Source organism: Nocardia sp. NPDC052254 (genome assembly GCF_040679495.1).
Lineage (GTDB): Bacteria > Actinomycetota > Actinomycetes > Mycobacteriales > Mycobacteriaceae > Nocardia.
In genome coordinates this window covers 634,135-691,114 of the sequence record NZ_JBFAUW010000003.1, presented here as the reverse complement: position 1 = coordinate 691,114, position 56,980 = coordinate 634,135, and the positions used below count along the sequence as shown (strand labels likewise).

The following is a 56,980-nucleotide window of genomic DNA, read 5'->3' as shown; positions in this document are numbered from 1 at the left end:
GAGCGTGGTGAGCTGCGCCGGATGCGATCCGGGACGCACCACTTCCATGGGGTGCGGGTCGAAGGTCATCAGAACCGAGGGAACACCGCGTACGGCAGCGGATTTCACGGCACGGCTGATCAGCTGGGCGTGACCGCGATGGACACCGTCGAACACACCGATGGTGAGCACGCACCGGCCCCAGTCCGGTGGCATTTCCTCGAGACTTCGCCATCTCTGCACACCCCGCAGCCTACGCAAGAGCCGACACCGACCGGGATTCGGCGGGGCTGTTGTTCATCCGACCGTCACCGTCGGCGCGCCGCGCGCACACCGCCCGGGGATCGGCGACCGGTCGCGCAAACCGCCCGCCACGGCCGTGCCCGGTTGGTCGGATTGCCCCCGGCGCGCCCGCTAAGCTCGATACGTGCCCGGAAAACGTGATGTCGCCACCCGGCGTGAGCTGGCAGATTCCGCAGCCGCACAAGCGTCTCCCGAGACGGGCGCGAGCGAGTCGGCTGCCAGTGTGGCGCCGACGTTGTCCTCGGTCGCTCAGGATTATCTGAAGGTCATCTGGAGTGCGCAGGAATGGTCACAGGAGAAGGTGTCGACCAAACTGCTCGCCGAACGGATCGGGGTCTCGGCCTCGACGGTGTCGGAAGCGGTGCGCAAACTCGCCGACCAGGGATTGGTCGAACATGCCCGGTACGGTGCCATCACGCTCACCGAGAACGGCCGGCTCGCGGCGGTCGCCATGGTGCGCCGGCACCGGCTGATCGAAACGTTCCTGGTCAACGAGCTCGGCTACGGCTGGGACGAGGTTCACGACGAGGCCGAGGTGCTCGAGCACGCCGTCTCGGAAACGCTGGTGGCGCGGATCGATGCCAAACTCGGCCACCCCGACCGCGATCCGCACGGGGACCCGATTCCGTCGGTGGACGGCGCGGTCCCCACTCCCCCGGCGCATCAGCTCAGTGATTTCCAGGCGGGGCAGTCCGGCCGGGTCGCCCGTATCTCGGATTTCGATCCGGCGATGCTGCGCTATTTCGATTCGGTCGGCATCGCACTGGACACGATGATCACGGTGGTGGAGCGGCGCGATTTCGCCGGCACCATCGCGGTGCGGATCGGTGAGCAGACCATCGACCTGGGAAGCCCTGCGGCCGAAGCGATCTGGCTGACGTCCTGACCGAACCCCCGGATCGGACTCCGCGCCCGATCCGAGGTGCCCGATACCAGGCGCCGGCCCCTCACCGCCCGATCAGGGCCGCCGCACGTTCGGCGATCGCGGTACCCAGTTCGGCCGTACTCGCCTTACCGCCCAGGTCCGGGGTGAGCGTCGTACCTTCCGCGAGCGCATCGCACACCGCACGATCGACCGCCGCCGCGGCGGCCGTCTCACCCAGATGCTCGAGCATCATGGCACCGGCGAGGATCTGCGCCACCGGATCGGCGATGCCCTGTCCCGCGATATCCGGTGCGCTGCCGTGTACGGCCTCGAACATCGACGGCGTGTCCCGGGCGGGATTGATATTGCCGGACGGCGCGAGCCCCAGCCCGCCGGTGACGGCGGCGGCGAGATCGGAGAGGATGTCGCCGAACAGATTCGAGCCCACGATCACATCGAGCCGATCCGGGTGCAGCACGATCTCCGCGGCCAGCGCATCGACGTGCATCTGGCGGGTCGTCACATCGGGATACTCGGCGGCGATGCGGTCGAAGACACTGTCCCAGTAGGGCATCGAGTGGATCAGCCCGTTGGATTTGGTGGCCGAGCACAGTTTCCGATCGCGGCGGCGGGCCTGCTCGAACGCGTAGCGGATGATGCGTTCGCAGCCGGTGCGGGTGAAGATCGATTCCTGGACCACGAACTCGTCGGGCCGGCCCGGATTGTGCATTCCGCCGATCGCGGAATACTCGCCCTCGGAATTCTCCCGCACGATCAGGATGTCGAGATCCTCGGCACCGCGGCCACGCAGGGCCGATTCGGTACCCGGCAGCAGCCGCACCGGCCGCAGATTCACGTACTGGCCGAAGGCGCGCCGCAGCGGGATCAGCAGCCCCCACAGCGAAATGTGGTCGGCCACACCGGGAAAACCCACCGCGCCGAGCAGGATCGAATCGAATCCGGCGAGTTGTTCGGGGCCGTCGGCGGGCATCATGGCGCCGGTGCGCAGGTACTGCTCACAGGACCAGTCGAATTCGGTCCACTCGATACCGGGCAACACGGCGTCGAGGACCTTGACGGCCTCGATCGTCACATCGACGCCGATACCGTCTCCGGGGATGGTGGCAATGCGATACACCGGCATCACAGTGCCACACCGATGTACTTGGTCTCCAGGAACTCGTCGATACCGCCGAATCCGCCTTCGCGGCCGAGCCCGGATTCCTTGACCCCGCCGAACGGCGCGGCCGGATTCGACACCACTCCCTGATTGAGGCCGACCATTCCGGTGTCGAGCGCCTCGCTCACCCGCAGTCCGCGCCGCAGATTCTCGGTGAACACATAGGAGACCAGGCCGTAGGGGGTGTCGTTGGCACGGGTGATCGCCTCGTCCTCGGTGTCGAACACCGTCAGCCCCGCCACCGGGCCGAAGATCTCGGTGGCGAACATCGCGGCATCGTCGGGCACGTCGGTGAGCACGGTGGCCGGGTAGAAGAATCCGGGCCCGTCCAGCGCGGTGCCCCCCAGGACGACCGTGGCTCCGCGCCGGCGGGCATCGTCGACCAGCTCGGTCACCTTCGCCACCGCGGCGGCGTCGATCAGCGGACCGACCACCACGCCGTCGTCGGCGCCGCGCCCCATCGGCAATGCCGCCATCCGCTCGGCCAGCCGGCGAGCGAACTCCTCGGCGACCGGCCGCTGGACCAGGATGCGGTTCGCGGCCGTGCAGGCCTGCCCGATGTTGCGCATCTTCGCCGCGAGCGCGCCTTCGATCGCGACATCGAGATCGGCGTCGTCGAAGACGATCAGCGGCGCATTGCCACCCAGCTCCATCGAGGTCCGCATGACCGTCTTCGCACACTGCTCCAGCAGTAGCTTCCCGACCGCGGTCGATCCGGTGAACGACAACTTGCGGGAGCGGCTGTCGGCGATCATCGGGCCGGTCACCGCGCCCGGATCCGAGGTGGTCACCACGTTGACCACACCGTCGGGAACGCCTGCGACCCTGAGTATCTCGGCGAGGGCGAGGGTGCACAGCGGAGTCTGCTCGGCGGGCTTGACCACACAGGTGCAGCCCGCGGCCAGGGCGGGACCGATCTTGCGGGTGCCCATCGCCATCGGGAAGTTCCACGGCGTGATCAGCAGGCTCGGACCGACGGGCTGGCGGGTCACCAGGAATCGGGAGCCACCGGCGGGGGCCGGCATGTACCCGCCGTCGATGCGGACCGCCTCCTCGGCGAACCAGCGGAAGAATTCCGCCGCGTAGGCGATCTCACCGCGTGCTTCGGCCAGCGGTTTCCCCATTTCGGCGGTGGCGATGCGGGCCAGGCGCTCGGTGTCGTCGAGCAGCGCCCGATGGGCGCGCTGCAGGATCTCCGAGCGGACCCGGGCGGGGGTGGCCGCCCAATCCGCCTGTGCGGCCGCGGCCGCGGCGAGTGCGTCCAGGCCGTCCTGCGGACCGGCGTCGGAGACGGTGCACAGCGTCTGCCCGGTCGCGGGGTCGACGACCGGGATCCGGGCCGCGGTATCGCGCCACTGCCCACCGATGAACAATCCGGTCGGCACGCTGTCGATCGCCGTCCGCGTCGCCGCGTCCGGATCCGCAACGGTCTGCGTCATCGCATGCTCCTCTGTTCAGTGGGACATCCGCACCCGGCCGCACCGACGACCGGTCGCGTGGTTGTCGGGTCATCGGTGTTCGGCGCCCTCGCCCCAACGCTGTCATTGCCGTCACCGTCGCCGCCATGTTATACGTATTGTCAACAATCCGACAATAAGAATCCGGGGCCGTCCGGATTCCCCCGTCGCCCGGGAGGCGGATCACCATGACTGCACTTTCCCCCCTTCTCAAGCAGGCCACGCCGGTCACCGTCGACCACGGCGAAGGCTGCTATCTGTACGACACCGACGGTCGCCGCTTTCTGGATTTCACCGCCGGAATCGGCGTCACCAGCACCGGGCATTGCCACCCCCGCGTGGTCGAGGCCGCCCGCGAACAGATCGGCAGCCTGATCCACGGCCAGTACACGACCGTCATGCACCGCCCGCTGCTGCGCCTGACCGAACGCCTCGCCGATGTGCTGCCGCCGCATCTGGATTCACTGTTCTTCGCCAACTCCGGCAGCGAGGCCGTCGAAGCGGCGCTGCGGCTGTCCCGCCAAGCCACCGGACGGCCCAATGTCGTGGTGTTCCACGGCGGATTCCACGGCCGCACCGTCGCCACCGCGACCATGACCACCTCCGGCACCCGCTTCTCGGCCGGTTTCAGCCCGCTGATGAGCGGCGTCCACGTGGCGCCGTTCCCCACCGCCTACCGCTACGGCTGGTCGGAGGAACAGGCCACCGACTTCGCACTGCGCGAGCTCGACTACATCCTGACCACACTCACCGCACCGAACGAGACGGCCGCGTTCATCGTCGAGCCGGTCCTGGGCGAGGGCGGCTACATTCCGGGCAACACCCGGTTCTTCCAGGGGCTGCGGGAGCGGGCCGACCGGCACGGCATCCTGCTGGTCCTCGACGAGATCCAGACCGGATTCGGCCGCACCGGAAAGTTCTTCGGCCATCAGCATTTCGATGTGCGACCCGACATCATCACCATCGCGAAGGGTCTGGCCAGCGGCTTCCCGCTGTCCGGTATCGCCGCGCCACGTGAGCTGATGGAGAAGGCCTGGCCGGGATCCCAGGGCGGCACCTACGGCGGGAACGCGGTGGCCTGCGCGGCCGCGGTGGCGACCATCGACGTCATCGAATCCGAAGGACTGGTCGACAACGCCGCCGCGCGCGGCGAGCAGTTGCTGGCCGGCGCGCGGGCCGGCGCCACCAAGGCAGTCGGCGATGTGCGCGGACTCGGACTGCTCGTCGGCAGCGAATTCACCACCGCGACAGGCGAACCCGATACGACCACCGCGGCCGCGGCACAGCAGTTGGCCGCGAAGCACGGCTTGCTGCTGCTGACCTGCGGGGCCTACAGCAATGTGGTGCGCATGATCCCGCCGCTGATCGTGACCTCCGAGCAGATCGAGGAGGCACTGGCCATCTGGAGGCAGGTCCTCGACGAGCTCTAGCCGCGACCGACCGCTATCCGAACAGGAGATCTCGATGGCCCGATACCTCACCATCACCCTCACCAAGGCCGGCGTGAGCGCTCGCGCCCGGCTGCTCGACGAGCTGGCGCCACGCACCTGCGCTGCGGTCTGGGACGCGCTGCCGCAAGAGGGCGACGCCTTCCACGCCAAATACGCCCGCAACGAGGTCTACACCCTGCTGCCGCGGATCACCGCGGCACCCCATCGCGAAAATCCCACTGTCACACCCATTCCCGGGGATGTGTGCCTGTTCGACTTCGAGCCGTGGGAGATCGGCAACCCCGCCTACGGGTACGAGCCCGGCTCGGCCGCGCACGACACCCAGGGCGCCACCGACCTCGCCCTGTTCTACGACCGCAACAATCTGCTGATCAACGGCGATATGGGCTGGGTGCCGGGCAATGTGTTCGCCACCATCGATACCGGGCTGGCGGAACTCGCGACGGCCTGCAACGCCCTGTGGCTGCGTGGTGTGGAAGGCGAAACCCTGTCCTTCACGAGGGCTTCCGAATAGCGTGTGCGCCTGTGGCCCGGACCGTCGCGGTCCGGGCCACAGGCGTGTTCACGCCAGGACCAGCTCGGCGAATCGCGCCACCGCGAGCACGAGATCGTCGGAATGCCGGGGGCCGACGATCTGCAGGCCCACCGGCATCCCCGCGGCGGTGGTTCCGGCCGGGATGCTGATCGCCGGTTGCTGGGTGAGATTGAACGGATAGGTGAACGGCGTCCACTGCGGCCAGCTCTCGAGCGAACTGGCCGGTGGCACATCGTGTCCCGCCTCGAACGCGGTGATCGGCATGGTCGGGGTGATCAGGACGTCATGCGCGGTGTGGAATGCGCCCATGGCGATTCCCACCTCCGCGGCCACCGCGCGAGCGTCGATGTACTCCACCGCGCTGAGTGTGCGGCCGCGGTCCCAGACGGCGCCGAGTCCGGGATCGACCCGCTCCCGGGTACCCGCGGGGAATGTCGACAACATGGCCGCGGCACCCGCCGCCCACATCTGTTCGAAAGCCGCACGCGGATCGGTGAATCCGGGATCGGCCTCGACCACGCGCAGCCCGGCTTCGTCGAGGCGGCGCACCGCCGCCGCGACCACGGCCGCGACCTCCGGATCGACCTCGGCGAAGCCGAGCGTGGCCGAGAACCCGGCCGTGGCCCCGCGCACTTCCCGCTGGAGTTCGCCGCGGAAGGTCGACAGCGGCGGCGCACCCGCGGTGGGATCGCGAGGATCGGGCAGCGACAGGATGTCCATCAGCAACGCCACATCCTCGACGGTGCGCGCGAACGGCCCGCCGTGGGCCAGCGGCCCGAACGGACTGGCCGGGTACAGCGGAATGCGGCCGTGGGTGGGTTTGAACCCGACCACACCGCAGAACGATGCCGGAATCCGCACGCTGCCGCCGCCGTCCGTGCCGATCGAGACCGGCCCCATACCGGCCGCCACCGCAACGGCCGAACCGCCGGAGGAACCACCCGAGGTCTTGGCCGGATCGACCGGATTGCGGGTGATCCCCGTCAGCGCACAGTCGGTGGTGGCCTTCCACGCCAGTTCCGGCGTGGTGGTCTTGCCGAGGAAGACCAGGCCGTCCTCGCGCAGCCGGGCCGCTGCCGGGCTGTCGATCGGCCACGGCACATCGGGCCGGATGGATGTCGAGCCGCGCAGCGTCGGCCAGCCCTCGGTCAGGAAGATGTCCTTGATCGAGATCGGCACGCCGTCGAGCAGACCCTGCGCATGCCCGTTGTGCCAGCGGGCCTCGGATTCCTTGGCCTGCATCAGCGCCCGCTCCGGATCGACCAGGCAGAACGCGTTGAGTACGTCATCGCGTGCGGCGATCGCGTCCAACGCCGCCCTGGTCGCCTCGACAGGAGACAGCGTCCCGGCCGAATAGGCGGCGGCCAACTCGGCCGCGGTCATCGCCGCGGGGTCGGTCCCTGGTTCGGGATGGGCCATCCTGACTCCCTTCAGCTGGGCACGTAGCCCAGCTTCTTGTCGACCACATTCTCCAACGCCCGGCCGGCGATCCAACGCTCGAAGTTGTCCGCGAACGCCGTGACGATCTCCGATCGCCAGCCGAGGAAATCGCCGCTGTTGTGCGGGGTGAGAACGACATTCGGCAGATCCCACAGCGGGTGTCCGGCAGGCAGCGGTTCCGGGTCGGCCACATCCAGCGCGGCACCCGCGAGCGCACCGTCACGCAAGGCGGCGACGAGATCGTCGGTAACGACGGATTCCCCACGGCCCACGTTGACAAACCGCGCGTGCGGTTTCATCGCCGCGAACGCACTCGCATCGAACATGTGCCGGGTCTGCGGGGTCAGCGGAGTCACACAGATCACATAGTCCGCCGCGGGCAGTTCGGCATGCAGATCGGTTGCCACGGTGCCGAAGTCCGGATCATCGGTGCGCGCGGTGCGTCCCACGCCCCGCACCCGCATACCGACGGCACCCAGCAGGCGGGCGATGGTGCGGCCGATCGAGCCGGTGCCGACCACCAGGGCACTGGCCCCGGCGATCCGTTCGGACTCGCGGTGCTGCCAGATGTGACGCTGTTGCAGCCGCAGCGATTCGGGCACGTCCTTGGCGAAGTTGAGAACCTGGGCCAGCACGTACTCGGCGATGGGCCGGTCGAACAGTCCGCGGGTATTGGTGAGAACCACCTCGCTGTCGATCAGCGCGTCGAACATCACCGCGTCCACACCCGTGGCCCCCACATGCACCCAGCGCAGCCGATCGGCGTACCGCCACGCACCGGGGACGGCCGTGCTCTGGAAGTCGTAGACGAACAGAACGTCGGAACCCGGCAGTGCCTCCCCCAGTGCCGGTCCGTCGGCGTAACGCACGCAAGCCCGCTCCGATACCGGACGCATGCGATGCGCGTCGGGCTCGGTGCCGTCGTGCAGGACGGTGACAACTGGGCCCGCGTTCATATTGACAGGCTAAAAACTCATCGTATGCTTGTCAACAATCCGATTGTGCGCGGAGGATATTCGGCTGAAGTCTCGGCCGTCACGCGAGAGGAACCCTCGTGGATCTGAATTTTCCCGAATTGGACGGCCCAGTCGCGCAGCGGGGCATCGGGATCATCGCGCCGTTCGACCTGGCACTCGAACGAGAGTTATGGCGGTGGGCGCCGCTGGAGGTGAGCCTGCACCTGGCTCGCACACCGTATGAACCGGTCCCGGTCTCCCTGGAGATGGCCGAACTGGTCTCCGACGCAACACATCTCACCGCGGCGACTCGCAACGTGGCGCATGTGGAGCCGGAGGTGGTCGCGTATCTGTGTAGTTCCGGCAGTTTCATCAAAGGCCTGGCCTACGAGCGGTCACTGTGCGAGACGATCCGCCGCGCCGGTGCGCTCGACGCGTTGACCACCTCGGGCGCCCTGGTCGAGGCGATCGGCAAATTGGAGCTGTCGCGATTGTCGGTCATCACGCCGTACGACGAGATCCTCACCGGCAAACTGCACGAATTCCTGGGGGAAGCCGGGTGTGAGGTGCTGCGTTCGGACCATCTGGGGCTCGGCGGCGGGATCTGGAAGGTCGGCTACCGCACGATCGCCGAGCGCATCATCGCCGCCGACGACCCGGAGGCCGAGGCCATCTTCGTGAGCTGCACCAATCTACCCACCTACGACCTGATCGAACCGCTCGAACAGTACCTCGGCAAGCCGGTGCTGACCGCCAATCAGCTCACCATGTGGGCCTGTCTGGGACGAATGAAACTGCCCATGATGGGCCCCGGCAAATGGCTGCGGAACGTTTTCTAGGAGGCGCTGTGGAACACACCATCGGTTTCATCTACCCCGACCATGCCGCCGAGGACGACTATCCTTGGGCCGCAGCACAACTCGATGTCGATCTGCGGGTCGTCCACATCTACGGGACCGATCTGCACGCGGTGCCCGAGCTGCTCGATCTGGGCAGCCCGGAGAAACTGCGCCACGGCGCCGAGTTGCTCGCGCCGTACCACCCCCAGGCGGTGATCTGGGCCTGCACGTCGGGGAGTTTCGTCTACGGCCCGCACGGCGCGCACGAGCAGGTGGAACGGCTCGCGGAAGCCGCCGGGGTACCCGCCTCGAGCACCAGTTTCGCTTTCGTCGACGCCGTGCGGGCCCTGGGGGTCCGCGACGTCGCGATATGTGCCAGCTACCCCGACGAGGTCGCGGCACTGTTCGTGGACTTCCTCGCCGCCGCCGACATCCGGGTGGTGTCGATGTCCAGCGCCGGTATCGATACGGCCGCCGAGGTGGGCACGCTGACCCCGCAACAGGTCCTCGAACTGGCCGCCGCCAACGACCACCCCGATGCCGAGGCGCTGCTGATTCCCGACACCGCCATGCATACGATGAGGGTGCTTCCGGCGCTGGAATCGGCGCTCGGCAAGCCTGTACTCACCGCGAACCAGGTCACCATCTGGCACGGTATGCGAACGGCCGGCCTGCGTGCCGTCGCACCGCCGTCCGGACCACGGCTCGGAACGCTATTTTCGGAAAGGCCGATTCATGTCGGTGATTGAGTTCGAACCCGTGAATCGGCAGTCGACGGCGGAGATGATCGCAGACCGGCTGCGCGCGGCCATCGTCGACGGCACCCTCGCGCCCGGAAGCCAGCTGGTGGAGGCCGATCTGGCGACCCAATTCGATGTGTCGCGCGGACCGGTCCGCGAAGCGATGCAGCGCCTGGTCTCGGAGGGCCTGCTGCGCAGCGTGCGCCATCGCGGCATCTTCGTCATCGAACTCAGCCTCGAGGATGTGGTCGACATCTATCGGGCCCGCACCGCACTCGAGGGCGGTGCGGTGAATCTCATCCTGGACGGGCGCCGCGACATCGCCCATGCCGCACTGGAACCCAGTACCGCGGAGATGGCGGCGTGTGCCGAGCGCGGCGACGCCCACGGCGTCACCGAGGCCGACCACGCCTTCCACCAGGCACTCGTCGCCAGCGCCGACAGCCCCCGTCTGGTCCGTGCCGCCCAGACTCTGCTGATCGAGACGCGGATGTGCCTGGGCGCGTTGCAGACCACCTACACCGATCTCGGCGAGCAGGTCCGCGAACACGTGGCGCTGCGCGAGGCCATCGCGGCCGGCCCACCCGAGCACGCGCGTGAACTTCTGGTCGGGCACATGCACGATGCCGTCGAGCGGCTCCGGCCGCAGATCGGCGAACCCGGCGCGTAGACCCGGCTCAGTCGATGAGTCCGCGCGGACGCACCACGAATACCGGTGCGGCCCGCTTCCCCTTCTCCTCCAACAGTGCGATCGCCCGGCCGTCGGTGGTCGTGGCCGAGTACACACCACGGATGCCGACAGGATCGAGCCAGCGGCCGTCCCGCAGCGATTCGGCCTGCTCGGCATCGATCTCGCGCTGGGGGAAGGCAAGGCGCACAGCGGAATCGATATCGAGATTCAGGCCCGGATCGGCGGCGAGCCCGTCCAGCGTACGGGCGTGGTCGAGGGCGAACGGCCCGACCCGGGTGCGGCGCAGCGCCGTCAGATGCCCGCCGACACCCAGCGCGGCGCCGAGATCACGGGCCAGCGCGCGAATATAGGTCCCGGACGAACAGTCGACCTCCACATCGAGGTCGACGAATGTGGTTGTGCCGATATCGATATCGCGTCGCCGCAGCACATCGAACCGGCTCACCGTCACCGGCCGGGCCGCCAACTCCACCTGCTCCCCGGCTCGCGCGCGGGCGTAGGCGCGCTCACCGTCGACCTTGATGGCGCTCACCGTCGACGGGATCTGCTGGATGTCGCCGGTCGAATCGGCGACGGCGGAGGCGATGTCGGCGTCGGCGACCTGAGCGGCGGGGATGGTCGCCAGAACCTCCCCCTCGGCGTCGTCGGTGACCGTCGCCTGGCCCAGCCGGACGGTGGCCGTGTAGGACTTGGTGGTCAGGCTCAGCAGGCCGAGCAGTTTGGTGGCGCGTTCCACCCCGAGCACCAGTACCCCGGTGGCCATCGGATCCAGGGTTCCGGCGTGGCCGATCTTTCTGGTGCGCAGGATCTTCCGGCATTTCGCGACGACGTCGTGGCTGGTCTGGCCACCGTCCTTGTCGACGACCAGCAGACCGCCCAGCGCATCGACCACCGGTGTGTGCTCGGGCATCAGCCGGCCACGATCGCGGTCAGGATCAGACCCTCGGCGACCGTCCAGCGGCCGTCGAAGGAGGTCAGCGGCGCACCACCGTCATTCGCCTGCCCGGGCACCAGCAGCGCGCTGTGGAAGGTGCCTGCGGTGCCGGTGTCGTCGATGGTGAAGGTGATGTGCGCGTCCTCGAATCCCAGCCAGCGCAACGTCAACGGGAACCATGCCTTGTAGGTGGCCTCCTTCGCGCAGAAGAGCAGCCGGTCCAGATGCAGTCCGGTCGCCGGGATCGCACCGCGCAGCCAGTCCCGTTCGGCGGGCAGGCTCACCGAGTCCAGCACGCCATCGGGCAGGGTGTCGTGCGGTTCGGCGTCGATGCCGATCGAACGCCAGCGCAGCCGATGCGCCAGCACCGCGGCCCGGTACCCGTCGCAGTGGGTGAGACTGCCGACGACCCCGCGCGGGAACACCGGCATCCCGCGCTCCCCCTTACCGATCGCGACCTGCGGCTCCCCGAGTTCGGCCAGAGCCAGCCGGGCACAGTGCCGCGCACCGATGAAATCGCGCCGCCGCTTCTCCACCGACTTCTCGATCAGATGTTCTTCGCCGGGATGCGGTTTCAGGTTCTCCGGATACCGCAACAGCTCCGCCGCCGCCACGCCCGCGGGCAGAATACTGCCGATGACGCGCGCGTCCGCCTGTTCCTCGATGACCGCCTCCTGAGTCGAGCCTGCCTGCGCCACGAGCCTAGCGGTCGCGGAGTATCGGGGCGGCCGCCGCGGTGCGCCGGTGCCGTCGGCGCACCGGCGGTCAGAGCACGCCGCGGCGGCGATCGGCGAGGCGGCGCATCTCCTCGGCAGCGGCCTTCATCTCCGGAGTGACCTTGAAGTGGCCACCCCACTCGTTCAGATCACCGGGGCCGTACTCGGGGGCCGGCAGGATCTGGCGCAGCAGTTTGTCGGGCAGGCCACGGCGTTGCCACTCCCGCGGATAGCCCAGTGAGACCTCCTCGAAGCGAACGCCCTCGTAGAAGGTGGTGCGCGGAATGTGCAGGTGGCCGTAGACCTCGCAGATCACGTTGTAGCGCAGATGCCATTCGGCGGTCTGGTCGGTACCGCACCACAGCGAGAACTCCGGGTAGAACAGCATCCTGGTGGGTTCACGCACGGTCGGGAAATGGTTGACCAGGACCACGGGGGTGCCCGGCTCGAGTGCGTCCAGGCGGCGTTCGCTGTACTGCACCCGCGCCCGGCACCAGGCGTCGCGGGTCAGATAGGGGTCACTGGCCAGCAGGAATTCATCGGTGGCGACCACGTTCCGGTCGCGGGCGACCGACAGTGCCTCGGCCTTGGTGTGGGTGCCCTCGGGCATCCAGGAGTAGTCGTAGAGCACGAACATCGGCGCGATGGTCACCGCGCCCCCATGCTGTTCGGCGCCCGCGCCCGTCCAGACCGGGAAGGGATCTTCCGGGGTCAGCACATCGAGATCGCGGCACAGCGACACCAGATAGTCGTAGCGTGGGGCGCCCTTGATCTGCACCGGATCCTTGGCGGTGGTCCACAGTTCGTGATTACCGGGAACCCAGATGACCTTGGCGAACCGCTCGCGCAGCGTCCGCAGCGCCCACCGGATGTCGTCGGACTTCTCACCCACGTCACCGGCCACGATCAGCCAGTCCTCGGGTGAATCCGGCCGGATCTGCTCGACGACCGGCTTGTTCCCCTGATGACCGACATGGATATCGCTCACCGCCATCAACTTCGGAATCACGGTTCCACCATGCCCGATCTTGCCCGGGCGAGCACACCCGCCCCTGTCCGGGCGGTATTTCGGCCGGCCCCCGCACCCGATCGGCGCCGCATCGGTCACGCGCCGTGCCGCTGCAATTCGCGGGATACCCGCACCCGATCGGCACCGCGAGCAGCTGCGCACGTGTCACTCACGGTTGTCTCTGGGACGACCGGGGTATTTCCGAGCCGACCCGGGCCCAGTTCCCCGACCACGCGCGTGCACCGACCGCGAGCAGCCGCAGCAGGATGAACGCGCCGAGCCCGGACCAGATCCCCGCGATCCCCCAGTCGAAACTCAGCGCCAGCCAGATCGCCGGCAGGAACCCCACCAGTGCCGCCGCCATGGTTGTGTTACGCAGGTAGGACGCATCGCCCGCGCCGAGCAACACGCCGTCGAGAGCGAAGACCACTCCGGCGGCGGGGATGAGTGCGACGAAGAACCACCAGATCACCTGTACGCGATCGAGTACAGCCGGATCATCGGTGAACAACTGCGGAATCACCTGGTGACCGGCAGCGAAGATCAGTGCCAGCAGCACCGCGAAGGCCGTGGACCACAGCGTGATCCGGCGGGCCAGCCCGCGCGCACCGGATGCGTCACCGGCCCCCAGCGCCGCACCGGTGAGCGTCTGCGCGGCGATCGCCAGCGAATCCAAGGTCAGCGACAGGAAATTCCACAACTGCAGCACCAGTTGATGCGCGGCCACCGACGCGGCGCCGAACCGCGCGGCCACCGCTCCCGCGGAGACGAAACACGCCTGGAAGGCAAGACTGCGCACGATCAGATCCCGGCCCAGCACCAGCTGCGCACGCATCACCGCCGGCCGCGGGCGCAGCGAAACCCGTTGGCGCACCAGGGCGCCGACGAACAGCGCGCCCGAGACGACCTGCCCGGTGAGATTGGCCACCGCCGACCCCGCCAGTTCCAGCCGCGGCGAACCCAGCAGCCCGTGCACCAGCAGTGGGCACAGCACCGCCGAAACCACCAGTCCCGCAAGCACGTACACCAGCGGTCTGCGGGTCTGCTGAACACCACGCAGCCAGCCGTTACCGGCCATGGTGAGCAGGATCAACGGGACGCCGAACAGCGCGATCCGCAACCATCCCAATGCCGCACCGGCGATATCGTGACCGCCGGCGATCACATCCACGATGGGCCGCGCGCACACCTGAAGCACCACGACGATCAGCGACCCGGCGGCCAGCGCGAGCCAGCTCGCCTGCACTCCCTCGGCCACCGCACCCGGTTCGTCACCCGCGCCGTGCCGGCGCGAGGCCCGCGCGGTGGTGCCGTAACTGAGGAAGGTCAGCTGGGTGCTCACCTGCCCGAGGATCAGGCCGCCGACCGCCAGCCCGGCCAGTGCCAGCGCACCCAGTCGTCCGACGACGGCCATATCGAACAGCAGATACACCGGCTCGGCGACCAGCACACCCAGGGTCGGCACGGCGATGCCGAGAATCCGCCGGGGACCGGCCGTCGCGGGATCCACTCGGCCACCCGCGACCTCGTCCTCGGTGGTACTCACACCATCCCCTGTCGCTGCCGGTACCGCATCCGCCGAGTGCCGACCTAGTGCGAGCCGTCGAGTACCTCGATCAGTGCCGCCACGAGCTCCTCGGCGGCGCCGTCGGTCGTATATCCGGCCGCATAGCGATGTCCGCCGCCGCCGAGCCTGGTCGCGACCGCGGCCACGTCCACCGCATCACCGGTCCCGACTCCGCTGTCGCGAGAACGCAGCGACACCATCCAGCGATCGGATTCGCGGCGCGATTGTTTGAATACCGCGGCCACGTCCGCCTCGGCCGTGGTGCGGACGACGTCGATGACGCTCTCCACCTCTTCCGAACGCACCGCACCGGCGTCGTCGGCCCGGACGAACGCGTACACCAGCCCGGCACCACCGGCGGCCTCCGGTTCCAGCCGGGCCGAGCCGAGTACCCGCGAGAGCATCGACAACCAGCCGAACGGATGCGTGTCCATCAGCGTGCGAGTGATTCCGGCGCCGTCGATCCCGGTGGCCAGCAAACGATCGGCCAGCAGGTGCGTGCCGGGACCGCCCCAGCGGAAACAGCCGGTATCGGTCACCAGGCCCGCATACAGGCAGTGCGCGATATCGCGATCGATCTCCTCCCCCCAGGCATCGAAGACACGGGCCAGCACACTGGTCGTCGATTCCGCGGTGGCGTCGATCAGGTTGAGCGTGCCGAAACAGGTATTGGAGCGATGGTGGTCGATCACCAGAGTCGTTGCGGCACCGTCGATCCGGTCGGCGAGCGTGCCCAGCCGGCCGGCACTCCCACAGTCCACGGTCACCAGCAGATCCACCTGTGCGGCCACCCGATCCGGCGGCACCAGATGTTCGGCGCCCGGTAACGATCGCATCGATACCGGCAGTTCACTCGGTTCCGCGAACGACACCTGCACGGGGACGCCGCGTCGGTGCAGGACCTGCGCCAGCGCCAGCCCGCTGCCGACGGTATCCGCGTCCGGCTGCACGTGGCACAACACGGTCACCGAACGGGCGGCCGCCAAAACCTCGACGGCCGCGGCCGGGTCCGCCGTCGACGTCACAGCTGTCATTTCCAGGCTCGATTCTCCGGGGACCGGACCGGGTCACCCCGGCCGATCCGCCGCATCGACCGCCGTAGCGGTCAGTCTTCCTCGTCGGTCTCGGGTTTGTAGGGGTCGGCGTCACCCGCGTGGGTGGCGTTCGCCGCGACCTGCGCGACCCGCTCGTCGGAGGCGCGCGCCTGTGCCAGCAACTGCTCCATCTCGCGCGCGGCATCCGGCACGGTATCGAGCACGAAGCTCAGCGACGGCGTGAACTTGATCCCGGTGGCGGCGCCCACCTTGGACCGCAGCACACCCTTGGCCTTCTCCAGTCCGGCCGCGGCGCCCGCGAAATCCGGTTCGGCGGAGATGGTTTCACCCATCACCGTGTAATAGACGGTCGCCTCCCGCAGATCACCGGTCACCTTCGCATCGGTGACGGTGACGAAACGCAGCCGCGGATCCTTGATCTCGTATTCGATCGCCGTACCGACGATGGAGACGATCCGCTTCGCGAGTCGGCGTGCCCTGGCCTGATCCACCATGGCGGGCCCTCCTCACTTTCCACTGGTCATTCAGTCTTCGGGTCCGAAGATGCGGCGGCGTACTGCCAGCAACTGTAACTCCGGACGGGCCGCGACGTGGCGTTCACACTTGTCCAGCACCTCTGTGAGATGTCCCATCTCGGCGCTGACCATGGCGACGCCCAGCTGGGTGCGGCGGTGTTGGTCATGATCCCCGGCTTCGGCCGCGCTGATCCCGAACCGTTGCAGTTCGGCCAGCACCGGACGAATCACCGAGCGTTTCTGTTTCAACGAATGCACATCGCCGAGCAGGATGTCGAATTCCAATGCTCCGACGAACAATGGCTCACCTCTTCGATTCTCGCGACATCGCACCCACCGAAGCGAACGTCACGTCCGGGCACCTGGCACCGAACGTGACGTTCGCTCGCTGTGGACGACTCAGTCGCGCGGCTTCTCCCGAAGCTCGTATGCCTCGATGATGTCGCCTTCCTTGATGTCGTTGTAGCCCAACGTCATACCGCACTCGAAGCCCTCGCGAGCCTCGGTGACATCGTCCTTCTCACGACGCAGCGACTGGATCGTCGTATCGGCGATCACCACGCTGTCGCGAAGCAGACGGGCCTTGGCGTTGCGCTTGACCGACCCGGAGGTGATCATGCAGCCGGCGATGTTGCCGAACTTCGAGGAGCGGAACACCGCGCGGATCTCGGCGCGACCCAGTTCGGCCTCTTCGTAGATCGGCTTGAGCATGCCCTTGAGGGCCTTCTCGATCTCGTCGATCGCCTGGTAGATCACCGAGTAGTAGCGGATGTCCACACCCTCGCGGTTGGCGAGCTCGGTGGCCTTGCCCTCGGCACGGACGTTGAACCCGATGATGATCGCGTTCGACGCCGAGGCCAGGTTGACGTTGGTCTCGGTGACACCACCGACACCGCGGTCGATGACCCGCAGCCGGACCTCGTCGCTGATCTCGATACCGAGCAGCGCCTCTTCCAGGGCCTCGACCGTACCGGAGTTGTCGCCCTTGAGGATCAGGTTGAGCTCCGAGGTCTCCTTCAGAGCGGCATCCAGATCTTCCAGGCTGATCCGCTTGCGGCTGCGCGCGGCCAGAGCGTTGCGCTTGCGCGCATTGCGCCGGTCGGCGATCTGGCGGGCGATGCGGTCCTCCTCGACGACGAGCAGGTTGTCACCCGCGCCCGGCACCGAGGTGAAACCGATGACCTGCACCGGCCGCGACGGCAGGGCGGCATCGACATCTTCGCCGTGCTCGTCGACCATGCGGCGGACGCGACCGTAGGCGTCACCCGCCACGATCGAGTCACCGACGCGCAAGGTACCGCGCTGCACCAGCACGGTGGCCACCGGACCACGACCGCGGTCGAGGTGCGCCTCGATGGCGACACCCTGGGCGTCCATGTCCGGGTTGGCCCGCAGATCCAGCGCCGCGTCCGCGGTCAGCACGACCGCCTCGAGCAGACCCTGGATATTGATGCCCTGACGCGCGGAGATGTCGACGAACATGGTCTCGCCGCCGTACTCCTCGGCCACCAGGTTGTACTCGGTCAGCTGCTGCCGGATCTTCTCCGGGTTCGCGCCTTCCTTGTCGATCTTGTTGACCGCCACCACGATCGGCACGTCCGCGGCCTGCGCGTGGTTGATGGCCTCCACCGTCTGCGGCATCACGCCGTCGTCGGCCGCGACCACCAGCACCGCGATGTCGGTGGACTTCGCACCACGGGCACGCATGGCGGTGAACGCCTCGTGACCCGGGGTGTCGATGAAGGTGATCAGCCGCTCTTCGTCGTTGACGTTGGTGAGCACCTGGTAGGCACCGATGTGCTGGGTGATACCGCCGGCCTCGCCCTCGCGGACGTTGGTCTTGCGGATGGTGTCCAGCAGTCGGGTCTTACCGTGGTCGACGTGACCCATGACGGTCACCACCGGCGGACGGACCTGCAGGTCGTCCTCGTTGCCCTCGTCCTCGCCGTAGGTGAGGTCGAAGCTCTCCAGCAGCTCGCGGTCCTCGTCCTCGGGCGAGACCACGTGCACGACGTAGTTCATCTCGCCGCCGAGCAGCTCGAAGATCTCGTCGTTCACAGACTGGGTAGCGGTGACCATCTCACCGAGGTTGAACAACACCTGCACCAGCGAGGCCGGGTTGGCGTTGATCTTCTCGGCGAAGTCCGACAGCGAGGCGCCACGGGCGAGGCGGATGATCTCGCCGTTGCCGCGGGGCAGCCGCACACCGCCGACCGACGGTGCCTGCATGTTCTCGTATTCGGCGCGTTTCGCCCGCTTCGACTTGCGGCCCTTGCGGGGCGCACCACCGGGACGGCCGAAGGCACCCGCGGCACCGCCGCGACCGCCGCCACCACCGGGACGACCGCCACCACCGGGACGACCCCGGAAGCCACCGGCCGCGGGTGCACCCGTACCGCCGCCACCACCGGCACCGCCGCCACCGCGGTAGTTACCGCCGCCACCGCCACCGGGACGCCCGCCACCGGCGCCACCGCCGGGACGACCCGGACGACCTGCCGCGGGACCCGGACGGGCCGCGCGAGCCGGCATGGCACCCGGGTTCGGCCGGGGCGGCATCGAGCCGGGAGACGGCCGCGGGCCGCCGGGGCGAGGACCGCCCTGACCTGCTGCGGGACGAGGCGCACCACCCGGAGTGGGGCGAGCTCCGCCCTGACCCGGACGAGGCGCGTTCTGCCCCGGACCGGGGCGCGGCCCCGGCGCCGGACGCGCGCCGCCGGAAGACGGCCGCGGCGCGGGCCGCTCGGGAGCCGAGGAGAAGGGGTTGTTACCGACGCGCGGCGGCTTCGGACCGGGCTTGGGGCCCGGAGCGGCCGGACGCGGAGCGCCCTGCTGACCGCCGGGGGTGTTCCGGCCCTGGCCGGGACGCGGACCGCCCGGCGTGGGACGCGAGCCGGTCTGCGGCGCCTGGGACGAACCGGTCTGCGGCGCCTGAGCCGAGCCGGTCGATGCCGCCGGTGCCGCGGGCTGCGCGGCGGGCTTCGGGCCCGGCTTGACGGCCGGTCCGGGCTTCACCGCATCGGGGCGGGCGGCCGGGGCCGGGGCGGCGGGCGCCGAATCGGCCTGTGCCGCGGCCGGAGCCGGACGCGGGCCGGGACGCGGTCCCGGAGTTGCGCCGGAGGATGGTTTCGCGGCCGGACGCGCCTGGGCGGGACCGGGTTTCGCGGATGTCTTCGCGGAGCCGTTGGCCGGGGCGGACGATTTCGTCGCGAACGACTCCCGGAGCCGGCGTGCGACGGGTGCCTCCACCGTCGATGACGCCGACTTCACGAACTCGCCCTGCTCCTTGAGCGTTGCGAGTAGTTCTTTGCTCGTGACACCGAGTTCTTTTGCCAACTCGTGCACGCGGGCCTTGCCTGCCACTGCTCTCCTCACTGAGAGGTCGAGCGTGGCAGTCCCTCGTTCCCCGATCAGGGGTCAGGAAGCCCGCACGACCTCGGGTTATCTTCGATGGCCGTTCATCGTTGGTACTTCACGGTGTGCTCATGAGTGCTCGTGCCTGTTCTCGACGTAGTGCTCCAGGGCTGAGATATCCAGTTTTCCGGACACTCGTAGCGCTCTGCCGAACGCTCGGCGCCGCTCTGCCATGCTCAGACAAGACGAAACGGGGTGCAACCAGGCACCCCTTCCGGGAAGTCTGTGCCGCGGATCGGGAACGATCGCGACGACGGTGTCCCCAATGGGGTCACTGCCGGGCGATTGTGCCACGACTCGCAACAGATCGGCGGCCAGCTCGCGTTTCCGGCATCCGACACACGTACGCACCGGACCGGGAGATCGGGGGGTGACCCGAGTTCCGACCTGAGCAGATGGTGCGGATACCGAAGACTCGCGCTGAGCCTGTGTCCACTGTACCGCTGCCATGTCCCGATCTCCGCATCCAGCCCCTCGTTGCCCCTGACTCCGTCGCGCTCGCGCGGCCGCGACCTACCCGTGCTGAGCCTGCGGGCGCGGTGATCCGGCCACGTCGGGGGCGGCGTCCGACCGGATATCGATGCGCCAGCCGGTCAATCGTGCGGCGAGCCGAGCATTCTGGCCTTCCTTGCCGATCGCCAGCGACAGCTGGAAATCGGGGACCACGACCCGGGCGGCACGAGCCTCCGGGTCGACGATCGTCACCGACACAACCTTGGACGGGCTCAGCGCATTCCCGACGAAGGCGGCCGGATCCTCGGCCCAGTCGATGATGTCGATCTTCTCCCCCGCCAGCTCGCTCATCACATTGCGCACGCGCTGGCCCATCGGGCCGATACACGCGCCCTTGGCGTTGACGCCGGGCACCGTGGAGCGGACGGCGATCTTGGAGCGATGGCCGGCCTCGCGGGCCACCGCCACGATCTCCACCGAACCGTCGGCGATCTCGGGGACCTCGAGGGCGAACAGCCGCCGCACCAGATTCGGATGCGTCCGCGACAGGGTGATCTGCGGGCCGCGAGAACCACGCGAGACACCGTAGACGTAGCACTTGATGCGGTCGCCGTGCTCGTAGGACTCGCCCGGGACCTGCTCGGCGGACGGAATCAAACCTTCGGCGCCGTTCGCCTCGCTACCGATCCGGACCACCACCGTGCCGCGCGCGTTCATGCGGGCATCACGCTGCACGACGCCGCCGACGATATCGCCTTCGTGCGTCGAGAACTCACCGAAGGATTTCTCGTTCTCGGCATCGCGCAGCCGTTGCAGCACCACCTGGCGGGCGGTGGTGGCGGCGATGCGGCCGAAACCTTCAGGGGTGTCGTCCCATTCGGAGATGACATTGCCGTCGGCATCGGTCTCGGTGGCCATCACGCGCACCACGCCGGTCTTCTGATTGATGTCGATGCGTGCGTTGGGCTCATGGCCCTCGGTGTGCCGATAGGCGGTCAGCAGAGCCGACTCGATCGCGGAGAGCACTGTCTCCATCGAGATTCCCTTATCGGCGACGATCGCACGCAGGGCTTCGATTTCGATGTTCATTCCACGATCCCTTCGGTCGGCGCAACTACTGGACGATGTTCTCCCTGGACTGTTTCGGCCACATCCACCGCATCGTCGGCGGCACCGGGCTCGGGCCGGCCCGCGGCGACCCCGCCGGCCAGGTCCATCTCGGCCACACCGGGCCGAGAGAATTCCACCTGCACGACCGCGGAGCCGATATCGGCCAGCGCCACGGTGACCCGATGCGGGGCGCGCTTGCCGCCGAGCACCAGGGCCACCTCGGTATCGGTCGCGGCGCCCACCCGGGCGTCGAATTCGGATGTGCCGTCCGGTGCCGGAGCACCCGCGTTCAGCCGGATCCGGACCTTGCGGCCGCGGGCGCGACGCCAGTGCCGCGGTTCGACGAGCGGGCGTTCCACGCCCGGTGTGGTGATCTCGAGCAGGTAGGGGGTTTCACCGAAGTCACCGGCGTCGTCCAGAGCCGCCGAGACCTCCGAGCTCAATTCCGCGATCGTGTCCATGTCGACCGTCTCGTCACCGTCGACGGTGACCGTGACTCGTGTATTCGGCCCGCCGGCAGCCGTGATGCGCACGCCTTCGAGATCTAGTCCCCGGCGTGCGATGAGCCCAGCAACGAGCTGGCTCACCCTTTCCTCGGTCGGCATCGGCATGTGGGGCGGCTCCTGGTTCAGTTGTGACGCGGTATCGGTCCTGGTCCGGTATGGTCGGCGCGCATATCCCGCGAACAGTTCCGTGGGAGGTCCAGCCTAACGCGCTGGAAGAGTGTAAAGGACCAGCCAACCCGGTCGCGTCGGCCCGGGTGGGGTCCGCGCGTGCGTGGACCGATCCGCGGGCGGGCTCACTCGCCCACCAGCGCATTCCCGTCACCCGCCCGGCCGAGCCCGATCCGGTGGCGTCGCCCGGCCCTCGGATGGCCGCGTGTCGGCCGGGCTGGGCGCGCGGGTGCCGGGTGGGCACTGGCACGATGGAGGCCGTGCCCAGCCGTCTCGATGTGATTCCGGCGCCGCCGGATCGGCCCGTATCCCCCCGTCCCGACCGTCGTTCGGTCCTACGCTCGGCCGGAGGCGGTGCACTGGCGCTGGTCGCCCTGGGCGCTGCCACGGCGTGCGCGGACAAGACCCCGCCCGCACCGGATGTCCTGGTCACCCAGGAGGTCTCGGCGCGCACCGACGCGGTCTGGGCGAAGGCCGCCATCGCCGCGGCGCCCGAGCACACTGCCGCACTGAACACCGTGGCCGCGCAGCGCACCGAGCACGCCGCGGCCCTGCGCACCGAAATCGACCGGGCCACCGGCGTATACGGTGACGGCACCAAGCCCAGGTCCGCGACGCCGCCGGTCGCCGAACCCGTCGCGCCCACACCCCCGCCGGACCTCGCCGCCATCCGGACCCGGCTCACCGAATCCCAGCACTCCGCGGCCGACCTGGCGACCACCCTGTCCGGCTACCGCGCCGGTCTGCTGGGCTCGATCAGCGCGTGCTGCGCCACCCATGCCGGGGTGGTGCTGGCATGAGCGGTCAGGCTCGAAGGCGGCAGCGGAGCAGGACCACGCAGCGCCCCACCCATGCCCGGAAGGACACCGCATGAGTATCGATCAGCAGGTTCTGACCGAGGCGTTGAAAGCCGAATACTCGGCGGTGTACGCCTATGGCCTGATCGCGGCGTACGCCTCACCCGAGCGCACCAAGATGGTCGCGGAATACCTCGCGGCACACCGCGCCCGCCGCGACGCCACCATCGACGCGCTGAAGGCCACCGGCGCCACGGTCCCCGCGGCGGCGGCTGCCTACAACCCGCCGTTCACGGTCGACAATCCGATCCCGGCCGCCAATCTCGCGGTCACCGTCGAATCCGACGGGGCGGTGGCCTGGCGTTCGGTCGTGGAGCGGGCCAGCACGCCCGAGCTACGCCGCACCGGTATCGACGGCCTCACCGAGTCCGCCGGTCGCCTGGCCACCTGGCAGGCCGTCCTGGGGGTGAATCCGCCGACCGCCTCGTTCCCCGGCCGCCCCTGAGCGACCCGCACGGTACCGGCGACCGCAGTGTCCCGCGGTCCCCGGTACCGGCAATCGTTCTCCCGTCGGCGACGGGCTCAGGCGCGGATCTTCGCGAGGACGGACTCGATCGCGGAATCGGCCGGAATGTCCTCGGATTCGCCGGTGAAGCGGTTGCGGAGCTCCACCTTGCCCTCGGCCCAGCCACGGCCGATCACGACGATCCACGGCATGCCCAGCAGTTCGGCGTCCTTGAACTTGACCCCGGGCGAGGCGGTGCGGTCGTCGAACAGGACGTCCAAGCCCTGCCCGTCGAGTCCGGCCACGACCTGTTCGGCACCCGCGCGGGCGGCCTCGTCCTTGTTGGCGATGACGACGTGCACGTCGAACGGCGCGATCTCACTGGGCCAGCGCAGCCCCTTCTCGTCGTGCATCTGCTCGGCGACGACGGCGACCATGCGGGAGATACCCACACCGTAGGAACCCTGGACGAGCCGGACCGGCTTGCCGTTCTCGCCGAGTACGTCGACCTCGAAGGCATCGGTGTACTTGTAGCCGAGCTGGAAGATGTGAGCGATCTCGATACCGCGCGCGGCGTGCAGCACACCCCGGCCGTCCGGCGAGGGGTCGCCCTCGCGGACCTCGGCGGCCTCGATGGTGCCGTCGGGGGTGAAATCGCGGCCGGCGACCAGGCCCACGACATGCTTGCCGGGCGCGTCCGCACCGGTGATCCAGGAGGTGCCGGTGACCACCCGGGGGTCGACCAGGTAGCGAACCCCGTTCTCCAGCAGCGCCTTCGGCCCGATATAGCCCTTGACCAGGAAGGGGTTGGCGACGAAGTCCTCGTCGGTCAGCAACTCCACCTCGGCGGGTTCCAGGCTGGCGCCCAGCCGCTTGTCGTCGACCTCGCGATCACCGGGAATACCGATGCCCACGACCTCGGTCTTGCCATCCGGGTGCCGGAGCTTGACCATCACGTTCTTCAACGTGTCGGCGGCCGTGACGGGGCGGGCGTACTGCTCCGCGATTCCGGCGCCGTTGGCCCAGTCGACCAGCGAGGCGATGGTGGGAGTGCCGGGAGTGTCGTGGACGACGGCATCGGCCAGGCCCTGCAGCGGAATCTCCTGCGGAACCGGGGTCACCACCGCTTCCACATTCGCGGCGTAGCCGGATTCCAGGCAGGTCACGTAGGTGTCCTCGCCGATGGGGCTGGTGGCCAGGAATTCCTCGGACGCACTACCACCCATGGCGCCCGAGGTGGCGGCGACGATCACGTATTCGACACCGAGGCGGGCGAAGATGCGCTGGTACGCACCGCGATGCGCGGCGTAGCTGGCCGCGAGACCGTCTTCGTCGAGGTCGAACGAGTACGAGTCCTTCATGATGAATTCGCGCCCGCGCAGGATGCCGGCGCGCGGCCGCTCCTCGTCGCGGTACTTGGTCTGGATCTGGTACAGGGTGACCGGCAGGTCCTTGTACGAGTTGTACTCACCCTTGACCGTCAGCGCGAACAGTTCCTCATGGGTGGGGCCGAGCAGCATGTCGGCGCCTTTTCGGTCGCGCAGGCGGAACAGGGCATCGCCGTATTCGGTCCAGCGGTTGGTGGTCTCGTAGGGGTCGCGCGGCAGCAGCGCCGGCAGCGAGATCTCCTGCCCGCCGATCCCGTTCATCTCCGCACGCACCACGTCCTCGATCCGGCGCAGCACCTTCAGGCCCAGCGGTAACCACGAGTACACGCCCGGCGCGATCCGGCGCACATATCCGGCACGGACCAGAAGTTTGTGGCTGGGCACCTCGGCGTCGGCGGGATCGTCGCGCAGGGTGCGCAGGAACAGGTGCGAGAGACGGGTGATCACGGGTGCACAGACTAGCCGCTGCTGCGCGGATGCTTGCAGGGCATTACCGTAACGGCTCGTGCTCGTGATCCTGCCTCCCTCCGAAACCAAGTCCGACGGTGGAACTCTCGGTCCACTCGATCTGGATTCGCTGTGGTTGCCCCAGCTCACCGCGGTCCGCGACAAGTTGATCACCGAACTGATCGAATTGACCGCCGACCCGGAGGCCGCCCGCGTGGCACTGGGCCTCGGCAAGGCCGGCGGGGCGAGCGCGGAGGGTTTGCAGACCGCGCTCGCACGCAACGAATCGCTGCGGTCCGCCACGACGATGCCCGCGCTGCGGCGCTACACCGGTGTGCTCTACGACGCGCTGGACGCCGGTTCGCTGACCAAGGCGCAACGGGCCCGCGCCGACGAGCGCCTGGCGATCGGCTCCGCGTTGTTCGGGGTGGTCCGGGCCGGGGACGCGATTCCGGGCTATCGACTGTCGGGCGGTTCGAAGCTGCCCGGACTGCCGACCCTGGCCGCGCTGTGGAAACCGGTCCTGGCACCGGCGCTGCGCGATGCGACGGCGGATCGATTGGTCGTCGACCTGAGATCGGGCACCTACCAGCAGCTGGGCCGATTGCCGGGCGCGGTCACGGCCACCGTGCTGACCGAGCGCCCGAACGGGACCCGCACGGTGGTCAGTCACTTCAACAAACATCACAAAGGACTGCTGGCCCGGGCGCTGGCGACCACTCGTGCCGAGCCGGGCGATATCCGCGCGGTGGCCCGGGTGGCCGAAAAGGCTGGGCTACGAGTCGAAATCGCGTCGTCGAGCGAACTGCTGGTACTCACCTGAGTGAATTCTCGGTGACCGAGGACGTAATTCGAACCCAATCACGACCGGCCACCGCTGGGAACCACACCTCGAAAATGCCAATTCACCAGCGAATTCCATAACCCTCCGGTGAAAAGTGCTCCACCGAAACAGTTCTTCTGTCTCGCTATCGTTATTCGTCGCGGCGATCGACCGCCGCTGTGAAATGCGAATGGGCGAGGAGTTCGGCGTGAGTGACGCCACGGACCGTGAGGAAAAAGCACTGCGGCAGTTGACCAGCCGTCTGGTCGACAAGTACAGCGGTAGCCATTCGCCGGAACTGGTGCAGGACCTGGTGAGTCAGGTGCGGCGGCGCTTCGACGGCCACGCCGTACGTGACTTCGTGCCGATTCTGATCGAGCGGATCGTGAACCGCGAAATCAAACATCTGCCGGCACATCGCGAGTCCGACGCGCACGCGCCGGAATCCACTGCCGCACACCATGCTCGGGCCGCACAACCGGTTCCCGCGACGGTCGAGTTGCCGGCCATGGTCACCGCCACGCCGGACGACGCGATCGAGCGGACCGCCGTGGCGCCCGAGGCCGGCCGCTCCACCGCCGACGAGCTGCTGAGCGAGACACCGGCCGGTACCACCGTACCGACCGGCGCTGCGCCCGAGGCGGTTTCGATGAGTGTCGCGGCGGCACCGGCGGATGCTGACGTGACACCGGCCGAATCCGCAGCCACAGCGGAGGAACCGGCAGCGACACCGGTCGCGGCACCGGTCATTCCGTCGCCCACCGCCGTAACCCCCTCCAGCGCAACACGACTCGGCAGCGACGATTCCGACGCGGTGACGACCGTGCAGAGCACACCGGACAGCTCGACAATCACTGCACCACAACCTGTTCCCACCGGCGCGGCGGCGCGCACCGATCAGCGCCCGGCCGGCGGTGGCGCCGCGGGATGGCGTGCGCGGCCCCGGCTGATCGCCGCGCTCGCCGCGGCGGTCGTCGTCGTCATCGCGCTCGTGGTCGGTGTCGGGTTCGGCGGTGACGACAAGCCCGCCGCACCCCCCGCGACCGCGATGATCACCGCGCGCGGTGTCGTCGGTTCGGAGAAGATGGCGTTCTTCACCGATCCGCGCGTGGTGGATGTGTTCGCCCGCAACGGCATCCGGTTGCAGGTCGATCCCGCGGGTTCGCGGCAGATCGCCACGTCGGTGGATCTGAGCGGCGACGATTTCGCGTTCCCGTCGAGCACCCTCGCCGCCGAACGCATTCAGCGTCAGCGCTCCACCACCACCAGGTACACGCCCTTCTCCTCGCCCATGGCGATCGCCAGTTTCGGTCCCATCGTCGACGCGCTGACCCGCGCGGGCGTGGTGCGTCCCGGTGCCACCCCGACCTTCGATATGCACCGCTACCTCGACCTCGCCCAACAGGGGCAGCAGTGGGATCGGCTCGACGGCAACACCGGCTATCCGGTGCGCAAGAGCGTGCTGCTGTCGACCACCGATCCACGTACCTCCAACTCGGCGGCGATGTACCTGGCCGCCGCGGCCTACGTCGCCAACGACGACAGCATCGTGCAGGGGCCGGTGGCGGAGAACTTCGTCCTGTCGAAGGTGTCGCGACTGTTCACCAAACAGGGCTACACCGACAATTCCAGCGAGGGCCCCTTCACCGAATACCTCACCGCCGGCATGGGGCCCACACCCATGGTGTGGGGCTACGAATCGCAGTACGTGGAAGCAGCGGTCGCCGGGAAGCTGCCCGCGAACTCGGTGCTGCTGTACCCGTCGCCGACGGTCCTGTCCCGGCACACGCTGGTGCCGCTGAACGCCACCGGCGATCGGATCGGGCAGTTGCTGAGCACCGATCCCGGTCTGCAGCGGCTGGCCGCCGAGCACGGTTTCCGCACCGCCGATCCCGCCCAGTTCGCGAAAGTGACCGCCGAACACCACATCCCGGTGGCCAAGGATGTCGTCGACGTGGTCGACACCCCGACCTACGAAACCCTCGAACATCTGCTGGACGGTGTCGCCCGGTCCTACAACTGAGCGGCCGGTCGCGACCGTCGCGAGCCCACGCGGGCAACCGCGTGGGCTCGTGGTAGGAAGGCCCCATGGATGCCGAGGACATCGACCCCGGACTGGTCGAACTGGCCACCGCGCTGTTCGATGCGGCGCGCACCGGAGCCGCGGACACTCTCGCCGCCTACCTCGATGCGGGCGTCCCGGCGAACCTCACCAACGATCGCGGCGACACCTTGCTGATGCTCGCCGCCTACCACGGCCATCTCGCCGCGGTGACCACCCTGCTCGACCACGGCGCCGACCCGGACCGGGCCAACGACCGCGGCCAGACCCCGGCCGCGGGAGCGGTTTTCAAGGGTGAGAACGAGATCGTGCGGGCCCTGCTGGACGCCGGAGCCGACCCGGACGCCGGCACTCCTTCCGCGCGGGAGTCCGCGAGGATGTTCGGCAGGAGCGAGCTGCTGGAACTCTTCGACCGCGGGTGATTTTCGGCGGGCGATCGGTCAGGCCTGCTGCGACTCCTCCTGCGCGTGCTGTGCCTGAGCCAGTTGCTGCGGGGTGTAGCGCAGGGTCAGCACGATCAAACCGATGACGACGGCGCCGATCGCGCAGATCAGCAGCACGAAGGTGTAACCACTGGACAGCGCAGAGACTTCGGCGGTGGTGAGGTCCGACGTCCGGTCGGTGCGCCCGCCCAGCGAGAGTGTGCGCGAGGCGGCGAGCGGGGTGAGCAGGCCGACCGCGAACGGGGTACCGAGGGTCAGAATCATCTGGCCGATCGCCGACAGTGGCCCGACCTCGTTCACCGGAACCCCGACGAGCAGGCACAACGGGCCGACCACGATGACGAACCCGATCGCGGTGCCGACCACGATGAGCAGCACCAGCAGGGTCGGCCAGTATTCGACGTCACGGTCCAGGGTCGAACCGAAGAACAGGGCCGCCGCGAGTACCGCCGCCGCACCGGACAGCAGCCAGCGCGGCCGGATCATGAGCGCGGCCTTGGAGGCGATCGCGGTGCCGAGCCCCGCACCGATCGTGAACGGAATCGAGGCCAGACCCGCGACCAGCGGACTGTAGCCGACCACGTTCTGCAGGAATTGCGCGACGAAATAAGTCATCGCGCCGAGCACACCGGAGCCGAGCAGCAAGGCGACGAAGGTGATCGCACGGTCACGATCACGGAACAGCCCCAGGGGAAGCAGCGGATTGGTGGCGCTGCGTTCGGCCAGCACGAATGCCACCAGCATCACGAGACCGGCGATCAGCGCGCCGATGACGTAGGGACTGGTCCAGCCCAGATCGGGTCCCTCGGTCGCGCCGAAGATCACCCCCACACAACCGAGCGTTCCCAGCGCGGCGCCGCGCACATCCAGTGGCAACCGGTGATGGGCCGAATCGTGCAGCTGGAATATCGCCCCGAGGAGGATGAGCAAGCCGATCGGCACATTGATCAGGAAGATCAGCCGCCAATTCCATTCCGCCAGAGCGCCGCCCACGACGAGGCCGCCGACCGAACCCACCCCCATCATCGACCCGAAGATCGCGATGGCCTGATTGCGGGCCGGTCCGGGCGCGAAGGTGCTGACGACCAGTGCCATCGCCACCGGCGCGGCCACCGCGGCGCCGGTGCCCTGCAGCGCCCGGGCCGCGATGAGCATGACGTCGTTCTGAGCCAGACCGCACAGCAGGGAGGCCAGGGTGAACAGCGAGACGCCGAGCAACAGCATCTTCTTGCGCCCGAACGAGTCGCCGAGCCGACCACCCAGCAGCATCAGGCCGCCGTAGGTGAGGCCGTAGGCCGTGACCGTCCAGGCACTTTCCGAACTGGTCAATCCGAGATGGCGCTGCAGCGCCGGCAGCGCCAGGATCACCACCGTACCGTCGAGAACGACCATCAATTGCAGGCCGGACAGCACCAGGATCGGCAGCCCGAAGGCCCGCTTGGTCACTTGATAATGCATCGTCGCGGCGGGGTTATCGAGCACAGTGACTCACTGTAACGGATATTGGAACGGCCCAACCGGACGCGTGGTCGCCCCTGCGCGGACGGCATCACTGCCGATGATCGGCCGATGCGTCGATATCGGGCGCACCGGCGGTGAATCCCGCAGTCGGGCCGATCACGATGATCGCCGGTGGCCGAATGCCCTCGGCGCGTACGCGTTCGGCGACGGTGGCCAGGTCCGCGCGCACGATCCGCTGGGTCCGCAGACTTCCTTCCTGGACGACCGTGACCGGTGTCGCGGCAGCGCGACCGCCCGCGATCAGGGCGTCGGCGAACTTCTCGATCCGCTCGACGCCCATCAGCAGCACGAGGGTGCCGTGTAGCCGGGCCAGGGCGGGCCAATCCACCAGCGAATCCGGATGGTCGGGTGGGATATGGCCGCTCACGACGACGAATTCGTGTGTGACGCCGCGATGGGTGACCGGGATCCCGGCCAGTGCGGGCACGGAGATCGCCGAGGTGACGCCCGGGACGACGGTTACCGCGACGCCGGCATCCACACAGGCCTCGAGTTCCTCGTACCCGCGCCCGAAGACGTACGGATCGCCGCCCTTGAGCCGGACCACGAACTTGCCGGCCTGGGCGCCCTCGACGAGTGCGGTGTTGATCGCCTCCTGGGCCATCGCCCGGCCGTAGGGGATCTTCGCCGCGTCGACGACCTCCACATCGGGACCGAGTTCGGCGAGCAGTTCCGGCGGTGCCAGCCGATCGGCCACCACCAGGTCGGCACGCGCGAGCAAACGGCGACCGCGCACGGTGATCAGATCGGGGTCGCCGGGCCCGCCGCCGACGAGAGCGACGCCGGGCGCCACCGGTTCGGAATCGTCGGTGACCGTGCCCGATTGCAGCGCCTCGAGCAGTGCGGTCCGCACCGCCGCCGAGCGCCGATGCCGTCCTCCCGCCAGAACCGCGAGGGTGAGCCCGTCGTAGCGGGCGCTGGCCGGGGTGACGGCGGTGCCGAGACGGGCGTTGTCGGCGCGCACGCAGAAGATGCGGCGGCGCTCGGCCTCGGCGACCACGGCGGCGTTGGTCTCGGGTTCATCGGTGCACGCGATCGCGTACCAGGCACCATCCAGATCGCCGTCCGCGTATGCGCGCGTGGCGATACGCAGTTGCCCGGAGGTGGCCATCGCCTCCACGGCGGGGGTGACGGTCCGGCTGATCACCTCGATCTCGGCACCGCTCGCGATGAGCAGTCCGAGGCGGCGCTGGGCTACCGAGCCGCCGCCCACGACGACGACGCGGCGGCCGGCGAGATCGAGCCCGACCACGTAGTTCGGATCACCGGAATGCTGGTCGTCTGTCGTATTCGGCACAAGTTTTCAGCCTACGGCGTGGGCGGAGCGGTTCCGCAATCACCTGGCGGGCACGCGCGGATCAGGGCTTCCAGGTGATCCGGCCGCCCTGGAAGTCCTGGGCCTTGCCGCCGTTGTAGTCGTATTCGTCGCTGGTGGGCAGGCCGTAGCGGCCCCGGTCGGCCTGGTTGCCCTGCCAGATACCGAGGATCGAACCCCACACCGGATGCGCGCCGGTATTCGCCGACCAGACCAGGACGCCACCGGGGAACAGCGCGACCCGTCCCTGGCCGTCCCGGCCGGCGGCGGCCTCATCTGCCAGCGGGAATCCGAGCGGACTGGTCTCCCAGCCCATCGAGCCCCACTTGTCGCGGATCAGGCCACAGATCGCGTGCGCGTCGGTACCGATCGACCAGTAGATCGAGCAGCCGCGTTCGAACACCTGGAATTTGCCGCCATTGGCATCGGTTTCCGGGCCGACGGGATTACCGAAGAACCCGGGGCCACCGGCGCGGTCGTATTCCTGTTCGATCGCGCCGCCGACATCGAAAGCGCCGACCGGCCGGGCCTGCGCGACGCCGATTCCGGTGCCGGTGAGCAGGGCCAGTGCGGCGGCACCGGCGGCCGCCGTACGCGCTCCCGCCCGTGCGAGCCCGGCCCTGCGCCGGGTTCCGGCTCTACCGTGGGTACGTCCTGACGAAGCCAAGAGAAACTCCCTCCACCTGCGAAGTTGGCACGGCGGAGGCCGCCGCTCAGGTCATCCTGCAGGGAGTACACCGCGTCCGCAACGCTCGACGTATCACAGTCGAGACTCATCTCACACCGGTGGACATCGATTCCGGAGTGCTCGGGCCGAAGTTGTCGACACGCCGCCGGGCGCCTCGACTCAGAGCCGCCCCGTGACGCGTTGCGGGGTGACGCGAACGACGACGCGCTCGGCATCGTCGACCGAGGCGGGATTGAATTGCGCGTAGGGCTGCCCGGTGTATTTGAGCGACAGCCGATCGGGCATCGCCCGCTCCGGATCGGGGGTGACGGTCGCCGTGCCCCGGATCTCGGCGTAGAGGAACGGCTTGTCGGGCGGATTGATCATCACACTCACCCGCGGGTCACGCGCCACGTTCTTGTACTGCTGGCGAGCGACGGTGGTGGAGTACACCAGATCGTCGCCGTCGCGGTCGATCCAGACAACGGTCTGATGCGGCTGCCCGTCGCGGCCGATCGTCGCCACGGTCGCGTAAACCTTTGCGGTGTCGAGGAACCGCTTCAATTCCGGTGAGAGTTCGGTACTCATATCGAGAGCGAACCCGCCGCGGCCGCATGCCATTCCCGGCTCCGGGGCCGGTCCTGGTTCTATGCTGCGAACATGCGACGTGCGGTGCTGCAGGCGGTGGTCGTGGTGGTGACGGTCGTCGTCGCGGGGGCGGTGGCCGCCACTTCGGCGGCCGCCGATCCCTATCGGCCGAGCGGACCGGTCGAGGCCACATATCTGGAACCCGGGCCCTGGCCGGTCGCCGAGCAATACGGTTTCGGTTGCTGCGACAGCACCGGAGCCGGCTACGACGTCTGGTACCCCGCGAACATCCGCGACAGCGGGCTACGCCACCCGATCATCACCTGGGGCGACGGCACCGCCGCGCAGCCCAGGCAGTACGCGTATCTGCTGCGGCATCTGGCGTCGTGGGGTTTCGCGGTGATCGCGACCGAGAATCGCAGTACCGGCTCGGGAGTCGACATCGCCGGTGCCGCACGGTACCTCGTCGATCGCGCCGCCGATCCGGACAGTGTCTTCCACGACCGGCTCGATCCCAGGGCAGTCGGCGCAGTCGGCCATTCCCAGGGCGCCACCGGCGTCCTCAACGCCATGATCGCCTCCGGCGGCGCGATCCGGACCGCGGTGCCGATCGAGCTACCCGCCCAGGCGGTGTGCTCGAAAAGGCTGAGCTGCACCGATACTCGCCGTCTGACCAAGGGTTCGGTGTTCTTCGTCAACGGTTCCTACGATGCGCTGATCTCGCCGTCCCAACCGCTGTGGTCGCTGCCCGGACTGCAGTCGAACCAGGACTACTACAACGCCACTCCGGCGTCGGTCACCAAGGTGTGGGGCACCCTCGTCGGCCCCAACCACAACGACGTGCAGGGCCAGCCGGGTTGCGCCCATGCCTCCTACCCCTGCACCTCCGGGGTCTACGGCTTTCTCGGATACCCGACGGCGTGGCTGGTCGCGCAGCTGTGGCGATGCCCGGCGGCGGCGGCCGCGTTCGCACCTGGGACCGGGGAGTTCTACGCCCCGAATCCACACTGGGGCAACCAGATCGGTGCGAACGCGGCCTGACGGCTCACTGCCCGGGCGCGTTCTGGACCCAGCGGAAACCGTGGCTGCGCTGGGGGAAGGCGTCAGGGTCCTGGCGCCGGAAGCTCACCGTCACCGGATGGCCCGCGAGCTCTCCGGTGAAACGCAGGACATCGGGGCGCTGCTGTTCGTAGGCGAATTCCCCCAGCGGCACCGGTTGCGCGCCGGCGTGCTGTGGTGCGGCGGCCAATGCGAGGCGGTGCGCACCGGTGTCGATCTCCGCCGCGGTCGGCACCAGCGTTCCGTCCGTGCGCTGGTACTGCATGACACCGGGGTAGTCGAAGACCACGCGCTGCCAGCGTTCGGCATCGGTCAGCAGCGGCGGTACCGACTGCCCGTCCCGGGTGAATTCCTCGACCGCCCAGATGCCGTACAGCGGAGGTTTCGGCCGACCGGAACCGCTGTCCCACAGTTGCGTACTCACGTGCGCCAGCGCCACCGCCACCCAGACTCCGATGCCCGCTTGCACGAGTCCCGCGATCAACCGGGATCGGCGGGTACGGAACGGATACGGCGCCGTCGAGCGGCCGACCGGACGATCGAGCACCAGCACATCGAACAGCCGCCGGGCCTGCGGAGCGAGCAGTGCCATCGATATCAGCAGCAGATGTCCGGACAGGATCTTGACCGGTACATCGAAGGTCATGTTCAGCACGAACACCTGGGCCATGCTCACCACGGCCAGCATCGCTCCGACCGTGGCGGTGCGGGGAACCAGCAGCAACACCCCCGCGAGGAGTTCCGCGGCGCCGAGGAGCATCTCGTAGGCCGGGCTCGTGCCGACCTGATTCCACAGCACCGACATCGGTGCCAGATCGCCGTACGGCGTCAGCAAGGTCGACAGCGAGGGCTCGGGCATCTGGGTGGGGACGATTTTCGCGAATCCGTATTTCAGCATCTGCCCGGCCAGGCACAGCCGCAGGAACACCAGGAACCATCCGGCCAGGCGCCGGTAGTCGCGACGGCGCCGATCGAGCACCGACCATACCGATGTGCCCGCGAGTGCCACGACCAGGACACAGAACACCAGCACCCACAGGATCGCCTGATCCCCACTGCCATTGCTGCTCAGTACCGGATGGATACCGAAGACCGTGCGGCCGGTCCATTCCAGTACCGGCCGCAGCACCCGGCCCTGCCACAGCACCGCGTCGGGGTCGAGCCAGGAACCGAACCAGCCGGTGAACACGAAGACGACCTGCGGGTAGAGCACACAGAACAGTCCGAGATACAGGAAGGTGAACCGGAATGCCAGACGTGTGAACGGATTCCAGCCCACCGCCGACGGTTGATCCTCCTGCTCCGTAGCCGGTGGGGACTCGATCTCCTCGACGGCGACACTCACTTGCACTCCACTCCCACCCTTCTCCACGCGCCCGGCCCAGACCGGCGCGCAGGACGATCCGAACGGAGACATTACGAGCGGCGACGCCGGAAGTCCTCACCCCTCGGAACGAAACTCCCCTGCCACGATCACCCCCGGGACGTACGTGCTACCACGAAGCCGGGCGGGGATCACCGGCCGGACGGCGCCGGGCAAACCGGGTCCCGGTGAACGGAACGGCCGAAGTTTCGGTCCCGATTCCGTACCCATCCACACTAGAACGCGTTACATTTCATCCATAACGCCTCCGGCGCCGCGCCCGTCCCTGCGACCGAGGCGTAATCGACTGGTGCACAGACTCTTTCATTCCATCAGGAGGTCCGATATGGCGACCGAATCCGATTCCGACCCCGGGCAACGGCGGCAGCTGACGACCAGTGCGCGTGATCTCGACGAGCTCGCCGTCCGGCTCACCGATTGGCTGGCGAGCCTTCTCGGCGTGCGGCCGGTCGTGTCCGGCCTGTCCCGCCCGCAGGCGGGCGGGATGTCGAGTTCGTCGGTGATGTTCGATGCGCGCTGGGAGCGCGACGGCCGGGCCGAGGGCGGTTCGTATGTGGCGCGGATGGCACCCGAGGATGGCTCGTTCCCGGTCTTCGAGACCTACGATCTGGACTCCCAGTACGACGTGATGGCCGGTGTCGCCGAACACTCCGACGTTCCGGTACCGCGCCTGTGCTGGCGGGAATCGGATGAATCGGTGCTCGGCACACCATTTTTCGTGATGGAGCGCATCACCGGGCGCATCCCGGAGGACAACCCGCCCTATGTGTTCGTCGGTTGGGTGTTCGACGCCACCGCCGAGGAGCGGATGCGGATCACCCGCGGCACCGTCGATGTCATCGCCGCCGTACACGCCATCACCGATCCGGCCGCGAAATTCCCGTCCCTGACCGGCCCCGGTTCCTCGTTGCGCCGCCATTTCGACGCCCAGCGCGAGTGGTATCGCTGGGCACTTGCCGACGACGGGTACCGAATCCCCCTGCTGGAGCGCGGCTTCGACTGGCTCGAGCGGCATTGGCCCGCCGACCCCGGCCCCGACGTGCTGAACTGGGGCGATGCCAGGCCCGGCAATATCATCTTCGACGATTTCGATCCGACCGCGGTACTGGACTGGGAGATGGCCACCCTGGGCCCCCGCGAACTCGATGTCGCCTGGCTGATCTTCATCCACCGCTTCTTCCAGGACATCGCGACCCGCTTCGATCAGCCGGGCCTGCCGGACTATCTGCGTCGCGACGATGTGGTCGCACGGTACGAACAGGGCACCGGCCACCGGCTGCGGGATCTGGACTGGTACCTGGTCTACGCCGCGCTGCGGCACGGCATCGTGATGGCGCGCATCAAACGCCGGATGATCCATTTCGGCGAGGACACCGACACCGACGACCGCGACGACTACGTGATGCACCGGGCGGCGCTGCAGGCCCTGCTCGACGGCACCTACCAATGGGATTGAGGAGATAGATGACAGACGGCCGTCCGGCCCACCACGCGCCGGTACCCCTCGACGAATACCCGGTCCATCAGACACCGCTGTCGCTGGCCCGCGCGGCCACCACCGACCGCAACTTCTACGACCGCAGTTATTTCAACGCGCACGACCGCAGTGGCGGGACCATGCTGGTCACCGGATTCGGCGTGTATCCGAACCTCGGCGTGATCGACGCCTACGCCGCGGTCCGCCGCGGTGACACCCAGCGCACCGTCCGGTTCTCCGACGCGCTCGGCGCGCGCGATCTGAACCTGCGCGTGGGCGGCTACCGCATCGAGGTGCTGGAACCGCTGCAGCGGGTGCGGGTGGTCTGCGAGCACGACGATCTGGGTCTCGATCTCACCTGGGACGGGTCCTTCCCGGCCGTGCAGGAGCAGCCGCACCTGATCCACACCGGCAGCCGGCCGATCATCGACGCGTCGCGGTTCGCGCAGGTCGGTACCTGGTCGGGCACAGTCTGTGTGGACGGTACCGACATCGCGGTCGATCCGGACGTGTGGCTGGGAACCCGTGACCGCTCGTGGGGTATCCGCCCGGTCGGCGAGACCGAACCGGCGGGGCGCGACGCGAGCGAACCGGCGGGCGGTTTCTGGTGGCTCTATGTCCCGTTGCGTTTCGACGACTTCGCGATCGTGGTGATCGTGCAGGAGAACCCGGACGGCTTCCGCACCCTCAACGACGCCGTGCGGGTGTGGCCGGACGGCCGCCTCGAGCAGCTGGGCTGGCCGCGTATCCACATCGACTACCGGTCCGGGACCAGAATTCCGGTCGCGGCGCGGCTGGACATGACCGCCGGTGACGGGTCGCCGCTGACGGTGGAGATTCGCACACACACCTGTATCCCGCTGCACATCGGCTGCGGCTACGGCGGTGATCCGGACTGGCTGCACGGGCAGTGGAAGGGCCGCGACTGGTCCTCGACGAGCACCTACGACCTCACCGATCCGGCTGTGGCCGGGCGTATTCCGTGGGGTGTCATCGACCATGTCGGCCAGGCACGGTGCGGCGATGCCGAGGGCTGGGGACTGTTCGAGCACGGCAGCCTGGGCCGCCACGACCCGACCGGCTTCGCCGACTGGACCTCGGTCGCCCCGTGATCGGCGGGCTGGTCCCCGGGTCCGCGCGCCACACCGGATGTGACCTGAGTCTCAGGTAGCCTGCGACGGATCGACACCGGGCCGTCGGCCCGGAATCCACAGCGAGAGGCAGGCACGATGAGCGGGTTCCGTACTTCGCGTGATACCGCCCGGATCGTCTCCCATCGGACGGCACGGGCCGCCGGATTCGTTCTCGCGGCCGCCGCGATCGGCGCCGCAGCACCGATCGCCGCGGCGCCCACGGCCGGGGCCACGGCCGTTCCGACCATCGCGGTGTCGATGTCGGGATCGGTGCTGAGCCCGGTCAACGGGGCACTCGTCGGGTGCGCGCAGAACGCGGTCGCGACCGTGCGCAATCCCGACGGCAGTCCGGTCACGCACGGAACGGTCGATTTCTTCAGCCACCTCGACGGGATCAGCGGCAATATCGTCGGCACGGTGCCGGTGGTCGACGGGGTCGCGAGCATCGGCTGGCTGCCCGACCGGGCCGGACAGCACATCGTGTCCGCGGTCTACTACGACGGGCTCCCGGAACTGTCACCGGTCGCCGGATCCGCACGGGTCCTCGCCGCGACCCCGATCGGGGTGTGCCCGTAGCCGTCACCCGACGGCAACCGCATCGAGTCGCCCGCAGATCCGGATAGCGCCGTGCAACAGGCGATCGCGACGGTGATCCCCTCGATCACCGTCTTACGCCGCAGCAGGCGGGGCCGATCGCACCAGCGCGCGCAGGCGAGCAACGCGCCCGCTTCGGCGACACTCGGTGTGCCGATCGCCTCCGTCGCGCGTTCGGCAGGAGTCGGTACCTCGACAGCGGCCAGTTCCGTGGGGTCGTAGCCGATCACCGGCACGCCCAGCTCCGCGGCCGCGGCGGTCATTCCGGCCTCGGCCGCCCTGCGATCGACCGTGGCCAGACAGCGAATCCGATGGTCGCCCACGATCGTGCGCACGACGCGGACAATCGTGTCGGCTTCCTGATCCGGGCGAGCCCCGATTCCCACGACCACGACGGCGGTCATGAGAGAGCCGGTCCGCACGTGGTTCATTCGCCCGCGCGCGCGGCGAACCGCTCGCACGCGTCGACGAAACGGGCTATCGCCGTGGGGTTTCCGGCCGGATGGGTGTGCAGATAGGACGCGTGGACGTGACCCTGCAGGGCGCCCTCGCGCACCGACTCGTCACCGGCCCGCCAACCCCAGGCCCGATCGCCCGATCCCGCGTCCACCAGACGGGTGCGATGGAACTCGTGGCCGCGCACACGCTCTCCGGCTCGCCACAACACCGAATCCGCCAGTGCCACCGCATCCCGATATCCGAGGGTGAGGCGCGGACCGAATTCCGCGGTGGCGTCGAGCACCCCCGCCATGCCATGGCCGTCCAGGGACCGGGTGAGATACAGCAGTCCGGCGCATTCGGCATGGATCGGCATGCCCCGCCCGGCGGCACCGGCCACCGCCGCGAGCAGCGCGGCATTGGCGGCCAGATCGGCGGCGTGTTCCTCGGGAAATCCGCCGGGAAGAACCAGACCCGCTGTGCCCGAGGGCAATTGGTCCACCAGCGGATCGAAGACGCGGACCTGCGCACCGGCCGCGGACAGCAGTTCCCGATGCTCGGCATACCCGAAAGTGAAGGCGGGTCCACCAGCCATCGCGATCACCGCACGGGGTGTCGCCGACCGTGCGGGCACCGGATCGGCGACGGCCGTGGACGGCCGCGCACCCGCGCCGGGTTCTCCCCGGACCGCAATGGTTTCCGTCGTGGCCGCCACCGGATCGCCCGCCGATTCGGCACGATCGCGACCGTGGTGCGCGGCGAGTTCGGCGACCGGATCCCACGCCGGACCGGCCACGTGGACTCCGGCCATGCGCGCCACGGCGTCCAGATCGATGTGTGCCGCGACGAGTTCGGTCATGGCATCGACCGCCGCGTGGGCGGCCCGCCCGTGCTCGACTGCCGGAACGAGCCCCAGATGCCGTGCGGGAACAGCCAATTCCGCCATCCGCGGCAGCGCACCCAGGACCGGCAGGCCGACCCGGGCGCAGGCGCCGCGCAACACCTGTTCGTGGCGTGGACTGCCGACCCGGTTCAGGATGACCCCGCCCAGCCGGATCCCGCTGTCGAAGGTGGCGAAGCCGTGCAGCAGCGCGGCCAGGCTCTGGCTGTGCCCGCGCGCATCGACGACCAGCAGCACCGGGGCGCCCAGCAGCGTGGCGACCTGCGCGGTGGAACCTTCGGCGATCGGGGCGGGATTGTCGGCGTCGATACGGCCGTCGAACAGGCCCATCACACCTTCGACCACCGCCAGATCACATCCCGCGCTGCCGTGCCGATACAACGGCACGACCCGCTCGGCGCCGACGAGAACCGGGTCCAGATTGCGCCCGGGCCGGTCGGCCGCCAGCCCGTGATAACCCGGATCGATGTAGTCCGGCCCCACCTTGAACGGCGCCACCCGATGTCCGGCGCGCCGTAGCGCGCCGATCAGACCCGTTGCCAGCGTGGTCTTTCCGCTGCCGGAGGCCGGAGCGGCGATCACCACCGCCGGTACGGTCACCGTCCGGTCACCATTCGATCCCCCGCTGGCCCTTGCGCCCGGCGTCCATCGGATGCTTCACCTTGGTCATCTCGGTGACCAGATCCGCGGCGTCGATCAGCGCCTGCGGCGCGTCCCGGCCGGTGATCACCACGTGCTGGTTGCCCGGGCGCGCGCGCAGCGTCTCGACGACCTCGTCGACATCGACCCAGCCCCATTTCAGCGGATAGGTGAATTCGTCGAGGACATAGAAGCGATGCTGTTCGTCGGAAAGCCGGCGGGCGATCTCCTGCCAGCCGGCCAGCGCGGCGGCCGCATGATCCTCATCGCTGCCCTGCTTGCGCGTCCAGGACCAGCCCTCGCCCATCTTGTGCCATTCGACCGGGCCGCCGGTGCCGGTTTCGGAGTGCAACCGGCCCAGGGTGCGGAACGCGGCCTCCTCGCCCACCTTCCACTTCGCGCTCTTGACGAACTGGAACACCGCGAGATCGAAGCCCTGATTCCAGGCCCGCAGCGCCATACCGAAGGCGGCGGTCGACTTGCCCTTCCCGGGCCCGGTGTGCACCGCGAGCACCGGCTGATTACGCCGCTGCCTGGTGGTCAGCCCGTCGTCGGGGATCGTCTCCGGAACGCCCTTCGGCATCGCTGCACTCTCCTTCTCCAGCAGTTGCTGCCATCACATTTCCACACCGGCGCCCGGCACACCGCGCGACGTCGCGGCAGGTGGGTCAGGCGGCCAGGCGCCCCTGCGGCAGACCCGACTTGACCGCGGCGACGACCGTCTCACCGGTCAGCTCGGACAGCTTCAGGCAGCGGGCACGCAGTTCACGGGCGAATTCGGCGGCCAGTCCGAGCCGGACCATGCCGCGCTCGCAATCCACCACCACACCGGCCACCCCGTCACGTGCCAGCAGTCGCGCGGCCGCGCGAGCACGCGGGATCGGTTCGGCGCCACCGGTGGCACGACCGTCGGTGAGCAGCACCACCATGGCGCGGCGGCGCGGATCGCGGACCCGTTCGCGCGACACCACCTCTCGGGCCTTCAGAAGGCCTTGGGCGAGTGGGGTTTTGCCACCGGTCCGCAGATCGGCCAGCCGCCGGACCGCGATATCGACCGACGAGGTCGGCGGCAGCACCAGTTCGGCCTCGCTGCCCCGCACCGTGATCACCGCGACCTTGTCACGCCGCTGATAGGCATCGCGCAGCAGGGCGACGATCGCACCGGTCACCGCCGAGAGCCGATCGCGGGCGGCCATCGAGCCGGAGGCGTCGACCACGAACACCACCAGATTCCCCTCGCGCCCTTCGCGATACGCGCCCCGCAGATCGTCCGCCTCGAGCGCCAGCGGGCCCTCGACGCGACCGCGCGTGTACTGGTGCGGGGCGGCGGCGAACAGGGTGCCCAGCAGATGCAGTCCCGCCGAGGTGTCGGTGACCGACCGGACCACCCGGCCGTGGCGGGTGTGGGCGCGCGAGCGGCGGCCCGGGGCGCCCTCGCCCACGCCGGGAATCTCCCAATGCGGCGGACGCGCGGGCGAATTCGCGGGTGCGGCCGCGGCACGCTCCCGAGAGCCGCCGCCGGGCGAATCGGGGCCACCGTCGTCCGGACCGTCATCGTCGGGACCGTTGTGGTCGGGACCGCCACCGTCGGGGCCATCGTCGTGGGGGCCGCCGTCGTGGGGGCCGCCGTCGTCGGGACCTGGATCGCCCGGTGTATCCGCGTCGCCCTCGTGCGATTCCGGCCGGCCGGCGCCGGATTCGCCCGTGCCGGGTTCATCGTCCTGCGAGCGCGCCTGCTCGGCCTCCTGTTCGGCCGCACGCATGGCATCGTCGAGCTGTTCGGTGGAGATGCCCGGCTCGTCGAACGGATCGCGGCGCCGCCGATGCGGCAAGGCCAGCTCCGCCGCCACCCGCACGTCTTCGACTGTCACACAATCGCTTCCGCGCCAGGCGGCATGGGCGGTCGCGGTCCGCGCCACCACCAGATCGGCGCGCATACCGTCTACATCGAAGGCCGCGCACAGCGCCGCGATCCGGCGCAACTCGACATCGTCGAGGACCACTTCACCGAGCCGGTCCCGGGCTCCGAGAATGCGATCGGCGACCTCGCGATCGGCGGCGGCGTAGGCGGTGGCGAACGCGCCCGGGTCGGCCTCGTAGTCCAAGCGGCGACGCACCACGGCCATCCGGATGTCCACATCCCGGGAGGCGGCCACATCGACGGTGAGGCCGAACCGGTCCAGCAGCTGCGGCCGCAGTTCCCCCTCCTCCGGATTCATGGTGCCGACCAGGACGAACCGGGCAGGATGCGAATGCGACACCCCATCGCGCTCGATGTGCACCCGCCCCATCGCGGCGGCGTCGAGCAGCACGTCGACGAGATGGTCGTGCAGCAGATTGACCTCGTCGACATAGAGGACGCCGTGGTGGGCGGCGGCCAGCAAGCCGGGCCGGAAGGCCTGCTCACCGTCACGCAGCACCCGCTCGAGATCCAGCGATCCGACCACGCGATCCTCGGTGGCGCCCACCGGGAGCTCGACCAGCCGGGCCGGTCGTTGCCCGCTTTCGTCGGAGACCGGGGGCAGCAGCTGGGCCAGCGCCCGCACCACCGTCGACTTGGCGGTCCCCTTCTCGCCACGGACCAGCACGCCACCGATTCCGGGATGCACCGCGCACAGAATCAGCGCCAGCTGCAGCTGCTCCTGGCCGACCACCGCGGAGAACGGGAAACCCGCCTCGACGTCACGATCGGAGGTCACGGCGGCGGGCGGTGCGGCATCGGCTCGGGAATCGGACACGAACCCACTGTAGGCCGCGCGGAATTCCGTTCTCGCAGGCACCCGCCCCCGTTCCGCGTGCCCGCCGCGCCGACGACCGATCGTCTCGGCGGGCGCAGTGCACCGGGTACCGAATACCCTGTGCGCGTGCGGGATTTGACGCGGGGACTCGGATATCTGATTCGCGGGCAGCGATGGGTCGCATCCCATCGCCGGCAGTTCGGGCTGGGCCTGCTGCCGGGCCTGATCGCCACGGTGCTGTACCTGGCGATCCTGGTGGTGCTGATCTGCTTCGCCGGTGACCTGGCCAGCTGGGCGACGCCGTTCGCCGCCGACTGGTCGACCCCCTGGTCGGGTGTGCTGCGCGGCACCCTGGCCGTCCTGTTGGTCCTGCTGGGGCTGTTCCTGGCGGTGATCACCTTCACCGCCGTGACCCTGGTGATCGGGCAGCCGTTCTACGAGGCGCTGTCGGAGGCGGTGGATCGATCATTGTCGGCCGACGGGCACGCGCCCGAGTCGGGGTTGCCGATGTGGTGGGAGATCTGGATCGGCATCCGCGACGGAATCCGGATCCTCGTTCGCGCGACGATCTGGGGTGTAATGCTGTTCGCCGCCGGATTCCTGCCGCTGATCGGCCAGACCGTGGTTCCGGTGCTGGGCGTCGCGGTGACCGGATTCTTCCTCGCCCAGGAATTGACCGCGGTCGCCATGGCACGTCGCGGGGTGCAGCTGCGCGAACAGCTGGCGATGTTGCGTTCGCATCGAATGCTGGTGTGGGGCTTCGGCATTCCACTGGCGGCGGTATTCCTGGTGCCGTTCGTCGCCGTGCTGCTGATGCCGGGCGCTGTCGCCGGGGCCACCCTGCTGGCCCGCGAACTGTGCGGCGACGACATCGCGGGCGCGACACCCGCACCGGGCCCGCGACCCGGTTCGGGGCACGCCGGATCGATGCCCTAGCCGATCACACGAGGCGCGAACGAGGCGGTCCCGCAACCGGAACAGGTTGCGGGACCGTCACTTCCAGGGATGCGGGCGACTACGATCGCCGCCACTCACCCGCGGCGCATGGGAATGTGAGCGATCCCGTCCTCCTCGTACTCCTCACCATCGGGCTTGAACCCGTGCTTGGTGTAGAGGTCGACCAGATAGGTCTGCGCGTTCAAACGCACTGTCGCCGAACCCGCTTCGGCGATCGCCGCCTGCAGCAGGCGCGTGGTGTATCCGTGCCCGCGGGCTTCCGGAGTGGTGCACAACCGCCCGATCCGGAACGACTTGACCAGGTTGTCGTGTTCCTCCAGCAGCCGCAAGGTCGAGATGGCCTCCCCCTCGTCGTCGAGCCAGAAGTGCCGAGTCTCGGGGAGCAGATCCAGCCCGTCCAGTTCCGGATAGGCACACTTCTGCTCCACGACGAATACCGCGACACGCAGTTTCAACAGCTTGTACAGCGTCGCGGTATCGAGATCCGCGGCCCACGACCGTTTGAGCGCAACCGTTGACATCATCGCGTCTTGCTATCACATGATTCAGCTGTGCGCGACCCCTGCGGCGACCGGCGTGTTGTCATCGAGATGCAGCGCCTTGGTCGACCAGTCCCACACCTCGTGGTACAGGCCCTGATTCTCGGACAGTTTCACGCCCAGCGAGGGCACCATTTCCTTGAGTTTCGGTGTCCAGTCGGCGTATTCGCGGGGGAAGCACCGCTGCATCACATCGAGCATCGCGCTGACACAGGTGGAGGCGCCCGGCGAGGCGCCGAGCAGGCCCGCGATGGAGCCGTCGCCGGCCGTGATCACGGCGGTGCCGAGTTCCAGCACCCCGCCCGCGCCCTTGCGGCGGATGATCTGCACACGCTGACCGGCGGTGATCAGCTCCCAGTCGTCGCCGTCGGCACGCGGGATGAACTCCTCCATGGTGTTCACCTTGCCCGACTGCGACTTCAGCAGCTCGCTGACCAGGTACTTGACCAGTCCGAGCTCGGTGACACCGACGCCGAGCATCGGGGTGACGTTGCCCGCGCGCACCGACTTGAACAGATCGCTGAGCTTGCCGTCCTTGAGGAACTTCGGCGTCCAGCCGGCATAGGGGCCGAACAGCAGGCCCGGCTTACCGTTGATGACGCGAGTGTCCAAGTGCGGCACCGACATCGGCGGCGCGCCGACGGCTGCCCGGCCGTAGACCTTGGCTTCGTGCTTGGCGATGAGCTCGGGCGAGGTACAGCGCAGGAACTGGCCGCTGACCGGGAATCCGCCGAAACCGGCGATCTCCTCGATGCCCGCCTTCTGCAGCAGCGGCAGTGCGTAACCACCGGCGCCCACGAAGACGAATTTCGCGTTCAGCGTGCGGGTTTCGCGAGTGCGGGTGTTGCGGACCTTGACCGTCCAGCTGCCGTCGGACTGCTTGGACAGATTGCGTACCTCGGTACCGAAGGCGATGTCCACACCCGAGCCGCCCAGGTAGGCCAGCAGCTGCTTGGTCAGCGAGCCGAAGTCGATATCGGTGCCGGTGTCGGTCCAGTTGAGCGCGACGGGATCGGAGAAGTCGCGGCCCTTGGCCATCAGCGGCAGACGACGGCCGAACTCCTCGGGGCTGTCGATGAACTCCATGCCCTCGAACAGCGGGTGGCGCGAGAGTGCCTCGTAGCGCTTGCGCAGGTATTCGACGCCGTCGGTGCCGTGGCAGAAGCTCACGTGCGGAATCGGATTGATGAATCCGGACGGATCGGCCAGGATTCCGTTCTCGGCACCGTAGGCCCAGAACTGCCGCGACACCTGGAAGCGCTCGTTGATGTCGATCGCCTTGGTGATGTCGACCGAACCGTCGGCCTGCTGGGGGGTGTAGTTCAGCTCGCACAGGGCGGAGTGACCGGTACCCGCGTTGTTCCAGGGGTCGCTGCTCTCGGGCGCGGCCGCGTCCAGGCGCTCGAACATGGTGATCGACCAATCGGGCTGCAACTGACGAAGCAGTGCACCGAGGGTGGCACTCATGATGCCGGCACCGATGAGGACTACATCGGTCTTTTGAGTCATCGCAGCGTTCGGCACGGGTTGATCGACTTCCTTGTCCAACAGCGGGCACTTGGTGGGCGGGAATGAGGTTACCCGCCGTTCACTTCAACTAGATTGTGCCCCTCGGCATGCCCGTTTCCGAAAACGACCACACCACCCGGGCGGAACCGGCTCGCCGGGCAGCGCCCTGAGCGGGTCGAATATCGTGGAGCTGTGACGAACGAGACGCCTACGGCACCCTCGACGACCCATGCCTGGCAGCCCGATGTGCTGGGCGAGGGCTATCACCGGCTGACGATCCCGCTCGGACCCGATCCGGACGGTGAGGGTGAGGTCGTGGCCACCCTGATCCGGCACGATCCCGAACAGGCCCCACCGGCCACCGGCGCCGTGCTGTACGTGCACGGCTTCACCGACTACTTCTTCCAGAAGCATCTGGCCGAGCACATGAGCGGACTCGGCTACCGCTTCTACGCGCTGGATCTGCGCAAGTGCGGCCGCTCACGCCAGCCGGGCCAGACCGCGCACTATGTCAGCGACCTGCGGCTCTACGATGCCGAACTCGACCGGGCCGCCGAGATCGTGCGCGCCGAGACCGGGCTCCCGGTCCTGCTGATGGCGCACTCCACCGGTGGCCTGATCCTGCCGCTGTGGCTGAACCGCCACAATCGGCGGACACCGGTCGCGGAGCAGGGCATCACCGGTCTGGTGCTGAACAGCCCGTGGTTCGATCTGCAGGGCCCCGCCTACTACCGCAGTGTCGGCACCGCGATCATCGACGGCGTCGGCCGGTTGCGGGCGATGACCAGGCTGCCCCAGAACGAGCTCACCGCCTACGGTGACAGCCTGCACACCAGCGTCTCCGGGGAATGGGACTACAACCTGGACTGGAAACCGCTGAGCGGGTTCCCGGTCCATCTGGGCTGGTTACGCGCGATCCGCCAGGGGCACGCGGAGTTGCATCGCGGGCTGGACGTCGGCCTTCCGGCGCTGATCCTGCGCTCCAAGGTGACCAAGTTCATGCGCAGCTACGGCCCCGCCGCCGACGTCTCGGATGTGGTGCTGGACGTCCGTCAGATCCAGCGCTGGTCCGGATGCCTGGGCGGCCGGACGAACATCGTGCCGATCGAGGGCGCGCGCCACGATGTGTTCCTGTCCGCGCCGTCGGTGCGCGCGCAGGCCTTCACCGAACTCGACGACTGGTTGGTCTGGTTGCGCGAACATCTCGCGCAACGCTGAGAACCCGGCTCACCACAAACCGGAACGCAGCACGATCTCGGTCGCGAATTCGTGATCGGCCTTGATCGCCACCTCGGCGGTGTCGACCTGGGTGACGCGGAACTCGCCGTAGACGTGGCGTCCGCAGGCCTCGGCGGTGGACCGGGACAGATCGTCGGTGGCGATCACGGTGGTCGGCAGTTCCACCGCCGGACAGCTCGCATCGCCGGCCGCACCGTCGACGGCGACCGCCGGATGCGGGCGGCCCGCGACCACCAGTCCGACGAACCGGCCGAATCCGCGCGCACCGAGTTGCCAGGCCAGATCCGCGCCCGCGCCGTATCCGGCGAGATTCGCCCAGGCCACGCCCAGATCGTCGAGAATCGCGTAGACCCCCGCCTGATCGAGTCCCTCGATCGTCTCGGGTGCGATGGTGCGCAGATCGGAATTGTGCAGCCGCTCGCACACCCGGTCGTAGACATCGGCCGGAGCTCCGGCGTCGGGGAGCAGCAGTACCGTATGCCTGGTCTCGGGCCCACCGACCCGGACCGTCCAGGCGCGGTCACCAACCGCAATTCGCCGGGTTTCCATGCCGATCCACGCTACACGCGGGCGGCCGGTCGCAGGACATGTCTTCGGCCACGTTCACCGGCCGGTGATGACCGGTATCGCGGCGCTGTGATCTCGGCGCGGCCCGGACCCTGCGCTATCGGCGCAACCCCACGGCGAGTGTGGGCAGGTCGGGTGGGGCGCCCGCGGTGATGAGCCGTTCGAGCCCGTCGAGGTCGAGATGCTGCTCGACCAGTTCGGCGAGCAGATCGAGCTGGCCGCCGCGGATCTCCTCGACGCTCGTCGCGGGCGCGACCAGGAAACCGGTACGCCCCGCCTGGGCGGCCGCCTCGCGCAGCCAGGCCCGGCGAAAGTCGTCCGATTCGAGCAGGCCGTGCAGGTGGGTACCGCGCACACTGCCGCGCACACTGCCCTCCGGTCCGGCGCCGTCCACCTCGGCCCAGGCCGGGTCGCCGTTGCGGCGCACCCGGCCGTGATGAATCTCGTAGCCCGACAACGCGATGCCGGCCACGCCCGCACCCGTCGGCGCACCGCGCCCGGTGGTGCGGCGCAGTACCTTCGGCTCGGCGAATTCGATCTCGAGGTCCAGCAGGCCGAGCCCCGCCACCGTGCCGGCCGAGGATTCGACCTCGTCGTCGATGTGGCGGCCGAGCATCTGATATCCCCCGCAGATCCCGAGCACCGGCTTCCCGGCCGCGGCGTGTGCGGTGACGGCGGCGGCGATTCCGCTGCGGCGCAACCAGTCCAGATCCGAGACGGTGGATTTGCTGCCGGGCAGCACGACGATGTCGGCACCGGCCAGCCGGGAGGGCTCGCTCACCCAGCGCACCGAGACGCCGGGCTCACAGGCCAGCGCCTCGATGTCGGTGGAGTTGGAGATCCGCGGAAGCCGGACCGCGGCGACGGTCAGCCATTCGGTGCCGGCCGGCGGCCGGGAACGGCCGACCGGAGCGTCGGCGACGGTGGCGAGCGAATCCTCCGCATCGAGCCACAGCTCGTCGGTGTAGGGCAGCACCCCCAGCGTCGGGCGGCCGGTGAGCGCGGTGAGTTGCTCCACTCCGGGCCGCAGCAGTTCGACGTCACCGCGGAACTTGTTGACGACGAAGCCCGAAATCAGTTGCTGATCTTCGGGTTCCAAAATCGCGACGGTGCCGAACAGATGCGCCAGCACCCCGCCGCGGTCGATGTCGCCGACCAGCAACACCGGCAGGTCCGCGGCCCGGGCGAGACCCATGTTCGCCAGATCCGTCGCCCGTAGATTGATCTCGGCGGGCGACCCCGCGCCCTCGCAGATCACCACGTCGAATTCGGCACGTAGCGCCGCCAACTCGGCGGCCACCACCTCCCGCAACCGCTGCCGGTGCCGGAAGTAGTCGCGCGCGCCCACGGTGTCGACGGCCACGCCCCGAACCACCAGCTGAGACCGCCGGTCGCTGCCCGGTTTGAGCAGTACCGGATTGAACCGCACACTCGGTTCCAGCCCACAGGCCCGGGCCTGCAGCGCCTGGGCCCGGCCGATCTCACCGCCGTCGAGGGTCACCACGGAGTTGTTGGACATGTTCTGCGCCTTGAACGGCGCCACCCGCACCCCGCGCCGCGCCAGCATCCGGCAGATCCCGGCCACCACGACACTCTTGCCCGCGTCGGAGGTGGTGCCCGCGATCAGCAGCGCGCCCCTCACCGCGACATTCCGGTCGCCCCGGCCGCGGTTGTCATGGGAGCGTGAGAATTTCGGCGCCTTCCTCGGTCACGACCAGCGTGTGCTCGAACTGCGCGGTCCACCGGCGATCCTTGGTGACCACGGTCCAGCCGTCGTCCCAGATCTCGTAATCGATTCCGCCGAGGTTGATCATCGGCTCGATGGTGAAGGTCATCCCGGTCTCGATCACCGATTCGACCGCCGGCTGGTCGTAGTGCAGGATGACCAGTCCGCTGTGGAAGGTCGGGCCCACGCCGTGGCCGGTGAAATCGCGCACGACGCCGTAGCCGAAGCGGTTGGCGTAGGACTCGATGACGCGGCCGATCACATTCAGCGCCCGGCCCGGACGCACCGCCTTGATGGCCCGCATGGTGGCCTCGTGTGTGCGCTCCACCAGCAGCCGGGCCTCCTCGTCCACATCACCGGCGAGGAAGGTCGCGTTGGTATCGCCGTGCACGCCGTCGATGTAGGCCGTGACGTCGATATTGACGATGTCACCGTCCTCGACGACCGTCGAATCCGGAATGCCGTGGCAGATCACCTCGTTCAGCGAGGTGCAGCACGATTTCGGGAAACCCTTGTACCCCAGGGTCGACGGATAGGCGCCGTGGTCGCACAGATACTCGTGCACGATGGCGTCGAGCTCATCGGTGGTCACTCCGGGCGCGACCGCCTTGCCGGACTCCTGCAGCGCCTGCGCGGCGATCTTGCTCGCCAGCCGCATCTTCTCGATGGTCTCCGGCGTCTGCACCCAGGGCTCACGGCCCTCGTTGACGGTTTTCTTCCACGCGTACTCCGGCCGCTCGATCGAGCGCGGCACCTCGCGGACGGGCGAGAGTGTTCCGGGGACGAGTGGCTTGCGGGTGCGCACAGACATGTATTCAGACTATCCGCACGGGTTCACCGGGATACGGAGGCCACGACCCCGCTGACCAGATCGGTATAGCCGTCGACCAGCTCCGCGAGGTGGTACCAGTGCATGTGTGTGGTGTCGCTGCGGGCGCCGTCGCGGTCGATGGCGCGATTGGCGGCGACCCAGCTACCGGCCATCCGGTCGACCATGGGGCCGAGGACATCGGTGCGCAGGGCCAGGCCCCGGCGATACCCGGGCAGTTCGTTCTCCACCCATTCGTTGATGTCGTCGATGAGTTCGCTACGGCGGCAATCGATCTCCGCCAGCAAGATCGGGTCGGCGAGCTGCGCGCGGCGGGCGTGCAGCTCGGCCAGTGCGCGCGCGGCCCGAAGCAGCTCCCGGTCCTGGAACCGACGTCCCTGGAAGGCGCACAGTAGCTGCGGGGCTGCGGGCAATGCACTGGCTATCGACGTTGTCATCGCCACGCTCCGAACACATCCGAGTACCGCATCGGTCTTACCGCCATCTGTAGATCTCCGGAATTCGCTGGTCGGACCGCACCGTCCGAACCAAGAGTAGATGGGATTCTGCTCTTGCATATGCAAGAACGCAACATTGCATCCGCATTGCCGGGAATACCGCGCGGCAGCCGTGACACACACCCGACCATTTACGCCGTGACGTGCACAGATACGCCGAGAAGATCTGCGACGGCGATCATTTCACATTCCGGTCGTGGTGGCCGAAACCCGCGTCGGCGCGTCGGGGCCCGCATCCGGCCGCCCGCTCAGCGCGCCGTCAACCCCCGTAGCAGGATCTCCACTCCGCCGCGGAACTCCTCCTCGGGTGCGATCTCACGGGCCCGCGCCGCGGCCTCCACGAGGTACGGATACTCCGCGGGTGCGATAGATGCGATCACCGCGGTGCCCGAACCCCCGATCGCCGCGTAGTGCTCGTTCTCCAGATGCCCCAGCAGAAACCCCACCAGCGTCCGTTGAGCTATCACCCGCTCGCGGCCCTCGAACCCGCCATCGGCCAGCGCGGCCAGCGTCGCGTCCATCCATCGCAGCGCGGCCGCACTGGCGTGCCGATGGCGCGGCACCAGAGGCGCCATCGCCGGGTGCGCGGCAACGGCCGCGCGCATCCGGTCCAGCAGGAGCCCGAGGCAGGTCCGCCAGTCCGCGTCCGCGGGCGTGCCGGTATCGATCCCGCTCAGCACCTGCTCGACGATCAGCGCCTCCAGGGCATCACGATCGGCGACGTACCGATAGAGCGCCATGGTCGCCATGCCGAGTTCCGCGGCCACCGCGCGCATGGTCAGCGCGGCCGGGCCGCCGCGATCGATCACGGCCAGCGCGGCCGAGGACAGATCGGCCGCGGTCAGCGAGCGGGGACGGGGCACGGATTGACAGCGTACAAGATACGCGCATACTTGTCGTAGGCGTACGAGATACGCCTACGAATCGAGGAGCGCTCATGACAGCACCCACCACCGTCCCGCCCCGGATCCTGACCGGCGTGACGGGCACCGCCATCCCGATCCCGGATCCGGATCATCTGATCCACCTGCAGTTCCGCCGGTTCGCCGGATGTCCGATCTGCCATCGGCACCTGCGCACCTTCGTCACCAGGCACACCGAGATCACCGCCGCGGGAATTCGACCGATAGCCGTATTCCACTCCGGTGCAGGCGAATTGGTCGACTACGCGCACGAGATACCGCTGGAGTTGATCGCCGATCCCGGCAAGGCGCTCTATCGGGAATTCGGTGTCGAGTCGGCGGCCCGCGCACTACTGGATCCGCGCGCCTGGCTCGGTATCGCCCGTGCGATCGGCAACGGCGCCGGCCCGCTCGTCCGGGGCGAACAGCCCGTGCCCCCGAGCGCACCGGAGGGCGGACGGCTCGGGCTGCCCGCGGATTTTCTCATCGCCCCCGGCGGCACGGTGGCCGCCGCCCGATACGGCACCCACGCCGACGACCAATGGTCGGTCGACGAAATGCTTTCCCACGCAACCGAACACCACACACACTGATCGCCGGAGCGGTCGCCGTGGGCTGATGTGACCGCACACCGAACCGGCCGCCCGGGTCACGCGAAGCTCGCGTGCATCTCCCAGATCAGTACCTCACCGGGCACCACCGCCGTGACCAGTTGCCCGCCCGTGGCGGTGGTGCGCAGGGCATCGCCCGCGGACAAGGTGGCCTCGGCCCCGTTCTCGGCACCTTCGACGGTGACCGTTCCGCGCGCGACGAACAGATGCCCGAACGACGCCTCGGGCAGCCGGACCGACCGGCCCGGGTCCAGGCGGGCCACATGCAGGGCGGCATACCGGTTGCCCAGCGTGATCGCGGTATCGCCGCGATCACGCGGAATTCCGGAGGCGACGGTGACCAGTTCGTTGTGCGACAGTTCGGCGCGGATATCGGACTCCTGATAGCCCGGCCGGCGTCCGTCCTCGTCCGGCGGGATCCACATCTGCACCACGTGCAGATCCTCGCGCTCGTGTCTCAGCGCGCCATTGCGCTCGGAGTGCAGGATTCCGGTGCCCGCGCTCATCCGCTGTGCCAGTCCGGGATGGATCAGGCCGGAGTGCCCCTCCGAATCCTGATGCACCACAGTGCCTTCCAGAACCCAGGTGACGATCTCGGTATCGCGGTGCTGGTGGGTGTCGAAGCCCTCTCCGGCGTCGACGACATCCTCGTTGTGCACCATCAGCAGCCCGTGCGCATTGGCGGCGAGATCGAAATTGCCGGTGGCGGGGAACGACTGATGCGATCGCAGCCATTCGTTGCGCCAGTGATACCGCTGATCCGCTGGCACGATCCGCATCGATTCCGCCGTGGCGAGCGCCATATCGATCGACCTCCGTTGCCTCGCACTCCCCTGCTGCAATCGCCGGGCAACCACGGATATTCCCGGCGCCGGGTACGACCGCGCGGGTGGGTGTCCACCGGACGGTATGGTTGCCAACCGTTCCCACCTCATCCGCGGAACGCGTTCGAGCGTCCCGAATCTCACAAGGAGACCGCGCGCGATGGCAGGTAAACGCACCGTGCTGACGGTTCAGCTGCGCCGGCTGGCCGCACTGCTGTCGGAAATGCGCGAACAAGCGGGCATCAGCAAGGAGGTCGTCAGCGCTCGCACCGGTATCAACGTCACCACGCTCTACCGGATCGAAACCGCACAGGCGCGCCCGCAGCGCCGCACCCTCACCGCCATGCTCGACCTCTACGGCATCGGCGAACCGCAACGCTCGGACGCGGTGCAGCTGCTGACCGAGGCCCTCAAGCCCGGGATGTCGCGCCCCTTCGAGGCGGCGGTCTCGGATGTGTACGCCGCCTACATCAATTTCGAGACCGAGGCGCTCTCGGCGCGGCTGTTCCAGACCTCCTTCGTGCCCGGGCTGCTGCAGACCGAGCGATATGCGTGGGCCGTACTGGACACCGCGATGCCCAAGGTCGACACCTCGGTGATCGAACAGCGGCTGCGGGCCCGGGTGGAGCGCTCCAAGGTACTGACCCGCGACGACAATCCGCTGCAGCTGTGGGTGGTCCTCGACGAGGCCGCGATCCGGCGAGTCGTCGGCGGACCCGAGGTGATGCGCGAACAACTGCTGCGGCTCACCGAGGACACCGACAAACGCGATGTCATCCTGCAGGTGCTGCCGTTCGGCGCCGGCGCTCATCCGGCGATGGTCGGCTCGTTCGTCGTCCTGGACTTTCCCGATCCGGCCGATCCGGAGATCGTCTATGTGGAGGGCATCGCCGGTGACGATATCGTCGAGGGCCACAACGAGATTCGCCGTTTCGGGGTGATGTTCGACCAGCTGCGCGCGATGGCACTGAGCCCGCGTGATTCCGCGGAGATGATCACCGCGATCGCCGACGACCTGCGCTGAGGGCCCTCACTCCCGGCTCGCCCGCCGGTACCCGATCGCCGCGGGCACCGCGAACACCGCGACCGCACCCAGCGACCAGGCCAGCGTCGCCCACAGCGACCCGCGGAACCCCTCGCCGAGCAGAGCCCCGTGCATCGTGTCGATGGCCAGCGACATCGGCTGATGCGCGACCACCGGCTGCGCCCAGCCGGGATAGGCCGACAGCGGAACGAATCCGGTACTGAAGAACATGAGCAGCGACGATCCCAGCGAGATGGCCTCCACGGCGAAACTCTTCGCCGAGAACACGGCCACCGCGGTCACCATGGTGGCGAAACCCAGTCCGTAGAGCACCGGCACCCCGATCACCACGATCACCGCGGACGGATGATGCCAGCGCAGACCGAGCGCCAGCCCCACCGCGAACAGCACCACCGTGCACACGACGATGCGGGCGGCCTCGGCGAGCACCCGGGACAGCAGCCCGGAGGCCCGATGGATCGGCAACGCCCAGAACCGGCCCAGTAGCCCGGCGTCGCGTTCCCGGCCCAGGGTCACCGCTCCGGCCAGCGATCCCGACATCGCCGACACCACGGTCACCATGGGCACCGAGCCGTAGAGCGCATCCACCCCCGCGAATTTCGAAATCTGCTGTCCCAGTACGGTATTCAACATAATCAGCAACAATGCTGGAAACAGCAGCGTCTGCGCGGCCGTGACCGGATCGCGGCGCCACCGCCGCAGCAACCGGCCGGTCTGGATGAAGGTCTGCGGCAGCAGATAGCGCCAGCGCTCGGTGTCCCCGCGGGCCGCCGGTCCGATCGTCACCTCGCGTACTTCGCGGACCCCGGTCATCGCTGCCGCCGCAGGGCCATGCGCACCGATACGACACCGAACAGCAGGATCCCCGCGAGGGTCCACACCACTCCGGGCATGATCGTCGATCGATCCACAGCCGTGGCGAAGCCGGGCTTGTCGCCCGCGAACGCCCGCATCGTGTCGACGAACTGTGATACCGGCTGATACTGCGCGAACCCCCGGATCCACGGCGGGAACTGCTCGGCCGGCGCGAACCCGGTGGACACCATGCCGAGGATCAACTGCGGCAGCATCAGCATCTGGGTGGTGGCCTCCGGCGATTTCGACAGGGTGCCCAGCACGTCACCGAACAGCCCCAGCATGCCGCCGACGGTCACCGCGAAAACGAGGAAGGCGGCGGTGTGCCAGGCGCTGCCGTACAACCGGAAGCCGATCACCGAACCGCCCGCCAGTGCCGCCGCCAGCGCGATCACGATGCGGTACGCGGTGGCGGCCGTGCGCGCGACGAGCGGTGCGATGAGCGGTATCGGCATCGTGGCCAGTCGCTCGTCGAGCCCGTCGCGGGCGTCGACGGCGGCCCGCATGGCCGCTGCCGTCGCACAGAACGACACCGCCTGCATGACGATCATCGGCATCAGGAACTGCCCGTAGCTGCTGGCTCCGTGCCCGGCGAAGCTCATCACCCGGTTCAGCGGCACGTAGAAGCCCACGGTGAACACCGTCGGCGCGAGTATCGCGGTCAGCACCTCACCGTTGCGCAGCGACGGGCGGATCTGGCGGCTGGTCAGCACCCAGCAGGGCAACCACCAGCGCCGCAGCACCACCGGGGCCCGCCGTGGCATGGGCCGGATTTGTACAGTCATCGCCCGCTCCGTTCGCACGCAGTCGGCCTTCACTGTCAATGACACCAGACATCGGGTGCGGCCGGAGCGACAACGCGTGGTCCTCCCACGATCGCCGCGGCGGACAACTATGCTGTGCGCCGTGCTCGAACCCGAACCCGCCGTCGCACCGCATCCCGATATCGCCCATCTGGCCCCGCTGCTGGGCACCTGGCGAGGCTCCGGGCACGGCGAGTATCCCACGATCGAGCCGTTCGACTATCACGAGGAGATCCGGTTCGGACATGTCGGCCGACCGTTCCTGACCTATCGGCAACGCACCCGCCACGCCGCCGACGGACGTTCGCTGCATGCCGAAACCGGCTACCTGCGCTCGACCGGTGCGGACCGGGTGGAACTGATTCTGGCCCATCCGACGGGGATCACCGAGATCTGCGAGGGCAGGGTCACCATCGCCGACGACGGCCTGCGGCTGGAACTCGACGCAACGAATGTCGGCAACTCGAGCACGGCCAAACCGGTCACCGCCCTCGGTCGCTCGATCCATCTGGCGGGCGACACCCTCGACTATTCGCTACGGATGGCTGCCGTCGGGCAACCGAAGCAGCACCATCTGTCTGCCACCTTGCATCGAGCTGAACAAAAGGAGAAATAGCCCTGTAACCAGGGCTTATATCCCGTGAATCACTGTGCGGATGAGCACAGGGGTTGTCGGCGCACTGTTTGCCGGTTTACCGTTTTCGAGTCGGCTAATAGTCGGCGAACCACAAGTTCGATGCCAGTGGCTCTCACTCACCCGCAAGGGGGAAGACCATGAAGCGTTCGACACTCACGCTGATCACCGCGGGGATGCTCCTCGCCGGGACCGGCGCCGTGGAGATTCTGGGAGACGGTTCGGCCGGGGCGGCACCCCCGACCGAGCATCCCACCTCGGTCACCGTCGGTGGATCGGAGGTGCAGTCACCATAATCGGCATCCGAACTTCACAGCTGGCACCTCCGTGACCGGGCATCGGATTCGATGTCCGGTCACGCGCGTTCCCGGGGTCAGGCGGTCCCAGGCGGCAGGGCGGCCAGCATATCTCTGGTGACCGCCACGGCATTGTCGGAACTTCCGCCCCGTACCAGCAGCGTCGCCCACGCCATGTCGCCGCGATAGCCGATGAACCAGGAATGCGAGCCACCGTCCACCTCGGCCTCACCGGTCTTGCCGAACACCTCGCCCTGATCCGCGATCCGCGCGGCGGTACCGCCCGTGACCACCAGACGCATCATGTCCTGCAACCCGTGTACCACCTCCGGCGACAGCGCCGGC

General features: G+C 68.6%; 58 protein-coding genes (2 of these 58 running past the window's edge). 21 read left to right on the top strand and 37 right to left on the bottom strand.

The genetic code is table 11. From position 1 onward, the window contains the following. On the bottom strand, positions 1-222 hold the 5' end (the start) of the coding sequence (locus AB0L57_RS11860; RefSeq protein WP_364960385.1) for a bifunctional riboflavin kinase/FAD synthetase. 762 nt of this gene lie to the left of the window's left edge; the window shows 222 of its 984 coding nt (coding positions 1-222); the start codon lies at positions 220-222; its stop codon lies beyond the left edge, outside the window. A gap of 283 nt (positions 223-505) precedes the next feature. Here AB0L57_RS11860 and AB0L57_RS11855 point away from each other — a divergent pair, with 283 nt between their 5' ends. After that, positions 506-1,168, top strand: a complete 663-nt coding sequence (locus AB0L57_RS11855) for a metal-dependent transcriptional regulator (RefSeq protein ID WP_364960596.1) — start codon at positions 506-508, stop codon at positions 1,166-1,168. A gap of 61 nt (positions 1,169-1,229) precedes the next feature. Here AB0L57_RS11855 and AB0L57_RS11850 read toward each other — a convergent pair whose 3' ends face one another. Together AB0L57_RS11850 and AB0L57_RS11845 are read right to left on the bottom strand one after the other, a co-directional pair. Next, on the bottom strand, positions 1,230-2,291 hold the full coding sequence (locus AB0L57_RS11850; protein WP_364960383.1) for a tartrate dehydrogenase: 1,062 nt from the start codon (positions 2,289-2,291) through the stop codon (positions 1,230-1,232). Continuing rightward, on the bottom strand, positions 2,291-3,766 hold the full coding sequence (locus tag AB0L57_RS11845; RefSeq protein WP_364960381.1) for an NAD-dependent succinate-semialdehyde dehydrogenase: 1,476 nt from the start codon (positions 3,764-3,766) through the stop codon (positions 2,291-2,293). Before AB0L57_RS11845 ends, AB0L57_RS11850 begins: the two co-directional genes overlap by 1 nt. A gap of 206 nt (positions 3,767-3,972) precedes the next feature. Here AB0L57_RS11845 and AB0L57_RS11840 point away from each other — a divergent pair, with 206 nt between their 5' ends. Next, entirely contained in the window at positions 3,973-5,214 is a 1,242-nt protein-coding gene (locus AB0L57_RS11840; RefSeq protein WP_364960379.1) for an aminotransferase class III-fold pyridoxal phosphate-dependent enzyme, read from the top strand. 34 nt (positions 5,215-5,248) lie between these two features. Continuing rightward, entirely contained in the window at positions 5,249-5,749 is a 501-nt protein-coding gene (locus AB0L57_RS11835; RefSeq protein ID WP_364960377.1) for a DUF3830 family protein, read from the top strand. Positions 5,750-5,797: 48 nt separating this feature from the next. On the opposite strand, the gene AB0L57_RS11830 is transcribed toward AB0L57_RS11835, so the two are convergent. Continuing rightward, positions 5,798-7,189 (bottom strand): amidase, encoded by a 1,392-nt coding sequence (locus tag AB0L57_RS11830; RefSeq protein ID WP_364960375.1) that lies wholly within the window; start codon positions 7,187-7,189, stop codon positions 5,798-5,800. Between the two features lie 11 nt (positions 7,190-7,200). Next, positions 7,201-8,166 (bottom strand): D-2-hydroxyacid dehydrogenase, encoded by a 966-nt coding sequence (locus AB0L57_RS11825; RefSeq protein WP_364960374.1) that lies wholly within the window; start codon positions 8,164-8,166, stop codon positions 7,201-7,203. A 98-nt stretch (positions 8,167-8,264) separates the two neighbouring features. Between AB0L57_RS11825 and AB0L57_RS11820 the strand changes: the two genes are divergently transcribed. From AB0L57_RS11820 to AB0L57_RS11810, 3 genes are read left to right on the top strand one after another with little or no spacing between them, the layout of a single operon-like run. Next, entirely contained in the window at positions 8,265-9,005 is a 741-nt protein-coding gene (locus tag AB0L57_RS11820; protein WP_364960372.1) for an Asp/Glu/hydantoin racemase, read from the top strand. 8 nt (positions 9,006-9,013) lie between these two features. Further along, positions 9,014-9,754, top strand: a complete 741-nt coding sequence (locus tag AB0L57_RS11815; RefSeq protein WP_364960370.1) for a maleate cis-trans isomerase — start codon at positions 9,014-9,016, stop codon at positions 9,752-9,754. Continuing rightward, on the top strand, positions 9,741-10,415 hold the full coding sequence (locus AB0L57_RS11810; protein ID WP_364960368.1) for a GntR family transcriptional regulator: 675 nt from the start codon (positions 9,741-9,743) through the stop codon (positions 10,413-10,415). Before AB0L57_RS11815 ends, AB0L57_RS11810 begins: the two co-directional genes overlap by 14 nt. 7 nt (positions 10,416-10,422) lie before the next feature. On the opposite strand, the gene truB is transcribed toward AB0L57_RS11810, so the two are convergent. From truB to rimP, 11 genes are all read right to left on the bottom strand, one after another. Then, the gene (truB, locus tag AB0L57_RS11805) at positions 10,423-11,346 is read right to left on the bottom strand and encodes a tRNA pseudouridine(55) synthase TruB (protein ID WP_364960366.1); all 924 of its coding nucleotides are present in this window, start codon (positions 11,344-11,346) and stop codon (positions 10,423-10,425) included. Then, the gene (gene npt, locus AB0L57_RS11800) at positions 11,346-12,068 is read right to left on the bottom strand and encodes a 4'-phosphopantetheinyl transferase Npt (RefSeq protein ID WP_364960364.1); all 723 of its coding nucleotides are present in this window, start codon (positions 12,066-12,068) and stop codon (positions 11,346-11,348) included. Before npt ends, truB begins: the two co-directional genes overlap by 1 nt. Positions 12,069-12,135: 67 nt before the next feature. After that, positions 12,136-13,095 carry a metallophosphoesterase gene (locus tag AB0L57_RS11795; RefSeq protein WP_364960362.1) on the bottom strand — a complete coding sequence of 320 codons (960 nt, stop codon included), beginning with the start codon at positions 13,093-13,095 and terminating at the stop codon, positions 12,136-12,138. A 169-nt stretch (positions 13,096-13,264) separates the two neighbouring features. Beyond that, positions 13,265-14,641 (bottom strand): MATE family efflux transporter, encoded by a 1,377-nt coding sequence (locus tag AB0L57_RS11790; RefSeq protein WP_364960360.1) that lies wholly within the window; start codon positions 14,639-14,641, stop codon positions 13,265-13,267. A 44-nt stretch (positions 14,642-14,685) separates the two neighbouring features. Next, positions 14,686-15,696, bottom strand: a complete 1,011-nt coding sequence (locus AB0L57_RS11785; RefSeq protein WP_364960358.1) for a bifunctional oligoribonuclease/PAP phosphatase NrnA — start codon at positions 15,694-15,696, stop codon at positions 14,686-14,688. Positions 15,697-15,767: 71 nt separating this feature from the next. Then, a complete protein-coding gene (gene rbfA / locus AB0L57_RS11780; RefSeq protein WP_364960356.1) occupies positions 15,768-16,211 on the bottom strand; it encodes a 30S ribosome-binding factor RbfA in 444 nt (147 codons plus the stop codon). A gap of 30 nt (positions 16,212-16,241) precedes the next feature. Then, positions 16,242-16,532, bottom strand: coding sequence for a DUF503 domain-containing protein (locus tag AB0L57_RS11775; protein WP_025351647.1), 291 nt, complete (start codon positions 16,530-16,532; stop codon positions 16,242-16,244). 99 nt (positions 16,533-16,631) lie between these two features. Beyond that, positions 16,632-19,595 carry a translation initiation factor IF-2 gene (infB, locus tag AB0L57_RS11770; protein ID WP_364960353.1) on the bottom strand — a complete coding sequence of 988 codons (2,964 nt, stop codon included), beginning with the start codon at positions 19,593-19,595 and terminating at the stop codon, positions 16,632-16,634. Between the two features lie 120 nt (positions 19,596-19,715). Further along, on the bottom strand, positions 19,716-19,997 hold the full coding sequence (locus tag AB0L57_RS11765) for a YlxR family protein (RefSeq protein ID WP_364960594.1): 282 nt from the start codon (positions 19,995-19,997) through the stop codon (positions 19,716-19,718). A gap of 162 nt (positions 19,998-20,159) precedes the next feature. Further along, the gene (gene nusA, locus AB0L57_RS11760) at positions 20,160-21,188 is read right to left on the bottom strand and encodes a transcription termination factor NusA (RefSeq protein ID WP_364960351.1); all 1,029 of its coding nucleotides are present in this window, start codon (positions 21,186-21,188) and stop codon (positions 20,160-20,162) included. Then, positions 21,185-21,820, bottom strand: a complete 636-nt coding sequence (rimP, locus tag AB0L57_RS11755) for a ribosome maturation factor RimP (protein ID WP_364960350.1) — start codon at positions 21,818-21,820, stop codon at positions 21,185-21,187. The genes nusA and rimP overlap by 4 nt, the downstream gene beginning before the upstream one ends. Positions 21,821-22,143: 323 nt before the next feature. Between rimP and AB0L57_RS11750 the strand changes: the two genes are divergently transcribed. Further along, the gene (locus AB0L57_RS11750) at positions 22,144-22,683 is read left to right on the top strand and encodes a hypothetical protein (protein ID WP_364960348.1); all 540 of its coding nucleotides are present in this window, start codon (positions 22,144-22,146) and stop codon (positions 22,681-22,683) included. Between the two features lie 70 nt (positions 22,684-22,753). Beyond that, positions 22,754-23,185, top strand: coding sequence for a ferritin-like domain-containing protein (locus AB0L57_RS11745; RefSeq protein WP_364960346.1), 432 nt, complete (start codon positions 22,754-22,756; stop codon positions 23,183-23,185). 77 nt (positions 23,186-23,262) lie between these two features. On the opposite strand, the gene AB0L57_RS11740 is transcribed toward AB0L57_RS11745, so the two are convergent. Continuing rightward, positions 23,263-25,020 (bottom strand): proline--tRNA ligase, encoded by a 1,758-nt coding sequence (locus AB0L57_RS11740; RefSeq protein WP_364960344.1) that lies wholly within the window; start codon positions 25,018-25,020, stop codon positions 23,263-23,265. Between the two features lie 58 nt (positions 25,021-25,078). On the opposite strand from AB0L57_RS11740, the gene yaaA reads away from it, so the two are divergent. From yaaA to AB0L57_RS11725, 3 genes are all read left to right on the top strand, one after another. After that, the gene (gene yaaA, locus AB0L57_RS11735; protein ID WP_364960342.1) at positions 25,079-25,843 is read left to right on the top strand and encodes a peroxide stress protein YaaA; all 765 of its coding nucleotides are present in this window, start codon (positions 25,079-25,081) and stop codon (positions 25,841-25,843) included. 208 nt (positions 25,844-26,051) lie between these two features. Further along, positions 26,052-27,866 carry a three-helix bundle dimerization domain-containing protein gene (locus AB0L57_RS11730; protein WP_364960340.1) on the top strand — a complete coding sequence of 605 codons (1,815 nt, stop codon included), beginning with the start codon at positions 26,052-26,054 and terminating at the stop codon, positions 27,864-27,866. A gap of 65 nt (positions 27,867-27,931) precedes the next feature. Beyond that, the gene (locus tag AB0L57_RS11725) at positions 27,932-28,327 is read left to right on the top strand and encodes an ankyrin repeat domain-containing protein (RefSeq protein ID WP_364960338.1); all 396 of its coding nucleotides are present in this window, start codon (positions 27,932-27,934) and stop codon (positions 28,325-28,327) included. An 18-nt stretch (positions 28,328-28,345) separates the two neighbouring features. Here the strand turns inward: AB0L57_RS11725 and AB0L57_RS11720 are convergent, their stop codons facing one another. The 4 genes from AB0L57_RS11720 to AB0L57_RS11705 all read right to left on the bottom strand — a co-directional run bounded on the left by AB0L57_RS11720 (position 28,346) and on the right by AB0L57_RS11705 (position 32,439). Next, positions 28,346-29,830, bottom strand: a complete 1,485-nt coding sequence (locus tag AB0L57_RS11720; protein WP_364960336.1) for an MFS transporter — start codon at positions 29,828-29,830, stop codon at positions 28,346-28,348. Positions 29,831-29,897: 67 nt separating this feature from the next. After that, complete coding sequence (gene cobA / locus AB0L57_RS11715; protein ID WP_364960334.1) at positions 29,898-31,166, bottom strand: uroporphyrinogen-III C-methyltransferase; 1,269 nt, start codon at positions 31,164-31,166, stop codon at positions 29,898-29,900. A gap of 61 nt (positions 31,167-31,227) precedes the next feature. After that, entirely contained in the window at positions 31,228-31,851 is a 624-nt protein-coding gene (locus tag AB0L57_RS11710; protein ID WP_364960333.1) for a hypothetical protein, read from the bottom strand. Positions 31,852-32,031: 180 nt separating this feature from the next. Beyond that, entirely contained in the window at positions 32,032-32,439 is a 408-nt protein-coding gene (locus AB0L57_RS11705) for a PPOX class F420-dependent oxidoreductase (RefSeq protein ID WP_364960331.1), read from the bottom strand. A 72-nt stretch (positions 32,440-32,511) separates the two neighbouring features. On the opposite strand from AB0L57_RS11705, the gene AB0L57_RS11700 reads away from it, so the two are divergent. Further along, positions 32,512-33,480, top strand: a complete 969-nt coding sequence (locus tag AB0L57_RS11700; RefSeq protein ID WP_364960329.1) for a hypothetical protein — start codon at positions 32,512-32,514, stop codon at positions 33,478-33,480. A 4-nt stretch (positions 33,481-33,484) separates the two neighbouring features. On the opposite strand, the gene AB0L57_RS11695 is transcribed toward AB0L57_RS11700, so the two are convergent. Continuing rightward, complete coding sequence (locus tag AB0L57_RS11695) at positions 33,485-34,843, bottom strand: DoxX family protein (protein WP_364960327.1); 1,359 nt, start codon at positions 34,841-34,843, stop codon at positions 33,485-33,487. Positions 34,844-35,207: 364 nt separating this feature from the next. On the opposite strand from AB0L57_RS11695, the gene AB0L57_RS11690 reads away from it, so the two are divergent. From AB0L57_RS11690 to AB0L57_RS11680, 3 genes are all read left to right on the top strand, one after another. After that, the gene (locus AB0L57_RS11690) at positions 35,208-36,338 is read left to right on the top strand and encodes a phosphotransferase family protein (RefSeq protein ID WP_364960326.1); all 1,131 of its coding nucleotides are present in this window, start codon (positions 35,208-35,210) and stop codon (positions 36,336-36,338) included. Between the two features lie 8 nt (positions 36,339-36,346). After that, positions 36,347-37,471 carry a hypothetical protein gene (locus AB0L57_RS11685; protein ID WP_364960324.1) on the top strand — a complete coding sequence of 375 codons (1,125 nt, stop codon included), beginning with the start codon at positions 36,347-36,349 and terminating at the stop codon, positions 37,469-37,471. 117 nt (positions 37,472-37,588) lie between these two features. Next, positions 37,589-38,068: a hypothetical protein gene (locus tag AB0L57_RS11680; RefSeq protein WP_364960322.1), complete on the top strand. Its 480-nt coding sequence runs from the start codon at positions 37,589-37,591 to the stop codon at positions 38,066-38,068. Here the strand turns inward: AB0L57_RS11680 and AB0L57_RS11675 are convergent. From AB0L57_RS11675 to AB0L57_RS11660, 4 genes are all read right to left on the bottom strand, one after another. Continuing rightward, the gene (locus AB0L57_RS11675) at positions 37,987-38,490 is read right to left on the bottom strand and encodes a cobalamin biosynthesis protein (RefSeq protein WP_364960321.1); all 504 of its coding nucleotides are present in this window, start codon (positions 38,488-38,490) and stop codon (positions 37,987-37,989) included. The two genes, AB0L57_RS11680 and AB0L57_RS11675, sit on opposite strands and share 82 nt — an antisense overlap. 23 nt (positions 38,491-38,513) lie before the next feature. Then, positions 38,514-40,025, bottom strand: coding sequence for a cobyrinate a,c-diamide synthase (locus tag AB0L57_RS11670; protein WP_364960319.1), 1,512 nt, complete (start codon positions 40,023-40,025; stop codon positions 38,514-38,516). 7 nt (positions 40,026-40,032) lie between these two features. Further along, positions 40,033-40,647 (bottom strand): cob(I)yrinic acid a,c-diamide adenosyltransferase, encoded by a 615-nt coding sequence (gene cobO, locus AB0L57_RS11665; protein WP_364960317.1) that lies wholly within the window; start codon positions 40,645-40,647, stop codon positions 40,033-40,035. Between the two features lie 85 nt (positions 40,648-40,732). Beyond that, a complete protein-coding gene (locus AB0L57_RS11660) occupies positions 40,733-42,763 on the bottom strand; it encodes a VWA domain-containing protein (RefSeq protein ID WP_364960592.1) in 2,031 nt (676 codons plus the stop codon). Between the two features lie 165 nt (positions 42,764-42,928). Between AB0L57_RS11660 and AB0L57_RS11655 the strand changes: the two genes are divergently transcribed. Beyond that, positions 42,929-43,738: an EI24 domain-containing protein gene (locus AB0L57_RS11655; protein WP_364960315.1), complete on the top strand. Its 810-nt coding sequence runs from the start codon at positions 42,929-42,931 to the stop codon at positions 43,736-43,738. A gap of 95 nt (positions 43,739-43,833) precedes the next feature. On the opposite strand, the gene AB0L57_RS11650 is transcribed toward AB0L57_RS11655, so the two are convergent. Further along, entirely contained in the window at positions 43,834-44,283 is a 450-nt protein-coding gene (locus AB0L57_RS11650) for a GNAT family N-acetyltransferase (protein WP_364960313.1), read from the bottom strand. Positions 44,284-44,304: 21 nt separating this feature from the next. Next, positions 44,305-45,846, bottom strand: coding sequence for a malate dehydrogenase (quinone) (mqo, locus tag AB0L57_RS11645; RefSeq protein WP_364960311.1), 1,542 nt, complete (start codon positions 45,844-45,846; stop codon positions 44,305-44,307). Between the two features lie 153 nt (positions 45,847-45,999). On the opposite strand from mqo, the gene AB0L57_RS11640 reads away from it, so the two are divergent. Further along, on the top strand, positions 46,000-47,025 hold the full coding sequence (locus tag AB0L57_RS11640) for an alpha/beta hydrolase (RefSeq protein ID WP_364960309.1): 1,026 nt from the start codon (positions 46,000-46,002) through the stop codon (positions 47,023-47,025). 9 nt (positions 47,026-47,034) lie between these two features. Here the strand turns inward: AB0L57_RS11640 and AB0L57_RS11635 are convergent, their stop codons facing one another. From AB0L57_RS11635 to AB0L57_RS11615, 5 genes are all read right to left on the bottom strand, one after another. Next, positions 47,035-47,595: an alpha/beta hydrolase gene (locus tag AB0L57_RS11635; RefSeq protein WP_364960307.1), complete on the bottom strand. Its 561-nt coding sequence runs from the start codon at positions 47,593-47,595 to the stop codon at positions 47,035-47,037. A gap of 115 nt (positions 47,596-47,710) precedes the next feature. Further along, positions 47,711-49,255: a cobyric acid synthase gene (locus AB0L57_RS11630; RefSeq protein ID WP_364960306.1), complete on the bottom strand. Its 1,545-nt coding sequence runs from the start codon at positions 49,253-49,255 to the stop codon at positions 47,711-47,713. Between the two features lie 31 nt (positions 49,256-49,286). After that, the gene (gene map / locus AB0L57_RS11625; RefSeq protein ID WP_364960303.1) at positions 49,287-50,150 is read right to left on the bottom strand and encodes a type I methionyl aminopeptidase; all 864 of its coding nucleotides are present in this window, start codon (positions 50,148-50,150) and stop codon (positions 49,287-49,289) included. 23 nt (positions 50,151-50,173) lie between these two features. Then, the gene (locus tag AB0L57_RS11620) at positions 50,174-50,605 is read right to left on the bottom strand and encodes a hypothetical protein (protein WP_364960300.1); all 432 of its coding nucleotides are present in this window, start codon (positions 50,603-50,605) and stop codon (positions 50,174-50,176) included. 308 nt (positions 50,606-50,913) lie between these two features. Then, a complete protein-coding gene (locus tag AB0L57_RS11615) occupies positions 50,914-51,528 on the bottom strand; it encodes a TetR/AcrR family transcriptional regulator C-terminal domain-containing protein (RefSeq protein WP_364960297.1) in 615 nt (204 codons plus the stop codon). A gap of 74 nt (positions 51,529-51,602) precedes the next feature. Here AB0L57_RS11615 and AB0L57_RS11610 point away from each other — a divergent pair, with 74 nt between their 5' ends. Continuing rightward, positions 51,603-52,160 carry a peroxiredoxin-like family protein gene (locus AB0L57_RS11610; protein ID WP_364960294.1) on the top strand — a complete coding sequence of 186 codons (558 nt, stop codon included), beginning with the start codon at positions 51,603-51,605 and terminating at the stop codon, positions 52,158-52,160. A gap of 56 nt (positions 52,161-52,216) precedes the next feature. Here the strand turns inward: AB0L57_RS11610 and AB0L57_RS11605 are convergent, their stop codons facing one another. Further along, the gene (locus tag AB0L57_RS11605) at positions 52,217-52,981 is read right to left on the bottom strand and encodes a pirin family protein (protein WP_364960291.1); all 765 of its coding nucleotides are present in this window, start codon (positions 52,979-52,981) and stop codon (positions 52,217-52,219) included. 181 nt (positions 52,982-53,162) lie between these two features. Between AB0L57_RS11605 and AB0L57_RS11600 the strand changes: the two genes are divergently transcribed. After that, the gene (locus tag AB0L57_RS11600; RefSeq protein WP_364960288.1) at positions 53,163-54,026 is read left to right on the top strand and encodes a helix-turn-helix transcriptional regulator; all 864 of its coding nucleotides are present in this window, start codon (positions 53,163-53,165) and stop codon (positions 54,024-54,026) included. 6 nt (positions 54,027-54,032) lie between these two features. On the opposite strand, the gene AB0L57_RS11595 is transcribed toward AB0L57_RS11600, so the two are convergent. Continuing rightward, complete coding sequence (locus tag AB0L57_RS11595; protein WP_364960285.1) at positions 54,033-54,860, bottom strand: ABC transporter permease; 828 nt, start codon at positions 54,858-54,860, stop codon at positions 54,033-54,035. Further along, positions 54,857-55,687 (bottom strand): ABC transporter permease, encoded by an 831-nt coding sequence (locus AB0L57_RS11590; RefSeq protein ID WP_364960282.1) that lies wholly within the window; start codon positions 55,685-55,687, stop codon positions 54,857-54,859. The genes AB0L57_RS11595 and AB0L57_RS11590 overlap by 4 nt, the downstream gene beginning before the upstream one ends. Positions 55,688-55,796: 109 nt before the next feature. On the opposite strand from AB0L57_RS11590, the gene AB0L57_RS11585 reads away from it, so the two are divergent. After that, positions 55,797-56,321, top strand: a complete 525-nt coding sequence (locus tag AB0L57_RS11585) for a peroxynitrite isomerase (protein WP_364960279.1) — start codon at positions 55,797-55,799, stop codon at positions 56,319-56,321. Positions 56,322-56,479: 158 nt separating this feature from the next. After that, on the top strand, positions 56,480-56,635 hold the full coding sequence (locus tag AB0L57_RS11580; RefSeq protein ID WP_364960276.1) for a hypothetical protein: 156 nt from the start codon (positions 56,480-56,482) through the stop codon (positions 56,633-56,635). A 77-nt stretch (positions 56,636-56,712) separates the two neighbouring features. Here the strand turns inward: AB0L57_RS11580 and AB0L57_RS11575 are convergent, their stop codons facing one another. Continuing rightward, a protein-coding gene (locus AB0L57_RS11575) for a penicillin-binding transpeptidase domain-containing protein (protein ID WP_364960273.1) crosses the window boundary here: on the bottom strand, positions 56,713-56,980 show its end. 1,550 nt of this gene lie beyond the right edge of the window; 268 of the gene's 1,818 nt are visible here — the last part of the coding sequence; its start codon lies beyond the right edge, outside the window; the stop codon is at positions 56,713-56,715.

What these genes read in the sequence shown, in the direction of transcription:
- AB0L57_RS11785 (WP_364960358.1), bottom strand. Translation starts at nt 15,696, where the DNA reads ATGACAGCTGTGACGTCGACGGCGGACCCGGCCGCGGCCGTCGAGGTT.
- cobO (WP_364960317.1), bottom strand. Translation starts at nt 40,647, where the DNA reads ATGCCGAAGGGCGTTCCGGAGACGATCCCCGACGACGGGCTGACCACC.
- AB0L57_RS11675 (WP_364960321.1), bottom strand. Translation starts at nt 38,490, where the DNA reads ATGACCGCCGTCGTGGTCGTGGGAATCGGGGCTCGCCCGGATCAGGAA.
- AB0L57_RS11705 (WP_364960331.1), bottom strand. Translation starts at nt 32,439, where the DNA reads ATGAGTACCGAACTCTCACCGGAATTGAAGCGGTTCCTCGACACCGCA.
- AB0L57_RS11830 (WP_364960375.1), bottom strand. Translation starts at nt 7,189, where the DNA reads ATGGCCCATCCCGAACCAGGGACCGACCCCGCGGCGATGACCGCGGCC.
- rbfA (WP_364960356.1), bottom strand. Translation starts at nt 16,211, where the DNA reads ATGGTGGATCAGGCCAGGGCACGCCGACTCGCGAAGCGGATCGTCTCC.
- AB0L57_RS11635 (WP_364960307.1), bottom strand. Translation starts at nt 47,595, where the DNA reads ATGGAAACCCGGCGAATTGCGGTTGGTGACCGCGCCTGGACGGTCCGG.
- AB0L57_RS11810 (WP_364960368.1), top strand. Translation starts at nt 9,741, where the DNA reads ATGTCGGTGATTGAGTTCGAACCCGTGAATCGGCAGTCGACGGCGGAG.
- AB0L57_RS11825 (WP_364960374.1), bottom strand. Translation starts at nt 8,166, where the DNA reads ATGAACGCGGGCCCAGTTGTCACCGTCCTGCACGACGGCACCGAGCCC.
- AB0L57_RS11840 (WP_364960379.1), top strand. Translation starts at nt 3,973, where the DNA reads ATGACTGCACTTTCCCCCCTTCTCAAGCAGGCCACGCCGGTCACCGTC.
- AB0L57_RS11605 (WP_364960291.1), bottom strand. Translation starts at nt 52,981, where the DNA reads ATGGCGCTCGCCACGGCGGAATCGATGCGGATCGTGCCAGCGGATCAG.
- AB0L57_RS11580 (WP_364960276.1), top strand. Translation starts at nt 56,480, where the DNA reads ATGAAGCGTTCGACACTCACGCTGATCACCGCGGGGATGCTCCTCGCC.
- AB0L57_RS11725 (WP_364960338.1), top strand. Translation starts at nt 27,932, where the DNA reads ATGGATGCCGAGGACATCGACCCCGGACTGGTCGAACTGGCCACCGCG.
- AB0L57_RS11620 (WP_364960300.1), bottom strand. Translation starts at nt 50,605, where the DNA reads ATGACAACGTCGATAGCCAGTGCATTGCCCGCAGCCCCGCAGCTACTG.
- nusA (WP_364960351.1), bottom strand. Translation starts at nt 21,188, where the DNA reads ATGAACATCGAAATCGAAGCCCTGCGTGCGATCGTCGCCGATAAGGGA.
- AB0L57_RS11650 (WP_364960313.1), bottom strand. Translation starts at nt 44,283, where the DNA reads ATGATGTCAACGGTTGCGCTCAAACGGTCGTGGGCCGCGGATCTCGAT.
- AB0L57_RS11685 (WP_364960324.1), top strand. Translation starts at nt 36,347, where the DNA reads ATGACAGACGGCCGTCCGGCCCACCACGCGCCGGTACCCCTCGACGAA.
- AB0L57_RS11680 (WP_364960322.1), top strand. Translation starts at nt 37,589, where the DNA reads ATGAGCGGGTTCCGTACTTCGCGTGATACCGCCCGGATCGTCTCCCAT.
- AB0L57_RS11600 (WP_364960288.1), top strand. Translation starts at nt 53,163, where the DNA reads ATGGCAGGTAAACGCACCGTGCTGACGGTTCAGCTGCGCCGGCTGGCC.
- AB0L57_RS11590 (WP_364960282.1), bottom strand. Translation starts at nt 55,687, where the DNA reads ATGACTGTACAAATCCGGCCCATGCCACGGCGGGCCCCGGTGGTGCTG.
- AB0L57_RS11595 (WP_364960285.1), bottom strand. Translation starts at nt 54,860, where the DNA reads ATGACCGGGGTCCGCGAAGTACGCGAGGTGACGATCGGACCGGCGGCC.
- truB (WP_364960366.1), bottom strand. Translation starts at nt 11,346, where the DNA reads ATGCCCGAGCACACACCGGTGGTCGATGCGCTGGGCGGTCTGCTGGTC.
- AB0L57_RS11610 (WP_364960294.1), top strand. Translation starts at nt 51,603, where the DNA reads ATGACAGCACCCACCACCGTCCCGCCCCGGATCCTGACCGGCGTGACG.
- AB0L57_RS11745 (WP_364960346.1), top strand. Translation starts at nt 22,754, where the DNA reads ATGAGTATCGATCAGCAGGTTCTGACCGAGGCGTTGAAAGCCGAATAC.
- rimP (WP_364960350.1), bottom strand. Translation starts at nt 21,820, where the DNA reads ATGCCGATGCCGACCGAGGAAAGGGTGAGCCAGCTCGTTGCTGGGCTC.
- AB0L57_RS11835 (WP_364960377.1), top strand. Translation starts at nt 5,249, where the DNA reads ATGGCCCGATACCTCACCATCACCCTCACCAAGGCCGGCGTGAGCGCT.
- AB0L57_RS11845 (WP_364960381.1), bottom strand. Translation starts at nt 3,766, where the DNA reads ATGACGCAGACCGTTGCGGATCCGGACGCGGCGACGCGGACGGCGATC.
- AB0L57_RS11690 (WP_364960326.1), top strand. Translation starts at nt 35,208, where the DNA reads ATGGCGACCGAATCCGATTCCGACCCCGGGCAACGGCGGCAGCTGACG.
- AB0L57_RS11700 (WP_364960329.1), top strand. Translation starts at nt 32,512, where the DNA reads ATGCGACGTGCGGTGCTGCAGGCGGTGGTCGTGGTGGTGACGGTCGTC.
- map (WP_364960303.1), bottom strand. Translation starts at nt 50,150, where the DNA reads ATGTCTGTGCGCACCCGCAAGCCACTCGTCCCCGGAACACTCTCGCCC.
- AB0L57_RS11850 (WP_364960383.1), bottom strand. Translation starts at nt 2,291, where the DNA reads ATGCCGGTGTATCGCATTGCCACCATCCCCGGAGACGGTATCGGCGTC.
- AB0L57_RS11585 (WP_364960279.1), top strand. Translation starts at nt 55,797, where the DNA reads ATGCTGTGCGCCGTGCTCGAACCCGAACCCGCCGTCGCACCGCATCCC.